We start from the raw sequence: 57,671 nt of genomic DNA on the forward strand, positions 1-57,671 counted from the left end.
TATCTCTTGTAAGTTCATCTGCATAATTGTATTCTTTCATGACAGTTGTTTTATGGGTAAATTAAAAATATTTTTGGCAATGGCAAGTGCGATTGATTTGAACTTGTACCGGTTGTTTGCAAAGAAGCGATTAATATTTCCTTGTACTATTTTGCCTGCTGTTTTGGCAACAAAGGAACCATTGTTAAGACCAATTTTATTTTTCATTAAATCGGTAGCGGAATAAAATGACTGATCAATCAAATTATCGAAAAGCTGCGGGATATGGGCTGTCCTGTTTTCCAACTTTCTTTTCAATAAAAACACTGGGTCTAGTGACTGCTGAATAGTTTGCAACTGGTGAATAAACACAGCTTTTTCGGCCAGTTCAGCTGCCTTCAGATTTTCGATGTTATTGGCTAATTGCTGTCTGTTAATGATAGACATAGAAAAACATACAGTTCATAAGGAGTTAAAAAAAATGACCTGGTTAAAACAATTCTCCACATCTCAATTAATGAAATCTAATCTAATCGTATAACCAGGCCACCAAATGTACTTTTTTTAAAAAGCTTTTTCAGGGTTGTAATTTTCGCTGCTTTCTACTTCTTTCTTTGCCTTATCCATCATTTGCCTGGCATCGCCTTTTATGTTCTTATATTTTTCAGAAACGGTTTCTCCAAATTTGTTAACACCTTCCTTAACTGAATCAGTCAGGTCATTGCCTTTCTTTGCAATTTTTTTTCTTGTTTCAGATCCCTTATCGGGAGCCATTAATATTCCCAAAATTGCACCTGCTGCGGCACCTGCTAATACACCTGTTAATAATTTTGCTTTTGACATAGTATTTGTTTTTAGAATCGTTTTAAAAAGTTATTCAGTTATAGGGTTTCCAAAATGCTGCCAACTGTTGAAAAGCATTGTTAATACTACCTAAATCAGTGCTATTACGCTTTTTAGCCTGTCTATGGTCGCATCTAATCCAAAGTTCTTTCTCAGGCCTGAGTATCTTTTTCTACAAATGAGGAATATAAAGCACATGGAAAAGGCTGAAACAAACATGTAACCCGCTTACAACACTGTGTTTGCGGGGCAACAGGGTTAAAATTAACGGCACGATTGTAATATAATGCTATGTATAATTCATTTGAAAGACGCAGAATGCAGTAAAAGAATCAATCTTTCCTAATAGTGTTCTCAAGAACCATTTTTTAAACTTTAAACCTGATCAACGCGATGAAAAAAACAACACTTTCAACATTATTGCTGGTAGCCGTAGCAATAACTTTACTACCTGGTTGCCAGGCAATCGGCGACATATTTAAAGCCGGTATGTGGACGGGTATACTGGTAGTAGTTATTGTAGTAGGTTTAATAATTTACCTCATTAGCAGGTTTGGAAGAAAAGAGTAAAGGGTGGTTGAATGTAATACCACCGCAACGGAACAGTTGAAGCCGTAAATGCGGCGCAGCAAATGTTAGGTTAAATAAAAGAAAGCAGGCTCTAGTGCCTGCTTTTTTTATTTGGGTATGTGTTTACAAATACAGCCGGCATGGTAACTCAATGCGCCAAAGTTTCCATAATTCCGTTGATGGTTTCTTTGGAAAATGGTTTGCTGAGAAAATAGTCTACACCCTCTTTAAATGCTTTCTGTTTGTCAGCAACGTTGTCATGTGCTGTAATCATAATTATTTTGGAAAGAGGATGAAAGCGTTTGATATAGCTGATAAAATTTACGCCCATACCATCCGGTAAATGGTTGTCCAAAAAAATTATGTCAGGCTCATTCTTCTCCAGCATATTTGCTGCATCTTTTAATGAATTAACGTATTCGGACTGTAACCGCTTTTTTCGCAACAGGTTGCCCAGCAGATAACAGATATCTTTCTCATCATCTATAATCAGTACATCAATTTGTTTAAGGTTTAGGGTAGTCAAAATAAAATAGTTTTATTATACAAGTGTCAATTATAAAGCCAACTTGCTGTGGGATGAAACGAGTTAATAAAGAAAAATGCTAAAAATGTAGCTCCACAGATCGTTGAAAAATCTCCCCATATACTTTATAGATGTATTACATGTAATGAAAAAAAAAGTGGCAGGATATTTTCAACTGTTAGAATAACTTTCGATAACTACCAATTAAAAAAGTATGAAAAAAAAGATATTAATTATTGATGACGATCTTGATATGTGTGCCTTATTAAGCAGCTTCTTAACTCGAAATAATTATGAAGTGGAAGTATCTTATTCGGCGGTGCAGGGTATAACAAAATTTAAACAATCTAATTTTGATATTGTCATTTCTGATTTCAGGTTGGGTGATAAAGATGGCAAAGATGTATTGCTGGAAATCAGAGCGCACAATCCTAATGCGATTGTACTCATCATTACAGGATACAGCGATATAAAAATTGCAGTAGAAGTGATTAAGTTAGGGGCATACGACTATATAACCAAACCGTTGATACCAGACGAGGTGCTGAGTGTTCTTAAAAATGCAGTCAATAAGTTTAACACAAATGCCGAAAAGCAATTGAATCACCCACTTAAAAATAGTCCCTTAACCGATGATAAGTCTTTTTTAACCGGCCATGCCGATAGTACAAGAGAGTTATACCGCCAGGTAGAAATAGTAGCTACTACAGATTACAGTATAATTCTGTATGGAGAAAGTGGCACCGGTAAAGAAGTGATAGCCAAAAAAATTCATGATTTAAGCCATCGCAAAAACAAGCCCTTTGTAGCAATGGATTGTGGCACCCTCTCAAAAGAGTTGGCAGGAAGTGAATTATTCGGACATGTAAAAGGTGCGTTTACCGGAGCCCAGTCTGATAAGGAGGGGCACTTTGAAATGGCCAATGAAGGGACATTGTTTTTGGATGAAGTAGCCAATTTATCATATGATATTCAGGCTTCGTTGTTAAGGGTGATACAGGAAAGGAAATTCAAAAGAGTGGGAGGCACCAAAGAAATTTCGCTCGATATAAGAATCATTGTAGCTTCCAATGAAAATCTTCAGGATGCTTACCGGAAAGGCAAATTCAGGGAAGACTTGTATCACCGTTTTAATGAATTCTGTATACAATTACCCCCATTGCGCCAACGGAAAGAAGACATCCCGTTGTTTGCCAATTTCTTCCTTAAAAATACATGTGCAGAACTTAATAAGGAAGTAAAGGGATTTGCCAATGATGTAATTGACATGTTTGTAAATTATACCTGGCCAGGCAATCTGCGTGAATGCAGGAATGTAATTCGACGCTCGGTATTACTTTGTAATGAAGAAGTTATCACGGCCAATTTATTGCCCGCGGAAATCATTTTACAATATGCTAATAAAGAATATAAACACGATAACCCCGTGTATACAACTGCGGATAACAATACCAACGGATCTGAAGTGTTAACACCTGTTAAAAAAGATGTCTATCTTAAAGACACTGCGGCCAAAGCAGAATATGAAGCAATTATGAAAGTGCTGAAGGAGGTAAATTTTAACAAGACAAAGGCTGCCATTATTTTAAATGTCGACAGAAAAACCCTGTATAACAAAATAAAAAACTACGAAAATTAAGGTGAAAAATTTCTTTCCGTATTTTAAAAGCTGGTATGAAGTTAGCACCGTACCCATGCAAATAATTTACTAATATTTAAAACATTCGATTATGAGTATCACACCAGGTGAAATGACAACCCTTTCCGCCGTGCTGGAAAAACTGCGTATTAAAAAGCGTGATAACGAGTTTAGAATGACGCCAGAAGGATTCGGCACGGGCAATGGTAAATATTATACTCCAGAACAGCTAAAGATCATTAAAACATATCGGTTCGAGGGAGATTCTGATCCTTCAGATTCTTCTATTATTTACTTAATTGAAGCAGATAATGGATTAATTGGTTATAGCCTGGATGCCTATGGCGCATACAGTGATCATGAAGATGATGGTTATGATGATTTCATCCGCAAGATTCAAATGGAAGAAAGGGATGAGCAAATTATTTTTGAGGATAAGCCGGAAAATTTAGCACCCGTGCATTAATCGCTCAGGGCGTAAAAAAAGTTGATAGCTTTACGACAGCATGCAGAATTTAATTTCTTAAATTATGTATGCTGTTTTTTTAGGTCGTTTGGGTATTGGCGTTTAAACATCGGTTGACTGATTGCCCCATAGATTTTGTCTGACATAAAAATGGATTATTGAAAAAATAAAACATACAGCATGACACTCTCTTTACAGATTGCATGGCTTTTTCTGTTACCTGTGCCCATTGCCTGTATTGCCTGGACAGTAACGCACGAAGAGATATTTAAGGAGCCCCGGGAATTTTGTGTAAAATGCAGCAAGGAGGGATCGTTGCTGAAGAAAAAGTTTTTTTACCTTTTTACGTGTGAGTATTGCTTTAGCCATTATGTAACCGCGGCGATGCTTTTATTAACCAACTTTAAGTTATTACTTCCAGACTGGAGAGGGTATATAATCGCGGGCTTTTCTTTGGTTTGGATTGCCAATATTTACATGAGTTTATATGCCCGTATCCGAATGGACATTAAAAAAGAAAAAATTGATATTGCAGAAAAAGAAGAACAATTAAATAACAGGAAATAAATGTTGAACTTGTTGAGTCAACATTTATTTCCTGCCAGTTAAAATATTAGCCGGATACAACAGTTTCATTGGCCGGTTGTACAATATCTTCCAAACTAAAGAACATATCCGGTTGCTCCTCGCCATTTACGATCAACTTGCTAACCTGTCCTTCATTTACTTTTTGATATTTAATTTCAATTACCAGTAATACATCTTTGTAGGTATAAGTTAGCGTAACTGCCTGCCATGTTTCGGGAAAGCACGGATTGATATAGAATTTATCACCTTCTTTTTTGAAACCGATGAACGACTGTATCATCAGCTGGTACATCCACCCTGCAGAGCCTGTATACCATGTCCAGCCGCCCCGGCCTTTGTGCAGCGGCTCTGCATACACATCGGCAGCAATTACATACGGTTCAGTTTTATACACTTCAATTTTATCGGCCGTATTGCCGCGGTTTACGGGGTTAATCATCTGCAATAATTCCCATGTTCTTTTTTTATCTTCCAACGCGGCAAATGCCATTACAAGCCATATGGCAGCGTGCGTATACTGCCCGCCATTTTCCCGCACGCCCGGTACATAACCTTTTATATAACCCGGGTTCATGGAGGATTTGTCAAACGGTGGAGTAAACAATTGTATCAGCCCGTCTTCCTGCTGCACCAGGTATTTATCAGCAAACTGCATCCCTGATAAAGATTTCTTTTTATCACCACCACCAGACAGTACAGACCAACTTTGCGCAATAGAGTCTATACGGCATTCTTCATTTTCATGCGATCCCAAAGGAGTACCATCATCAAAATAAGCACGCCGGTACCAGTCTCCATCCCAGGCATTGGTATCTATATTCAACTTCAGTTTTTCAGCTTCCTGAGTGCACCTGGTTACAAAATCAGGGTCATTTTTTATAGATGCCAGCTTTTTAAAATTAACCAGGATATCATACAGAAAAAATGCCAGCCATACACTTTCACCTTTTCCATGATTACCTACTTTATCCATACCATCATTCCAGTCGCCGGTACCCATTAGTGGCAGGCCGTGTACGCCAAAAATCAGCCCATGTTCGATAGCTTGTACGCAGTGCTGGTAAAGGGTCGCAGTAATGTCTGATTTAATAGGCAAGTCAAAATAAGATTCTTCCCCTTCATTTAGCAGGCGTCCTTCCAGGTAATTAACAGGTTCATCCAAAATGGCCGTATCGCCTGTTGCGGTAACATACCTGGCAGCAGCATAAGGCAGCCATAAATAATCATCCGAACAGGTAGTACGAACACCACGGCCAACCGGCGGATGCCACCAGTGCTGTACATCTCCTTCTTTAAATTGACGGGATGCACATAGTAATAATTGTGCCCGTAAAATTTCCGGTTTGGCATATATCAGCGATAGGGTATCCTGTAACTGATCGCGGAAACCGAAAGCGCCACCGGATTGATAGAAGCCACTTCTTGCCCATATACGGCAGGCGAGTGTTTGATAATTCAGCCAACCGTTGGCTAAAATATTTACCGCCCTGTCAGGCGTTTCAATTTGTAAAGTGCCCAGGGTGGTTTGCCAGTACTTGTGTACCCGTTCCAGGGCATGGCGGGCAGCGGGAGCGCCTTCAAAATTGCGGATGATATTGGTAGCATCCTCCAGCGATTTACCAGTACCCAGCCTGAAAATAATTTCTCTTTCCTGGTCTTCTGCCAGGTCAAAAACTACTTGTATTGCCGCACATGGATCCAGCGCTGCACCCGTTTTGCCGGACAGCTTTGCCCTGTTTAGTGCATCCGGATTTTGCAGCGTTCCATTGCGGCCGATAAATTCGTACCGGTCAGTAGTGTGCGTTTTATTGATGTCATCTACATCAAAAAAAGCAACTCTGCTTCCAAACTCAGTGTTGTATGCATTCCTGGCTAGTATAGCTCCGCTCTGCGCATCTATTTCAGTAATCGTATGCATCAGGGTTTTTGCACGAAGGTCACCAAGCACCCATTCAACATAACCCGTTGCAGAAATGCGGCGTGCCCGGGTAGAGCCATTGCGTACTTTAATTACTACAAACTTAACGGGTGAATCAACATCCACATATACACACATGTTGCTTTCTATTCCATCCTCGCTGTGTTCGAATATGCTGTAGCCAAAACCATGTCTGGTGATATAGGGTGATTGGCCGCGGACAGGCAGGGGTGACGGCGACCAGAATTTGCCGCTTTCTTCATCCCGCAGGTAAAAGGCTTCGCCCTTTAAATCACCGATGGGATCATTGTTCCAGGGTGTGAGCCTTAATTCATGTGCATTTTCGGTCCAGGTATACGATTGTCCGCTTTCTGATATCACCGTACCAAAATCGGGGTTGGCCAGGATATTTACCCAGGGGGCCGGCGTTGATTTTGACGGTGTTGTTGTGATCACATATTCTTTGCCATCTGCAGAAAACCCTCCGGTACCATTATAAAACTGCAGGTTGGTGGCAGGTTTAACAGCCGTATAAAGAGATGCGTGAAATTTGCTGGGACTAAAATAAGGGATGCTTGTTTTTAATTTATTGCGCCTGTTCATTTGTTCTTCCAGGGTGCCGAGTGTATCCGAAATGACAATATGGGCAACCGTTTGAAAAAGAATCCGGTCTTCATTGGCTATCTGATCTGCCGAACGGATAAAAATGCCACCTGGTTGTTCCCGGGAATCGCCGGCATGCCCCGGCGCAACAAGACTCTGAATATCGTTGTGCAATACTTGCCTGTAACCTCCATGATCCTCATTCCATATCACCAGGTCTACCATCAGCCCTTTTAAGCGCCAGTAGGTATGCGCCTGTACCATTTGTTTTACAAGGCCGATATTAGCAGCGTCTTCAATCTGCAGCAGTACAATCGGAATATCTCCGGAAATAGAGTAACCCCACAAACCCGATTGGCCACGCTGGTTTTTTATGATGATGGAAGGGTCTGTGCGTAAAGAAGGATTTGAGAAAATAACAGAACTGGCCAGTTTACTGAACAATTGTGCATCCGCTTCCGAAGCATTGATCTGTCGTAAAATTACCTGGCTATGCGTCCAAACAAGTTCAAGTACCCTGTTGGTTAAATGCCTGTCCTGGTATTTATCAATCAGTATATCGCACATTTCTTTTGTTTCGGCAACGCCAAAAATCATATCTACAATGGCAGTTTCCTGCGGTTCAATTACAATACGGTACTGGATAGAAATAACAGGGTCCAGCACAGAGCCGCTGCTATTGGATAAGCCAGCTTTTTGCTTTAGTGCTTTAGGTGCATTAATGGTATTGCCCCGGCCGATGAACTGGTCCCGGTCTGTTTCATACGCAATATTTTCAATAGGGGCATCATGCACTTTCATCAGGTGAAACATCCAGGGTGGCTGCTCATCTAAAGACCTGGCTCTTCTTGTACATAGTATGGCATTGCGTGCCTGGTTAATTTCTGTTTGAACAAACAGGTTACTAAATGCAGGATGAGCTTCATCTGCCGCGGCCGATGTCAGCACTACTTCCGCATAACTGGTTATTTCCAGTATTCTTCTTTTGCGGGACCTGTTGGTAATGTGCAACCGGCGAAGTTCAATGTCATCTTCCGGCGATACCACAATTTCTGTGTGCGTTTCCAGGGAGAAATCACGGCGGCGGAATTCTGCCCTTCCCTGTGAAAATACGGCTTCATAATTATCGCCTTCCTGCAGTGAAGGTTGAAAAGAAGAAGACCAGAAAGTATCGCTTTCCAGGTCGCGGATGTAGCAGAAAGTACCCCAGTTATCCGCAGTGCAGTCTTCACGCCAGCGGGTAAGCGCTATGTTTTTCCAGCGGCTATAGCCACCGCCGGCATTGGTTACCATTACATTATAACGGCCATTAGATAACAACTGCACTTCCGGAATGGGCGTGTGCGGTGTATTAATCACCCGCATGGTAGTATCTGCAGATGGGTTGACAGCTGTATCTCCAACGTGTACACTTGGTGAATAGAAGGTAGTAATTCTTGGTATTCTTTCCTGAAGCAACAGCAAGGTAGCTTTTACCTGAACATCGTTTTCAAAACGCCGTTGCATTGGTTTGTCAAATAACACATACGCCAGTGATAAAAAACTCATGCCCTGGTGATGTGCCATAAAAGATTTTACTATAGAATTAGTTTGCCGCCTTAATAACCTGGAAGCAGTATAATCAATGGCTTCATAATAACCATATTGCCCCTCGAAGCCCGCTGCTTTTAATACCTGCAGGTTATCACAGGAGTCCTGGGGAGCTACCATTAAACTCATAATAGTGGAATAGGGCGAAATAACGAGGTCTTCTGCCAGTCCGCGTTTAAAGCCAAGGCCTGGCACGCCGAAAGCCCGGTACTGGTAGTTCAAATGCGCATCCACCATATTGTAACCACTTTCTGAAATTCCCCATGGTACACCTCTTTTTTTACCGTAATCAATTTGTTTTTGTATAACCGCTTTATAGGTTTGATCGAGTAAGGTATTTTCATAAGTAGGCATTACAAGCAGGGGCATCAGGTATTCAAACATTGATCCGCTCCAGGATAAAAGAATTGGGCTGGTACCCAGGTTGGTAAGCTGGCGACCTAAAGAAAACCAGCTTTCCTGCGGTAACTTACCCTGTGCGATGGCTATAAAAGTAGTTAACCTTGCTTCCGAAGCCAGCAGGTCATAGTAGCTGTTGTCTCTCCGGTGTTCATCTACATTGTAGCCGATTGTCAGCAGGTGTTGCGACCTGTCGTACAGGAAATCGTATTCCACAACAGACAGGGTCATGCACTTCATGGCCAGCCTGTCAAGGGTTAATAAAATTTCCTTTGCCCGCCGGCCAGCTTCTGTAACATACTGCCTGAAACTGGTAAGCCATTCATTTTCTTCCGGTGTGTTACCGGTCGTATAGGCTGCAAAAATGGTTTGTAGTAAATGCTGTTCAACTTTAGATAATTCCCTAACGGTAGGGATTGCCGGGAGGTCTTCCAGCAGGTAGCTGAATTTTTCAGGCACTGCCGGTATTAACAGCCAGGGAACAAAAGAATGCAATTCCCTTTTTGCATTTGTTATCTGCGCCATCACTTTCTGTGCCCACTCGTCATCTTCATTGTCTGGCTCAAAATCAAGCTCAATAATAATTTTTGTAAACGCCGTTTCTGTTTGGTCAAGGTAATCTTTGGCATCTGCTATGGAATCACATTTATCTTCATATTCCAGCTCTATTTTTTCATACAGATTTTTTATTGGTTCTGCATTGTCAGTTTTTTCAAGCAGTACTCCCAATGCATCCAATATGCCTTCATATGTGCGGGGCGTAAATATTTTTTTATCTGCCAGCATCATCAGGCCTTGCTGCATGGTAATCAGGTGACCGGTAAGGTTACCACTATCAACAGTAGATATATAGCGGGGGGACAAAGGCCAGAGGCTCTCCGTATCGTACCAGTTATAAAAATGGCCGCGGAACCTTTCCATTTGCTGCATTGTTCCAAGTGTATTGGTAGTGCGGGTTATCACTTCCTCAATACCAATGTAGCCAAAATCGTGGGCGGTTAAGATAGATAGCAAACTAAGCCCGACATTGGTTGGCGACGTGCGGTGGGCAATTCTTTTTACCGGATCTTCCTGGTAGTTATCCGGTGGTAGCCAGTTGTCTTTTTCTGAAACAAAGGTTTCAAAAAAGTTCCAGATTTTTCTGCCCAGAAGGCGTAAAAAAATGGTTTGGTCGGCAGAAACAATTTCTTTTTTCTCTGTTACCTCCCTGCTTATAAACCAGGCTGCAAACGGGCCTGATATCCAGATAAGAACAAAGGGCACTGCAAAAATCAGTGATCCCGGCACATATACCGATAAATAAACAACCAGCGCAACGGCCAGGAAGGGGCCAAACCACATTTTTGCGTAAGCAGATAGCAGGGTTTTTTGATTGTTGAGTGTGCTGTGATAGGGATTCCACTGCAATAAATCTTTATGGCTGATAAACATGCGCCATAAAGTACGCAGGATGGCATCTGTATTTGAAAATGCTTCGTACGGTAAACAAAAAAGCTCAATTACGTATTGGTAAAACTGATCGCTGGCCGAACGGAAGGAAAATATAAAATGCTGCGAAAAAATAACATCGGCAGGTTTTGAAAATAATGACCAGCAAAAACTGATGACAGAAGGCAGTACAACTATAAGTGAAACAGCAACCGTCCAAAACAGGGGAGCAGGCGACAATACCCACCCGTATAAAAGCAGCAGTAGTAATGCCTGTGGCACCAAACTGCGGCGTATGTTGTCAAAAATTTTCCATTTGGAAAGCAGTGACAACGGATTTTTTACGATTTTTTTATTCGGGCCTGGTACAAAGGGCAAAATCCAGTTGGCAATCTGCCAGTCTCCTCTTATCCAGCGGTGCCTGCGCTGCATATCTGTAAAGTAACGTGCCGGGTAATCTTCGTACAATTGAATATCCGTTATGAGCCCGGAGCGGGAATAACAACCTTCCAGCAAATCATGACTCAGGATAGAATTATCAGGCAATACATTGTGCAGTACTTGCTCAAATGCGGCCACATCATAAATGCCTTTGCCGATGAATGATCCTTCCTGAAAAAGATCCTGGTAAACATCTGATATAGCTCTTGTGTAGGGGTCGGTACCGGGTTCGTTGCCGTGTATTTTTGTATAGATTGAACTGTTGCTTTGAGGTAAACTATTACTAACCCTGGGTTGCAAAATAGTGTAGCCGTTAACGACTCTTTTTTTCTTTTGAGAATACACGGCGGTATTCAAAGGATGAGACATGGTTGCGACCATTTTCCAGGCTGCATCCCTTGGCAATTCGGTATCGGTATCGAGTGTAATGATGTATTTTACCTGCCGGTACACCATTTCATCACCAACAATAATTGAAAAGAAATTTTGATCCCTCCCCAATATCAAGGCGTTTAATTCTGATAATTTTCCTCTTTTCCTTTCAAAGCCCATCCAGATTTTGTCCTTTGCATTGTATTTTCTGCTGCGGTGAAAAAGGAAAAATGTATCATTGCCCGGCCGGTCATATTTTCTGTTTAATTCAATGATTTTATTCCGTGCAGTATCTGCCAGCAGCTCATCTTCGGGTAAACTTTCGGTAGCAGCATCTTTAAAATCTGTCAGCAATGCATACTGCAGGTGTTCATCCCGGTTAGCCAGGAAGCGTACTTCCAATCCTTCTATCAAATCACTGATGGCATTCACCGAACTAAGGATGGTGGGTACCACTACCATGCTACGCTGCTGTTGCGGAATGCCCTTCGAAAAATCCATCCGTGGCAATAAATATGGCCTTGCAATCATATTTGCCACCCAGTTAATGATGGCTACTGACAAACGACTTGTGGCCAGCATAATTAAAATCGCTGCAATGGCCAACTGCCATCTTACCAAGCCTTCTTTGTACATGATATACACGAGGTACCAGGAAACAAGCGCCGACATTAATACAATGCCGCCGGCATAAACGAACAGGGGAATTTTATTAAATATTTTTTTGCAATGATCAATGGTGGACGAGCGCATTTTAGCGAGCTGCATCAATTCCGCCCGTCCGTCGCCGGTAAAAAAATAACCGGCATGTATCAGCCTTGGCTCATTGGTTTTTGCTGCATTTTTTTGGGCCAGTTCTATGGCCAATTCTGCAACCTTTTTTTCCGTTAGGTCGCTGTTTTTAGCAATTTTTTCTACCACGTGGCGGTAACTGTCCCGGGTAAAAAAATCCATTTGTTGATATACTCCGTTGATATCCTGCCGCAAAACCTGCTCTACAACGCTGGTGTTTTCAACAAATTCCCGCCAGTCAGTAGTACTTAAAAAGCGAAGGCTGCTGATGCTATTGCTGATGGACACCTGGTCAGCAGCTTGTTTCTGGTTTTCCTGGTGTATTAGTTCATTGCTGCTAAGGCTATCTTCAGACAACCGTTGTTCTATCCAGTTCAGCGGTAAAGAAAGGGCATTGCCTTTTTCCTGCAGGCGCCTGGTTAGTTCTGCCACAAATGCGCTGTCCATCGGAGGCTCACTCCTGGCCATATCGGCAATTACCAGCACCAGGGTTTTAGGGTCATTTTCAGCAGCTTCGATCATATTGTCCGCCCATTTATTAGCCAGGGCTTTGTCAATGATGTCACTTGCTATTTGTATTGAAAGGCGACGCAGATTTTCAATCAGCGCCAGCCGAAGCATAATCGGAATGGCCCATAATTCGCCCAGCTTTAAATAAGTATTGGTTTGATAGGCATTTACAAAACCAACGAGGCTGTTTAAGTCAACATGGCCATCACTGTGGGAAATAATTTCTACAGCTATATCATACACGCGGGGTAAACCCGCCGATTCGCCCTTTAAAAGTTGGGGTAATCCCTTGCTGTATCCTTTGGGTAAATGTTTTTTTCCGGTATAAATTTGTTCTTCGATCAGGTAAAAATTATCCAGCAGCCATTCACCCGCAGGTACTATTCTTGTATTTGTTTTAATCGCTTCAGTTAAAGCGGCGTGCACTTCCAGCAAAATATTTTCGTTCTCCGCCAGTCGTTTTAATAATTGTTCGGATGGGTGGCTTGTAATTAGCTGGTGTTTTTTGGAAAGTGCGCTGGCATGCTGTTCCAGTTGCTGTTCAGTAAACAATTCCGACCTGAGGGGGGGGCGCTCATTTGCATATTTATCGTACCGGCCGTCTCCAAAAATGGGTTCTATTATATTTTTTCTCAATGCGGCGATAGCCTGGGGCAACATTTCAAAGAGATCAGTTGTCGGATTTTTTCTTTGATTACTCATCTTTATAAACAGGGATTTTATTTTACATATACCTGCCAGGGAACACAGGTGTTTCAAGTTGTAAAATACCGGCTGCTAATATCATGCCTCGTAATTGCGATAAAATCAGCACATAATTTGTTTCATCAAATAAATGCAGGCCGGGTTGAATTTAATATTTTAGTTAAATGCAACCTGCATTGCGATATTTGCTTTTTTTATTAGTAAATGTCCGCAGTACTTTTATTTTTTACATTCTATAGAAAATGCCGGAATTAAACAATTCAGCATCTGTCCAAACAGAGCACCCTTTTCTTTCCGGTAACGGTGAAATGGCCAATTTAATCCGGTTGAAAGACTGGAAGGATACGCCATTGGGTGATCCGGCGTATTGGCCACAAAGTCTACGTACTACACTTGGTATAGTTTTAAACTCAAAATTTCCAATGTTTTTATTTTGGGGATCAGAGCTCACCTGCTTTTACAATGATGCCTACCGTCTTTTTTTAGGTGTTGATGGTAAACATCCCGGTATACTTGGAATGGATGCCGCAACAGCCTGGAGTGAAATATGGACTATTATAAAACCCCTGATTGATGAAGTATTGCAAACCGGCTCTGTGGTTTGGCGGGAAGACCAGCTGATACCCATTTTTCGTAACGGCCATATGGAGGATGTTTACTGGACATTCAGTTACAGTCCGGTAACGGATGAAACAGGAAAGCCGGGCGGGGTACTGGTTATGTGTACCGAAACTACCCAAAAAATAAAAGGTATTCAACCAGGGCTATTGGATAAAAGACTGGTAGATAAAGAAAAGCAGGCTCAACTGGATTTTGTTAACCTGTTTAATGAAAGCGAAAAGAAATTCCGCAATACTGTTATGCAGGCGCCGGTAGCCATTGCGGTTTTTCGCGGTCCTTTATTTATTATTGAAACGGCTAATTCGCTGTATCTGCAGGTGGTAGGCAAGGCAGAAAATGAACTGATAGGGAAGCCGTTATTTGAAGTATTACCAGAGGTAAGACAAGCGGTAAGTTCACTGATGACGGATGTTTTAACCACCGGTATATCAGCGAGCCTCCTGGAATACTCAGTTCCCATCAATAGGTTAGGGGGAATAGATGACGCTTATTTTAACGCCATTTTTGAACCACTTAAAGAACCAGATGGTACCATATCAGGCATTATTGTAGTGGCTACAGAAGTAACATCGCTGGTTACAGCAAAATATAAACTGCGTGAAAGCGAGCAGCACTTTAGGAAGCTGGTCATGCAATCGCCCATTGCAGTGTCAATTTTTCGTGGTCCGGATTTTATTATTGAGATTGCCAATACAGCTATGTACGAAAACTTCTGGCGCAAAAAAGAAGAAGACGTAGTAGGCAAACGACTACTGGATGTTTTTCCTGAACTGAAAGATCAGAAATTTCCAGCTTTGCTTAGGAGTGTTTTTGAGAATGGAATCACCCATAGGGAAAATGAGGCCGCGGCCTGGCTAAACTGGAACGAAGGAACAAAAAAGTTTTACCTGGACTATGAATATGCGCCGTTGTTCGAGTCGGACAACACCGTATCGGGTGTAATGGTTACTCTAAACGATGTAACTGAAAAGGTAGAAACCCGGAAAAAGCTGGAAGAGGAAGAAGATCGGCTGCGGCTGGCTACAGATGGTACAAAGCTTGCTACCTGGGACCTTAACCTGCAAACAGGGGAAATTGTGCATTCCCCCAGGCTTGCCGAAATATTTGGGCACCCGGCATCTACGATATTATTACACAGCCAAATGCGCAGCCAGCTTCATCCAGATGATTTGTATACTGTAGTACAACCAGCTTTTGATGAGGCAATAAAAACCAGCATCTACAATTACGAAGCCCGGATAATTTGGCCCGACAAAACTGTTCACTGGATAAGAACCAAAGGGAAGGTATTTTATACAGAAGATGGAAAGCCGCAGCGAATGATTGGCACGCTGTTAAATTTTACGGAAGAAAAAGCGAACCAGGAAGAAGTAGCAAGACTGGCTGCTGTGGTGCAATCTTCTGCAGACGCCATTATTAGTAAAAAACTGGATGGCACGATCACGAGTTGGAATCAAGCCGCTGAAAAAATGTTTGGTTACAATGCCGCTGAAATGATTGGCCAGTCACTCAATACAATCATACCCCCGGATTACCTGGATGAAGAAGCAGAGATATTAAAAAAAATCGGGCAGGGATTAGGAGTGTACTCGCTTGAAACGAGGCGGATAAAAAAAGATAACACGCCGATTGATATTTCTTTAACCATTTCTCCTATAAGAGATCCGCATGGCAATATTATCGGCGCCTCAAAAATTGCCCGGGATATCACTAAACAAAAGCAAATTGAAACAAAAATTGTAGCCAGTGAAGAAAGGTTTCGCCTGTTGGCCAATTCCATGGCACAGCTCATCTGGACGGGGGATACTGAAGGAAACCTGAATTATTTTAACCAGGCGGTGTACGAATTTTCAGGAATGATTTTTGAAGAATTGCAAACCGACGGCTGGTTGCAAATGATCCATCCCGACGACCGGGCTGAAAATATCCGGAGATGGCAGCACTCAATCGCTACCGGAGAAGATTTTATTTTTGAACACCGGTTTAAAAAATACGACGGCACGTTTAGGTGGCAGTTAAGCCGGGCGCTTCCGCAAAAAGACAGCAATGGTAACATACAGATATGGGTAGGTACCAGTACTGATATTCATGAGATAAAAGAAAGTGAACGCCAAAAAGATTTTTTTATCAGCATGGCCAGTCACGAACTGAAAACTCCCATTACATCTATTAAGGGATATGTACAGATTTTAATGAGCATGTACAAGGACAAAAATGATGAGTTTCTAAATAATTCATTGAAAACAGTCAATAAGCAAATTTTAACCCTAACCACGCTGATTGTAGATTTGCTGGATTTATCAAAGATTAAATCCGGAACCCTGCAGTTGAATATGGAGCACTTTTGTTTAAATGAGCTTATCGCCGAAATTGTAAAAGAGATACAGGTTATTGAACCAGGTTGCGTAATTCATTTCAGTCCGGAAAAAAATACGGGCGTTTATGCCGACAGGGGCCGCATTGGCCAGGTGTTGATTAACTTTTTAACTAATGCCACCAAATATTCACCCACTTGTAAAGACATAAGGGTAAGTACAAAAATAACAGCCACTGAATTAAGGGTTTCTGTTGCAGATTCAGGCATCGGCATCAGCAAAACAGACCAACAAAAAATATTTCAACGCTTTTACCGGGTAGCAGGAAAGGACGAGAAAACGTTTCCGGGATTTGGAATTGGATTGTTTATTGCTGCTGAGATTATTCAACGCCACCAGGGGGAAATTGGCGTCGAGAGTGAGCCCGGTAAAGGGTCCGTTTTTTATTTTTCGCTTCCTTTGACTCTAAATAATAAAACCATTAATTAACAATGCAAAACGAACAGTATCACATTTTGGTAATAGATGATAATGCAGACATTCTGTTTATGATAAAAGCCATGTTGGAAATGAAGGGATATAAAATAACTGCAAAAGACAGTCCCGAAAACATTGAAATTTTTATAGAAACGATTAAACCCGACCTGGTACTGATGGACATGCTCCTGTCTGGAGCTGATGGCCGGGAAGTGTGTAAAAATTTTAAAATCAACAAACAAATATCTCACGTGCCCGTTATAATGATCTCGGCCCTGCCGGATGCAGCTGCCAGTTGCATCGAATCGGGTGCTGATTATTTCCTGGGTAAACCCTTTGAAATGAAAGATTTATTTCAAACCGTAAGTTCCGCTTTATCAGCGGTAAATACTTAATGGTTTAATTGGCACATCTTTGTAGTATTCATTCATGTAAAAAATAAAAAGGTTATGAAAAAAGTATTCACGATTCTTTCAATGGCAGGTTTGCTGCTTGCAACAAACGCTTTATCTGCGCAGGATAAAAAAGAAGATAAAAGTAAAAGACCCAGTCCACCAGCAAAGGTTACACAAACACTTGCGTCAGGGGCAGTAATTAGTATAGATTATAGCCAGCCTTCTGTAAAAGGCCGTACCATTGGTAAAGACCTTGAACCAAAGGGCGACGCGGTTTGGCGCACGGGAGCCAATGAAGCCACCGTATTTGAGACAAGTAAAGCAGTGAAGGTAAATGGACAAGCTTTGCCAGCAGGCAAATACGGACTATTCAGTATTGCCGGAAGCGGAGAATGGACGATCATTTTTAATAAAACATGGAAGCAATGGGGTGCCTTCGATTATAAAATGGCAGACGATGCTTTGCGAGTAAAGGCAACTGCTACAAAAGCTGCGGCCTTTGCGGAAAAAATGACTTTTACAATTGGTAAAGACGGATTAGTTACATTGCTTTGGGGCGACCACCAGGTAACTTTCAAGGTGGAGTAATTTTTTATCTGAAAAAATTAAAAATAAGTTTTACAACGTGCAACATGGTTTGCACGTTTTTTTATGCACCTATGCTACACAGGAGTTTGGCATGGCATTCTCTTATTCATTAAAAAACATTGTATGAACAAAGAACCAAACCCCATAACGGAGCACGAAGAAGTTGCTAATAATCCGGATAATAAAATCGACCAGGATTTTAAAGGTTTTCCACATGGCGCCGCAACCGAAAAAATGATCAATCCATCTACCAAAGAGGAGAAAAAAGTAGCTGCCGTAAACATCACAGACGGAGAAAAAGTTAATAAAGATTCAACGGAAAAAGATGAGCAGGAATCCGATGGATCTGGCGGTGCTTTTGGCGCTACAGAAAATATGGAAGATGATTAACAATGCTTATTTTAACGGATGATACGTTTTAACTGCATGCTGCAATACTTCGTTTTTATCAAGCGTCATATGTTTGGTTTGATGATTTTGAAACAGCTGCATCTGGTCTTTGTAATGAGGTGAGTCAGCATGGCTGGAAGCTCCGAAAGTATTGACTGATTCTATTACCGGCAACCCGGTTTTAGGATATCTGACAAAACAAATATAGGCATCTCCAATAGTTATTTTTACAATGCCATTTTTATAAGGTGAAGTGTATGCTGCCGCCAGTACATCAGGTAAACCACTTGCTGGCCGGGCATCTTCCCCCCGTACCAGTTTCTGAATATCTCCCAGTACAAGATCGGTGCGCTTGAAATGCTGCATCATATAATCGAATACATATTGGTAAGCGCCAACGCTTTCTGCATGAGTGACGGGCCTTGGTGCAACACCTGATAATTTTTTTGCAAAGTAGTCGTATACCAGCAAAAAAACCGCTGCGCCTTTACTGTCAGCGGAACCGCTGTGATCCCACTGCTGCAGGTTTTGTATCACATCTTTCAGAAGAGGATAAGCATTGGCTTCCAGCTGCATCATGCTGTCGATAGCATAGGCAAATTGCAACGTTTCGGGATACCGCTGATCAAATTTGATTTGCTTAAAATGTTCATAATCCATTTTACCGGTGCCGGTCATTAGTTTCTTCAAAACGCTTGCTCCGGTTGTTATCAAATAATTCGTATCCATCTTTGGAATCGTACATTGACGGCTTCAGGTTATATGCACCATCTGTTGCTAGAAAAGGGGAATGGTTCGTATTGAATAAATATCCCGAAGTGGGATTAATGTATTGCGGCAAGGCTGTCACCGGTTTAAATTCTTTCCACAGAGTGGCGTTTGTATTACCGGGAACGGTACTATGCCAGTTGTATGTTGGGTTCGGATTCCGTACAGGAATTTTGCCATTGCTGATATAAAAAATAGTGTCATACCGGTCAGCGTACATAATGTTAAACATGGGGAGACTTACCATGCTAAGGGCTTTATAAAACTCAGTAAAGTTTTTTGCTTTGTTCATGCGGTACCATTCTTCCAATGCTTTACAATCCATATTGGCACCAAGTCTCAGGCTGAATACACCCTGCTTTGTTTTTATCGTTGCACCATATTTGCTCCAGTATAATTTTTTACCAATAGCAAACGGAATGCCCTTGACACGCAATTTGGCTTTGCTTACTTCCAAATCGATCCAGGCGCTGTCAAACTTATATTGATTGCTGTTTTCAGGATTTATCTGTAATTGAAACACATCAATTTTATCCTGGTTGTTTACTGTATGTGCCCAGCCTAAATTTTCATTGGTGCCGTGAAAAATAAGACATCCTCCCGGAAACAAACCACCGAGCATATTCCAGCCTTCTTCGCTTTGTACATGCGCTTCATAAAATGCGGTAGGGCCTTCAACGGGCTGGTGTGCATTGATGGCTAAAAAAGCTTCGCCGGTGGTGGTACGGGATGGATGAAACGCAAATGCGTTGGAGCCCTGTGAAGTAAATCCAGCAGTTGCAATTTTGCCCGATAATATTTGAGGCAATACATGGTCAACGCCGCAAAAAATACTGATGGAAAAAACCACTGCAGTAAGGTATTCTTTTTCATTAAAAGGAAATGCTTTTTTATACTTTACCTGGCCCGGAAAGGCAGTGGCGTAAGCATTCAATCCACTAACGTAGCCTTTTACAAGTGCCACAAAATCCGGGCTTAAAGTGTTCCATTGGTCATCTACCAATTGCCTGCACCTAAGCAGTTGTACCACATAATCTGCCTGTGCTCCTTTTTTGCCTAAAGCGCTGCCCAGCATGGCTTTACCCGAAAGTACCACCAGCTGTAAAGTTTCAAAATCATCTTCAGCATGTGCCCATGCCAGGCCATAAGCAACCTCCGCATCCGTAGGTGCAAAAATATGAGGCACACCAAAACTGTCTCTGGCGATGGTGATATTGACAGGGTTTATTTGCGCAGTAACAGCAAAGGGGAAAAGCAGGATCAGTAAGCAAAATAATTTCATACCCCAATGTAAATAAAACTGTTGTTAAACGAACCGTGACCTTATTAATATTTTAATAAACCAAGCTCTGGTTGTGCATATTTATACACTTTAAAATACAGGGTTGTTTTTGTTTGATTTACACCGGCTAACTTGGAAATACGGTTGATAAAATCCACCAGGTGTTCGTTGTTGCGGCACATCACATCCACTTCAAGGTCATGGTCACCAGATGTACCTGCAAGGAAACTGACTTCGGGCATTGTGCTGATCTTCCTGGCTACTTTATCAATCAATGTTGCCGGCCTTACAAACACGGCAATTTGTGCATAAGAGTTAAAACCCACTTTGTCAGGGTTTACCCTGCCGATGATATTGACCGTGCCGTCTTCAATCAATTTATTGCAACGGGTGCGAATGGTTCCGATGGACACCTTCAGGGTTTCTGCCATTACAGTAAATGACATCCTGCCATCTTCCTGCAGGCAGGATAGAATAGCAAAATCCAGTTCGTCCAGTGCGGCCAGGTTTTTTCTTTCCATACTAAGTTATTTTAGGCACACAAATATCTGCCTAATAAATATAAATTTACTAGCTATTTGGCTATTAACTAAAATATTTTTAAATTACTGTTTCATTTCTGCAAAATTTTTAGTAAACACAAATTATGAAATACGCCCCGGTTCAAAATTACGTCAATGGTCAGTTTGTAGCTGCCACGTCTTCCCGGCAGCTACCGGTAATTTCTCCGTTGGATGGAACGCACTTATCAGTCGTTCCGTTATCAGCGCAATCCGATTTGGATCATGCGGTAGCCGCTGCAAAAAAAGCTTTCCCCGGCTGGAGCAAAACGCCCATCAAAGAGAGGGTGCAGGTATTTTTTAAATACAAATCTCTACTGGAAAAGCATCTGGACGAACTGGCCAAATTGTGCAGTGAAGAAAATGGAAAAACGTACGGCGAGTCAGTTGCTGAAATAGAAAAATGTATCGAGCTCACAGAATTTGCTACCTCATTACCACAACTGGTAACGGGCGAAGTGCTGGAAGTAAGCAGGGGAGTAGAATGCAGAACAGAGTATGTTGCCGTCGGCGTTGTGGCTTCTATCGTGCCATTTAATTTTCCGGCAATGGTACCCAACTGGACGATACCCAATGCCATTGCTTTGGGCAATTGTATGATATTAAAACCGTCGGAAAAAGTACCGCTGACATGTGGAAGAATTGCGCAGTTATTGAAAGAAGCAGGCCTGCCTGATGGCGTATTGAATATCGTACACGGAGATGATACAATGGTGAATGCGATCTGCGATCATGCTGGCATTGAAGCCGTTTCTTTTGTTGGATCTACCAAAGTTGCGAAGCTGGTATATCAGCGGGCTACCGGTAATTTAAAACGATGCCTGGCACTCGGTGGCGCAAAAAATCATTTGCTTGTTTTGCCGGATGCGGTTGCCGGTATGACGGCGCAGAATGTAGTTGCCAGCATGAGCGGCTGTGCCGGCCAGCGTTGTATGGCTGCAGGCGCTATGATTGGCGTTGGAAATGTAGATCATATCATTGATAAAATTTGTGATGAAGCCCGTAAGATTATTCCGGGTGAGAATTTAGGTGCAGTAATCAATAGAGCATCGCAGGAAAGAATAGAAAGACTGATTACCGAAGCGGAGGCACAGGGTGCAAAAGTGTTGGTTGATGGACGGAATGCAAAAGTGGCTGGCAAAGAAAATGGCAGTTATGTAGGCCCGACGGTAATTGATTTTGTTACACCCAGTATGGGCGTGGCAACAGAAGAAGTTTTTGGTCCTGTAATTTCTATCATGCGCACCAACACGGTGGATGAAGCATTGGCAATTGAAAATGCCAATCCTTATGGTAATGCGGCCAGCGTATTTACACAAAACGGGGGCATGGCACGCTACATAGTTGACAGGGCCAGTGCGGGCATGACGGGTGTAAACGTGGGCGTGCCTGTTCCACGAGAACCATTTAGTTTTGGAGGATGGAATGAAAGCAAATTTGGTGTAGGCGATATCACTGGCAAAAGTTCTATCCAATTCTGGACCAGGCTGAAGAAAAGCACAGCGAAATGGAATGCAGAAGCCGGGGTGAACTGGATGAGTTGAAACGCTATTTTGAGACGGTTTTAATTTGAGTCAATCGCCATAAAACCACACTTTAAATTTTAAACATAATATAATTGTATGCAAACGCAAACAGTTTCACAAACACAGGAAATTATACAGGATAATCTTGACTACACTCTCTTTTCCTGGAGTAAACAAAAAGGCATTGATCTCATCGCGGTAAAATATGGTGAAGGCGTTTACCTGTATGATTATGATGATAAACGCTACATCGATTTTTCATCGGGATTGATGAATGTAAATATTGGTCACGGCGACCAGCGCATTACAGATGCAGTTGTTCGGCAGATGCAGCAGATCAGTTATGTTACACCCAGTTGTGCTACCAAAGCAAGAGGTGAGCTTGGGAAAAAGCTGGCTTCCATTTGCCCCGGTAATCTAAACAAAGCCTTCTTTACACTATGCGGTGCAACCTCCATTGAGAATGCCATTAAGCTCGCCAGGTTGTACACAGGGCGGCATAAAATTTTAACCCGCTACCAATCATATCATGGTTCCAGCAATGGCGCCATGACGGCCAGCGGTGATCCGAGAAAACTATTGTCAGACGCACAGCAAGCGCCTAATTTTGTGCACTTTGATTTACCCAATGCCTACCGTTGGGAGTACGGCAAAGAAAATTTATTGAAAGAAGCTGTGGCTTCACTTGAGCGCATAATTGCGTATGAAGGGCCTTCTAATATCGCGGCTATTTTGCTGGAAGGAGAATCCGGGTCTTCGGGTTGCCTTAAATATCCTGAAGGTTATTTGGCAAAACTGAGCGCACTGTGTAAACAGCATGGAATTTTACTGATAATGGATGAAGTGATGAGTGGTTTTGGCCGCACCGGGAAATGGTTTGGTTTTGAACATCATGGTATTGTGCCGGATATGATTGCAATGGCCAAAGGACTCACCTGCGGCTACTTACCTTTCGGTTGCCTGATGGTGAGCGATACCATTGCAGCAAAATACGATGACAATATGCTGCCACTCGGATTGACGTACTCAGCGCATCCTGTTTCCTGCGCTGCCGCACTGGAAACACTGCAGATTTATGAGACTGACAACCTCATAGAAAACGCCGCTGACATGGGCAGGTATATAGAACAACGGGTGGAATTGCTGAAACTGAAGCATCCGTCTATCGGGGACTTTAGAAATACCGGTTTGTTGGGTTGCATTGAACTGGTAAAAAACAGGGTAACCAAGGAACCAATAGCACCTTTTAACGCCATCCCTGCACAAATGGAAGTAATGAATAAGGTAGCTGCCAAAATCAAGGCGCTGGGAATGTATACCTTCACCCGCTGGAGTTATATTTTTATTGCACCGCCGCTTTGTATTACCAAAGAACAGATCGATGAAGGTCTCGCCATTATAAGCGAAGCAATTAGTATTGCAGATGCTTATGTACAGTAAATATGCTGCTTTTTAAATAGTAGCCTTAAACAATAAACCCCGCAAGCGCGGGATTTATTGTTCTGTATCAAAATCTGAACATCATTCATATTTCAGCAACCTCAGGTAATCATTTTCAATTAAAAAGTTGGCTAACTGACCGTTCAATTTTTTACTGCCATGTGCCTATTCAAAAAGAGGAACAATTACTTTAATCAACTTTTTAAAGTTTTGTTCGTAGGTAACTTCATATACCCGTTGTTCTACCAGCCTGCCATGCATTCCGGCAATATCATAACCGGTTTCTTCTGAACCTTCTACCAATTTAACAGACTCAAAGCCACTGATTTTTTCTTTGAAACTCTTGTCAATGGCTTGTTTTGTCATTAAATGCGCCTGCGGATTGCCGTCATTTTTTGGATCCAGATCCATATTTTTTGCAAAGTTACTGAGCCGTACCACCTTCTTAACAGAACTGTGCATGTGGGTAACGGTACCATCATTATCTATTGTAACTCTAACAATGCCCTGGTCGTGATTTACGGTTGGTACACCATTGATTTCCTGCTTGAACTGTACAGTAGTATCGGTAATATATTCTTCTCCTTTTTGATGAATGTCTTTTGTATTACCACCAGCAGTAACGCCCAGCCGTATCATATCAAATTTTAATTTTTGGCCATGATCCAGGTCGTGTTTTTTAATGTGATTTTCTGCAATTTTGATCGCTTCTTTTTCATCCAGTCTTTTTTTATTCTTATAGTTGATGTTGGCCAGTTTGATATTGAGATGGCCCTGTTCATTCAGGCTGACCATTTTATCTTTTGACTGAACCGAAAAAACACCATCCTTGCTTAATCCGGCAACCGGGTTTTGAAGTCCCAGTGTTTTTGCAATCATGTTTACTTCATCCTGTTCAAAGGTTACATGCGCCAGTTCTGCCACCATTAATTTTTCAGGAACCATCCTGTTACGTGCGGCAATGGAAGCCGCGTAATACCAGCGCCACTGGTACCAGTTGCGTGCAACCGCAGACCAGTTGAAGAAGCGTTCGTTGTACAAGATGTTGGAGGCCTCTGTTGCATTGGCACCCGAGGCAACCACGCTGGGAGACTGGTTATGGTAAATATCCCAGCTGGCATTTAACCATGCCGTTGAAAATGATTCACCGCTTTTCCAGTGGTTCCAAAAATTCGAGCCATAGTTACCACTGTCAATACTGGTTGTTTCAAAACCAAACAGCATTCTAAAGCCAGGGTTGCTGTCATCTGCCCACCAGGTACTGATAGGGGTTAAGCCACCACTGACCCTGCAGGAAAGACAGGTTGACCAGAAAACATAGCGCACCCGCTGGTTGCCAAAAAAGGCTTTGTTATTGGAGAAGAACCAGCTTTCATTATTCCATTTGCCTCCCATGGGTGCCTGGAAAACACCACCAGACGTCATGTTGCCATGGCCTGAATGATAAAAAATACATACCGCATCTACGCCATAAATATTTTGCCAGTGATCGTAAGGCTCTTCGTACAGCCAGGTTTTTACAGCGCCGTCTCCATACCAGTAATTGGCTGTGTACCAGTTATTCAGGTAAGTGTAAAAGCCTCTTGCATCTGCATGGGTTGCATGCAAATCAGAATTGTGGTTGCCGAAAACACCGGAAAAATCCTGGATGCTGCAAAGTCCTAATAAATTATTGGCTGCAGCAGGAGCAGTTGGCGCCTTTTTGTTTTCATCATCCAAAACAGCTAGCGGAGACATCAGCGATTTAATGATCAGCTGTTCTGATGCGAGCAGATCGTGTTTTGTTACTTTGGGTTTTGTTTGCATAATGTTTAATTTTTCAGATTTAAATAAGAAATAAAAAAACGGTTGCTGTCAGCCCTTTTTCAATGACAATTGAATCGGGTATTTGGGGATGTGTCAGGGAAATTCAAGCTATGAATATCTCAAATGCAAAATGTATAATCCGACGGCTGAAAAGAGTCTTTTGGCAAGTAGCAGATGAGAATATGGATGCCTGTGACAAAAATAAACGCAGAGTTGACCGAAGTCCAAAACTATTTCGCCAAAAACATTTCACGTACAGGGAAGGTTATTTTTTTACAGCATCCAACATATATTTTGAAATGCAGTGGGGTACAGGAACAGGGAAATTATCGTCAATAAAAAGAATTTTATCAGCTTCATTAATGCCTGCAAAATGTGAGCGGTTTAAAAGATAAAATTTATTTAACCGGATAAAGTCCCCACCAGGCAGTATACCCAACAGATCTTTTATAGTACAATGCCTGCTCATCCATTTTTTTTGTTTTCCATAGCTGATAAGGGCTTTTACATAATGATCGGCACTTACAACAAAACAAATCTGTTCCGGCCGTGCCCAGAAATATTTTTCTTTTTTTTCTTCAAAGCGTATTACCGGAAGACCGGCGGAAAAGAGTGCTGATACGTTTTTTGCCAGGTGCTGCAGGCCGATGGCTGTTTTGTTCAAAGAGATGGTTTGCATAAAGAAAAGTTTTCAATTTTAAACAATAAAAAAAACAGGATAACTGGATCTAAATGGGGTACTAAAATAATATTTTATTTTTTGGATACATAGCAAATATGACTTTATTTATGTTCTGGCGACTTGATAAAACGGGCGATGAAATAATTACAACTCTCTGGTTGATTACAGGTAAATCTTCAGATGCAAGGTGCAGGCTGCTTTTAACGCCTTTAAAGAATAGCCGGATCATCTATCTATAAGGGTAAGTGATAACAGTCGATAACCCAAAGCAAAAAGCCACGCATTTTTGCGTGGCTTTTTTATAATTTACTTTGCTATCAGGCATTTACAGCCTGGTGAAGATCCCTGTATTTTTTAATCAGGTTATGGGCAGTTCTTAATGTTGACTGTTGATTTGTAATCAACTGCCTTGTTTCTGTACTCATTTCAGCATCTGAAGCCAAAGCACCATTGTACGCTTTCTGCGCAGCATCTTCGCCAAATTCGCATGATTCTAAAACAGACTGACGATCATGACCGGTGAAGGTTGCTTTCACATCCATCCATGCACGGTATAACTTACCACTTGTTGTGGTGTCTGTTGTTGCTTCACCCCCAAATTTATTCACTTCCTGTGTTAATTCTGCAGCGTATTTCCGGCTGTCATTTGCCAAACTGTGAAATATAGACTTTAAATCTACATCCAAATCTTTAGTCTCTTCAAGTGCTCTTTCATAACCTCTGACACGGTCATTATTAATTTCGATAAGGTCATTTAAAACCTCTACAATTTTTTCATCTGTTTGCATAAAATATAAATTTAGAATTAGTTAGAAACCAAAATGGTGCCATTCAAATTACAGGTTGTATTAACAATATTTACGGTCAATTTTTTACCTATCTTCATCCCGGTTGGGGAAAAAATACCTGTTTAATTTTGTGATGAAAAAATAACAGAATAACAGCGTAATTTGCCTCTATGAAACAATGTTTAACATTTGTATTTGCCATCTTTTTTTTATGTAATTGTACGCAAAAAAAATACAGCACACCACATGTGCTGATCACCACCAGCTATGGAGATTTGGTAGTGGAGCTGATGCCTGTTAATGCACCGATATCTGTTGCAGCTTTTTTATCTTATGTAGACTCAGGGTTTTACAAGAACGGATCTTTTTACAGGGTATTGAGCAATGATAATGTACCTAAGCAATATAATACCGGCTTAATCCAGGGAGGGCTATTCACTCACAACCAGGCCCTCCTGGATCGTATTCCTGGTATTGCTCATGAACCTACTTCCGTCACTCATTTATCTCATACCAATGGAACTATTTCATTGGCAAGAACAACTCCCGGAACAGCCAGCACAGAATTTTTTATTTGTGTAGGAGATCAAACGCAATTCGACAGCAACCAGTCTGCCGATAGCCTGGGCTTTGCAGCGTTTGGAAAAGTGGTGGAAGGAATGGATGTGGTAAGACAAATTCAGAATAATCCCAGTCGCGGAGAGTATTTTACGGTTCCTATCCGCATTGAAAATATAAAGAGATTGTAACCGGCAGAGAAGTTGAATGCCTGCGCCAATTACCTGCATTATTATAAAGTGAGCTTTTGTGAGCACGGTGATTTTTACAATTGAAGTACAAGTCTATTTATAAAATCAATCTCGTCTTGGGTTAACGACACGTGGATTGCCCTGGCATTTTGAACTGCCTGCTCTTTATTCCTTGCTCCAACTAAAGCGATCGTAATGCCGGGCCTTTGCAACGTCCATTTAATAACCAATTGCGCAAGGGTAGCATCTTTGCTGTCGGCTATGGGTTTTATTTTTGCCAGGAAGGCATTGGTTTTTATAATACTTTCCTCTGTAAAATATTTATTGGCTGCCCGGTGATCACCTTTGGCAAATTTATAACCTGGTGTTATTTTGCCTGAAAGTAAGCCACGCTCTATAGGGCTATAAGCCAGGATAGACTTGTGATTTGCTATGCAATATGGAACAGTCTCCACTTCTATACCCCGGTTTACCATACTAAACGGAACCTGGTTGCTTACCAGTTGTATCGTTTGCTCAGCTTCTGCCATTTGTACTGCATTGTAATTGCAAACGCCTGCATACCTTACCTTTCCCTGTTTTATCAATGCATCCACAGCTTCCATCGTTTCATGAATGGGCGTAGTAATATCCGGCCAGTGAATCTGGTACAGGTCGATGTAATCTGTGCCCAAACGCTTCAGGCTGTCCTCACATTCTTTGATAATGCTTTCTTTGCCGGCGTATTTATAAATATCGATGTCCTCTCCCTGGTTGTTTTTGCTTTTAAACGCCAGTGTTCCTTTTGCAAGATCCCAGCGCATACCAAATTTGGTTAGCAGCTGAATTTTATCTCGTGGAAAATCTTTGATGGCTTCACCAACGATCGATTCACTATCGCCCTGCCCGTAGATGGGCGCTGTATCAATAGAAGTAACACCTTCGTTGTATGATGACCTTATGGCTTCAATTGCATCGTTGCGGTCGGTTTTGCCCCACATCCATCCGCCCGCAGCCCAGGCGCCAAATGTAATTGCGGATAAACTGAGCGATGAATTGCCAAGGTTTCTGTATTCCATATTTAAAAGTTAATGAGTAGCTTGAGTTTGAATATTTTTTGAAGCAACAATTAAGCCGACCGGGCATTGCTTTAACGTGGGCGAGAGATGATCTATTAAACTGAAAGTCTTAATGCAAGGTAGGTTGCCTGATTATGGCTTTGCTTTTACAATTATATTATTGCCTTCTTAATGTTGTGGTAAATGTCGCTTGTTGACGCAAAGTAGCAGAAACGCCTCCCGTATTTAATATACTATCTTTTGCGAAAGATGAGGATAAGGTCAGCAGGGTATCACCAGTGATATGAAACTTATATCCAGCTGCACTCACGGGTGTTGCAGATCCTCCGGGCATAGTTCCTGTCGTCAATGCGCCTGCCGAAAAATATACTGAATCACTACCAATAATTTTATATTGGCTTGCTGAACTGGTGGGAGGTGCAGTAAAAGACACAGGTTGACTAGTTGTATCCACCAATTGCCCTGCTTCGTAAGACGCAACAAGCACATTGGTTGTCACTGAGTAACCTATTCCTTGTGAACTGGCAATGCTATCAGAAAAAATTACAGTACCTGATGCCTGAATACTTGTATAATCAGAAGTAGCCACCGTAGACATATACATCCCACCATAATTAGCTGATGTGGTGGCATTTGTATGCGCTGTCATACCCAAAAATTTCCAGCTGCCTTTAAGCGGGTTTGTGTCATTTCCAGTAGTGCTGTCTTCTTTTTTGCAGGAGTAAATAATTAAAGAGGTAGTAAGGATGGCTAGAATAAAAGTCTTTCTCATAAATTCAAATTAACAGGATAAACAACAATTGGTATACAGTAATATTACGTAAACATATTAAAAATAGCAATACCCATTGCCGGTATTGATTAATTTTTAAGTGTAACATACAGTTTGGAATATTAAAAACAGCCCGAACATAAAGCAGGCAGTATAGAAATACCGCCTTGTTAACGATTGCTTGCCATATAAAAATGGACGTCACGGATGGATTCGAACCATCGTAAAAAGTTTTGCAGACTTAAACCTAACCACTCGGCCACGTGACTGTTTGGATGCTTGCGCACCTTTATTAAATAACCTATGTACCGCAGTTGTACCCGTGATTTTTTCATTGCAAAACTAAGGGGTAAATATTAGTCTACCAAATTAATAGACTATTTATTTTTGTACGATCAATTTCTAAAGGCCCGGTATGCGGAGGTCATGGTTAATGAAAAGCGGTGATATTCAGACTTTCGCTTTGGACAAAGTTCAACAAAGGTATGCCGTAAAAGAGGGCGACGCAACGATGATCCACAAAGGTTGTTAGCCCGGACCCAAATTTTTGTGCATGGATTTAAAATTTAAATGCCTTCTACAATCAGCAGTCTATAATAAACAAATAAAACAAAAATGTTTTTACACAACTCCCGCCAGTTCAAGGCTTCGCTTGCTTATTTTTTTATAATCAATATTTTCTATCACCGCATCGGGGCAAGCTATCAAGGAAATGCCTGCCTTTTTCCACCAGTCAGATTTAAATAAATTCGCTGCATGCACCACGCCAATAAGCCAGCTGTAATTAAACTCATTGTGCCATTCTTCTATCCACTCAAAATCTTTTTTATTGAGCTTTTCAATGTTGTCAACGCTCACAAAAACTTTTAAATAATAGTCGTTGCTCAGCACCGTATCGGTTTGATGTGCAATTTTTTTGTACTCGTATTTATAATCATAGCGCAAGGCAGAGATATCACTGAGTACCGCAGAGGCGGTAGGAAATGCGCCGGCACCTTTGCCTTTAAAAAAATGTTTGTCTGCGAAACTGCTTTCGGTTGTGATGGCGTTGAACTCGTTGTGCACATGGTATAAGTCATCCGCTTCGGTTACAAATTGCGGCAAAACAAAGGCGGCTAATTTTCCATCAGCAAGCTTTTGTGCATTGGCCACCAGTTTAATACTGTACTTTTTTTCTTTGGCAACGGTGGCATCCTGCAAAGAAATATTGGTGATGCCATTGAAGATAAATCGGTCTGTTTTTGCGATGATGCCAAAGCTGTGCGCCAGTAAAATGCTGAGTTTATTGGCCGCGTCAAAACCGCCGATATCCAGTGTGGGATTGCTTTCTGCAAAACCAAGCTGTTTGGCCAGTAGCAAGGCTTCATTAAATTCTACCTGCTCCTGGAATATTTTGGTAAGTATAAAATTGGTTGAGCCGTTGATGATACCGCGGAAAGATTGGAGCAAGTCATTGTCGTAATATTCTTCCAGGTTGCGGATGATGGGCATGCTGGCGCAGCAGGCGGCTTCGTATAAAAATGGCGTATTGTATTTTTGCTGCAGGGCATAGAGTTCTTCAAAATGTTCTGCAATCATTTTTTTATTGGCGCTTACTACTGCCTTGCCGTTTTCCAAGGCCTTTTTTACAATCAGGTAGGCGGCGTCTGCATCATCAATCAGTTCAACAATTACGTTGATGTTTTCATCATCCAGTAAAACGTTTGCATCAGTTGTAAAATTTTCTGAGGCAATACTTCTTGGCTTGCTGTTATTTTTAATACATATTTTTTTGATGGATGCCTGTAAGGTGGGTGTGCTGTGCAATACATCGTGTAAGCCTTTGCCTACAACGCCAAAACCAAACAGGCCGATACAGAGTTTATTAGTTGACATGTTGTTATTTTTTATGCTGTTTGAAGGGACGACAAAGCTGTCGTTGAATTATTTGCGGTGATTTTTTCAAATGCCTGTTCGAGATCGGCGATCAGATCTTCTGCTTCTTCCAGGCCCACGCTTAAACGGATAAGACTATCGCTTACACCGTTGGCCCGGCGGATGGCTGCTGGAATACTTTTATGCGTCATGTTTGCGGGGTGGCTGATCAGGCTTTTGATGCCACCCAAACTTTCTGCCAGCAAAAAATATTTTGTGCTTGTCACGAATGCTATTGCTGCGGCTTCTGTATCTTCTTTTAAAGAAAAAGAAATAATACCACCAAAACCTTTGGATTGTTTTTTTGCAATATCATGATTGTGATGTGTTGCAAGACCGGGGTAATAAATTTTGTCTACCAGCGGATGTGTTGCAAGCCAGTTGGCTACCTCACCTGCATTGATGCAATGTTGTTTTACCCGCAGGTGCAGGGTTTCAATACCCCGTATCAGTAACCAGCTATCAAATGGAGAAAGAATAGCACCGCAGGCATTCTGCAGAAATTTTATTTTTTCACCAACTGCTGCGTCTTTACAAATTACGAGGCCTGCGATTAAATCACTGTGCCCGCCCAGGTATTTGGTAGCGGAATGAACCACTATGTCAGCACCTAAGGTAATGGGTTGCTGCAGTGCCGGAGAGGCAAAGGTACTATCCACACAAAGCAGGCAGTTGCTGGCTCTGGCGATTTTTGCGATGGCTTCAATATCGCTGATTTTCAATGTTGGGTTGGTAGGTGTTTCCAACCAGATGAGTTTTGTATTGGGTGTGATGGCATTGAAAACGTTGGTGGCATCCGTAGTATCAACATAGGTTATTTTGATACCAAATTTTTCATACACCTGTGTAAACAAACGAAAGGCGCCGCCGTAAATATCATCTACGGCCACGATTTCATCGCCTGTTTTTAATAATTTGATTACTGCGTCAATAGCTGCCAGTCCGCTGCTGAAAGCGGCTGCTGTACTACCTTTTTCCAGTTTGGCGATGATGCCTTCTAAAGCTGCCCTTGTTGGGTTGTTGCTTCTTGCATAATCGTAGCCCTTGTTTACGCCGGGCGCTTCCTGCACAAAAGTGCTGGTTTGATAAATGGGTACACTGATGGCGCCTGTAAGCGGATCAACCGGGATGCTGTGTAAAAATTCTGTTGCGTTGCTCATGATAAAAATTTTTAGTTCCGGGTTTTATTTAAACCGGAAGTGAATAATAATTTCTTTCATGCCTGTCAAGAAGATTGAAATATACCGGGTAAGTTTTTTTATTTCCCTTGTGTAAGGGGCAACAAAAAAGCTCACCCGATAAATCAGATGAGCTTTTAATATTTTGTGCAGATATTTTGAGCTGAGGATCTGACTTATCTGTCCCGATAACCATCGGGGTGGAATTGGCACCTTTTCTTTTATTTCCAGGGGAGATAAAAGAGAGGTTGTCAAGGCTTCACAGGGCCATAACCCTCTGCCTTTCTTGATAAGCGATAACTAAAGAACTGGTGCAAAGGTATAGCCACGAAGTTTAAAATTCCAAATAAAAATTTTAATAAATTGTTAAGGGGTCTTTAAAAGGGTTACCAGTATTACATTACGGGCGAATATATTTTTTATCCCCAGTTTTCAAATTCTTTTTTCATAGCAGAATGGGTAAAAGATTTTTATCTTGTCGGCGGGATAAAATCAACCGGCCCGATATGTACAATATTCAGCAGACTTTACAGCAATATTTTGGCTATAATTCCTTTCGCCACAACCAGGAAGAAATTATTGAAAACGTGCTGGCGAAAAAAGATAGTATCGTTTTGATGCCGACAGGAGGGGGGAAATCTTTGTGTTACCAGGTACCTGCTTTGGTGCTGGACGGGGTGACTATTGTTGTGTCGCCATTAATTGCTTTGATGAAAGACCAGGTAGATGCGTTAAAATTAAATGGTGTTGCAGCGGCTTTTCTAAACTCTTCCCAATCTTCTTCAGAACAGGCTACTATCATTCAGCAGTTAAAAAATAACCGGCTGAAATTATTGTATGTAGCGCCGGAACGTTTACTGGGACAAAACAACTTACTCAATTATTTAAAAGACATTAATGTGTCACTCTTTGCAATTGACGAAGCACATTGCATCAGCCACTGGGGACACGATTTTCGGCCGGAATATTTGGTGCTGGGGCAACTGAAAAAACAGTTTCCTGCTGTGCCTATTATTGCCTTAACCGCCACAGCCGATTCGCTGACAAAAAAGGATATCATTCAAAAGCTGGAAGTAACTGATTATACAGTGTATGAAAATTCCTTTAACCGCCCCAACATCAGTTACTATGTAAAGCAAAAGCGCAATTATTTTGATCAGCTCACTGATTTTTTAGCGGAGCATAAAGAGGACAGCGGTATCATTTATTGCCTCAGCCGCAGCTCAGTTGATAAGCTGGCAGAAGATTTACGGGAAGAAGGATATGCAGCAGCAGCCTATCATGCAGGACTTGATAAAAGTTTAAAGGAGCAAAACCAGGATTTGTTTTTGAAAGATGATATAAAAATTATTGTGGCTACCATCGCCTTTGGTATGGGCATCAATAAAAGCAATGTGCGCTTTGTGGTGCATGTTGATTTGCCAAAAAATATTGAAGGCTATTACCAGGAAACCGGCAGGGCAGGAAGGGATGGATTGCCGAGTGAAGCCATTTTATTTTACAGTGCCGCAGATGTATTTAAACTGAAGAATTTCGCAAGGGTAGAAGGCAATGAAGCGCAAAGTAAAGTAATGCTGAAAAAGCTGGACCAGATGGCCGCTTTTTGTGAAACAAGACAATGCCGCCGTAAGTTTTTATTAAATTATTTTGATGAGCCGGCGGCCAACTTTTGCGGCAGTTGTGATGTGTGTTTAAGCCAGGAAGAAAAAGCAGATGCCACCATTGAAGCGCAAAAATTGTTGAGTGCGGTTACAAGATTGCAGGAGCGGTTCGGCATTAATTACGTGATTGATTTTTTGCGTGGAAGCAGTACTACAAAACATGAGCACCAGGGAATTAAAACATTTGGCATTGGAAAAGATATCACCAAAGACCAATGGAAAATGTATGTAAGAGATATGCTGCAACTGGGATATTTACGGCAAAGTGATACGGAATACCCCGTATTGCAATTGACTGAATTGAGTAAACAGATATTGAAAGGAGAGCTGAAAGTGATGCTGGTAAAATCTGTTACGGTAAATAAAGAGCTTGTGCAAAAAAATGCGGCGCCGGAGTCAGTGAATGCTGATTTATTTAAGACTTTGAAAACTATCCGCCTCGGGCTTGCCAAAGAAGAAAATGTAGCGGCCTTCCAAGTATTTAGTGATGCCACGCTGGTTGAATTGGCAACTTACCTTCCGCTCACCAAACCAGCGCTGGCAAAGATTTCCGGCTTTGGTGCTATTAAACTGGAGAAGTATGGCAGCTATTTTTTAGATGCCATTATTGACTATTGCAGGGAAAATAATCTTACCACAAAAATAGATTCCAAGCAACCCAAACGGCAACGTAAAAGCTCCTCAGTTGAAAAGACCAATGATACCAAAAAACAAAGTCTGCAACTTTTTCAAATGGGCAGGTCAGTGGATGAAATCGCTTTCGAAAGAGGACTGTCAACCGGCACGGTAGAAGGTCACCTGGCGCATTTTATTTTTTCCGGTGAACTGAAGATCAATGAAATGGTAAGTGCAGAAAAACTACAAATTATCAGCAAAGCCATTGAAGAAAACAACAACAGCCTGGCTATAGCACCCATCAAACAAAAGCTGGGAGATGGTTATAGTTACGGAGAAATTACTGCTGTAATGAATTATTTGCGGCGGATGAGTGAGGCCTGATTAATCCTGTAAATTTTTCTTCATCCATTCGCCCTGCGAAGCGGCCGTTTGTTCAACCAATACTTTTGCAGCAATTTTATTTTGTCCTTTAATGATCGATTCTGTTACATAGGAATGTTCAATGGATTCGTTTTCTTTAAAACCCAGTAGCTTAATCAATGGAACCATTTTATCGCTGCCGAAATGTTTAAACAACGGCTCATCCATAGCGCTGTAAACGCGGATATTTGTTCGCTGCCAATCTTTTACCAAATCCAGTTCTTTCGCATTTAATGGGTAATGTTCTAAAAATACCGGCTGGTAATTTTGCAGCTGCGACTGATTCCAGTTTGCTGCAAGAATTAATCTTTTTGTGTCGATATTATACTGATTAAAAAACTTTTTATAAATGGCGGCCGTTTCCTGAAACCAGGCAATAAAAATACAATTGGCATTGGTGGTAGCCAGTTGCAGGCAGGCTACAATTTTACCTGTTGAGTTGAGATAGACTTTGTCTTTAAATATGGCTTCGGATACGTTGCCTTCTTTTTTACCGAAAAGGTTTGATAGCATTGGCTGATTGTTATGCCGCAAATTAATAAAACAATAAGGGAGTCAACTAAACCCTCGCCTTTTTGTTTTGTATCTTTGCAACTCAGTAAAATAATACATGGCGAAAGTAAAAAAAGGGCTCTCAGAAGATATCATCCCCAACGAATTTATTGAAGTGTTTGGTGCCAGGGAGCACAACCTCAAGGACATCGATATAAAAATTCCCAAAAATCAATTGGTGGTGTTTACAGGCGTTAGTGGCAGTGGTAAATCATCACTTGCCTTTGATACTATTTACAACGAAGGTCAGCGCCGTTATATGGAAAGTTTCAGCGCTTATGCAAGGCAGTTTGTAGGCGATATGGAGCGTCCGGATGTGGATAAGATCACTGGACTTTCTCCCGTAATTTCAATTGAGCAAAAAACGACCAATAAAAATCCACGAAGCACTGTAGGCACCATCACAGAGATCTATGATTTCCTGCGCTTGTTATACGCAAGGGTGGGCGAAGCTTACAGCTACAACACTGGGAAAAAAATGGTGAAGTTTAGTGAAGAAGAAATCGTAAGTAACATCTTTGCAAAATTTAAAAATAAAAAGATCAGTCTGCTTGCGCCATTGGTGCGTGGGCGTAAGGGCCATTACAGGGAGTTGTTTGAAGATATTCGCAAGAAGGGATATTTAAAGGTTCGCATAGATGGCGAAGTAAAAGACCTGGTGGCAAAAATGCAAATCGACCGGTATAAAATTCACGATATAGAAGTGGTGGTTGACCGGCTGGCTGTAACGGATGACATGAAGGTAAGGCTGAGCCAGAGCGTGCAAAAGACTTTGCAGGTAGGTAAAGACCTGATGTTTTTATTGATCAATGATGACAATAAAACGGTGCAGTACAGCAAGCAGTTAATGTGCGAAGAAACCGGTATCAGTTATGAAGAACCCAGCCCCAATGCCTTTTCTTTTAATAGCCCGTATGGTGCCTGCCCTACCTGTAAGGGCCTGGGAACGGTTTATACAATTGATATGGATGAAGTGCTGCCTGACAAAACAAAAAGTGTAAAAGATGGAGCCATCGTACCATTGGGTGAAGAGCGGGATGCCAGTGTGTTTCAGCAGGTGCTGGTATTTGCCAGGAAATATAAGATCAATTTAGATAAACCGCTGAAGGACCTTCCGCCGGAGCAATTAAATTTGCTGCTTTATGGCGACCAGCAAATTAATCCTGCGCTGGAGCTTGACCTGAGTGATGAAACTGTTCCTTTGGAATATACCGGCAGTTACGAAGGCATTATACCGATGCTGAAAAGATGGTTCGCATCGCCTAATAGTGGAGAAGCGTTGCGGGATTGGGTGGAAAAATTTATGCAGCTGAAAGAATGCGGCACCTGTAACGGCAGCAGGCTAAGAAAAGAAAGTCTTTGGTTTAAAGTAGACGAAAAGAACATCGCCGAACTGAGCAATATGAATTTGGATAAGCTGGCTACTTGGTTCGCCAGCATTGAAAAAAGGCTGAGCAATAAACAAAATGCCATTGCCAAAGATGTGCTGAAAGAGATAAGGGAAAGATTACAGTTTTTACTGGACGTTGGATTAACCTACCTTACCTTGTACCGTCCTTCAAAAACACTGAGCGGTGGCGAAAGTCAGCGCATAAGGCTGGCAACGCAGATTGGAAGCCAGTTACAGGGCATAACGTACATTTTGGATGAACCGAGTATTGGTTTGCATCAGCGGGATAATCAGCGGCTGATTTCAGCATTGCAGAACTTGCGTGATATTGGCAACAGTGTGCTGGTGGTAGAGCATGACAAGGACATTATGCTCGCAAGTGATTACCTGGTGGATATTGGCCCCAAGGCGGGTACGCATGGCGGTGAAATTGTTGCCATGGGAACACCGGATGAAGTGTTATTATCCAAATCAGAAACAGCCAAATATTTAAGCGGCGAAAAAAGTATTGAGATTCCAAAAGAAAGAAGAAAGGGCAACGGCAAGTTTATAGAATTGACAGGAGTAAAAGGAAACAATTTAAAAAATGTTTCGGTAACGTTTCCGCTGGGGAAACTGATTGTGGTTACCGGTGTAAGCGGTAGTGGAAAGTCGACCCTGATCAATGAAACCTTGTATCCTCTGCTGAACAAATATTGCTATAATTCCAAGGCCAATCCGCTTGAGTACAAGTCCATTAAAGGTTTGGAACATATTGATAAAGTAATTGAAATTGATCAAAGTCCGATAGGCCGTACACCAAGAAGTAATCCTGCTACCTATTGCGGATTTTTTACTGATATAAGGACCCTGTTTGCGACAGTGCCGGAAGCTAAAATCCGTGGCTATACAGCGGGGCGTTTTTCATTTAACGTCAAGAGCGGACGTTGTGAAGTGTGTGAAGGCGGTGGCATGCGGGTGATAGAAATGAATTTTTTACCGGATGTATATGTGCATTGCGAAAAATGCAATGGCAAGCGGTACAACAGGGAAACACTGGAAATAAGATACAAGGGAAAATCAATTAGTGATGTGCTGGATATGACGGTGGATGAAGCAGTAGAATTTTTCCAGGCGGTGCCTTTTATCTACCGAAAAATAAAAGTGCTGAAGGAAGTTGGATTGGGCTATATAACGCTTGGCCAGAGCGCTGTAACCCTTAGTGGTGGCGAAGCACAACGGGTAAAGTTATCAACCGAACTGGGTAAAAAAGATACCGGAAAAACATTTTATATTTTAGATGAACCTACTACAGGTTTACATTTTCAGGATATACAGCATTTGCTGGAAGTGATAAATAAATTGGTTGACAGGGGTAATAGTGTGCTGGTAATTGAGCATAATATGGATGTGATAAAAGTGGCCGATCACATCATTGATATTGGCCCTGAAGGTGGAGATGGTGGCGGACTGGTGTTATTTGAAGGTGTTCCGGAAGACCTGGTAAAAGTAAAAGAAAGTTTTACCGGAAAGTTTCTAAAAGCAGAATTGAAAAAATGACAAAGGATAATCAGGAAATTAGAATTGTGGTTTCAGGGGTAAGCATTTGCACGCATATGCAGAAGCTACTGGTCATTTCCGTTTTATCTCTTTGCCATTTAGTTCATTATTGATCATTAGAGGGTAAGCATTATTTTACTGACACATGCAGAACGTCCCCGCCGGCATACGTAAATTCTTTCTTAATAATAAATTAGCTGATTAACCTCCTTTTGATTTGTTGTATAGCATCACCAGCATAAAACAGGTCACCAAAACAATCATCTTAAAAATAAGGGGATTGGAATGTAAATTGTTTTTCATATTTAATTGGTCTATTTTTTTAATTTCTATTTTAAAATCTTGCAGGGCACCTTGTATGCGCCACGGCATTGGCATCATCGCCACTACCGCCACCGATTCTTATTCCGACTTTAAATAATAATGAAAAGTAGGCATCATAATTTTTTGGATTACCCCGCTGAAAACCTGGATCTGTCCTTGTAAGAACGCCAGTTGATTTATCTGAAATCGCGGTAGCAATATTGGCATCCGCCGCCGATAAATATTTATTAAATAAGTGGTAGTCAATATAAGTTGTACTTACGTCATCGATATAGTCTGTAAAGGTTTTTCTGTATAATAACTCCCCGCTTAAATTGATATTGTCTGTCAGCAAGTATTTCAAGCCTCCACCTACCGGTATGTTCACCTGGGTAAGTTTGTAATTTTTCCTTTCAGGATATTCGGCAAAGCCTTCTCCTTCGGTATGCAGCGGTTGTAAATAATGCCAGGTTTTGTTGCCGTTTTGATCAGTGAGTGATCCCTGGGGATTAAAATGAAAAAGACCCGCCCCGCCAAAAACATAGGGCCTTACTTTGGGTTCATAATCTTCTTCACCCCGGTGTAAATACATTAGTGGAAAAAATTCGATTGCGCCATATGCTTCCCATACATCACTTCTGAAATCAAGATTGCGGCCTTTTCGGAATGATTCAGGTCTTCCATTGGTAGCAATGATCTTATCTTCTCCCGCAAGGTAGGTGTATTGAGCAGCCAACCTAAAACCGAGCCATTCGTTTGGAGAAACACTTATAAAGGCGCCCTTCATCAATTTTGTTAGCGGAATATTTAAATCTTTCACGAAAGTAGTTCCATAGCCACGATGGCCTCCCAGATCGCCAAGGAAAAATGTGGGGCCAAAGTTTAAGCCAATTTCTACCCGGTTACCCAGCAGTAATGATTGAGCGTAGGTTGGCCTTGTGAATATTGCAGTAAGACAAATCGTTATAAAAAACCTGTAAATAAAATAGTGTAGACGATTTTTCATGCCTTGCCGGATTTTTGGATATTGGTGTTGGATACGCGTTTAAATAGTTACATAAACTATAAAAAAATGCATCTGATGAGTAAAACGCCAGCCTGCTTTAATTATTGTACCGGTACACTTGTAAGAAAAGTTATTGTGGAAAACTCAGCAAGTGCTGCTATTTAGCCCGGGAAGTGGTATAAACAATCAGTTTATATAAACGAAAAGTGACAATGCAGGTGGGAAGGTTAATCTTGAATGCGTCCCTTCAGGATCTGGCAGGAAAATGCTGCGAGCTTGCATTACTTATTAGCATCAGCCATTTTAAACTGCATTAATGCAGCGATAGATTTGGCGCGTGTTTTAGCAAGGGCTGCTATTTTGCCCTCGAACAAATCATCAACAGCAGTACAAAACAACAATACCCATTTAGCAAAATGGGCCTTTTGCAATGGCATTTTTTTGTTCAGTACATAATGTACTTCCATTGCATTTTTTGTGTACACGGGATTATCCAATAAGATGGATTCCCAAAAATCCACAATCAATGGGATGTGATGTTCCCAGTTAATTTTTACTACATCGGTAAAAATAAATCCAATGGTATCATCTGTTTTTACCTGCTCATAAAATGCTGCTACAAGTTGCTCAATGTCTTCCCGTGAGGTGATATCTTTTTTAGTACCCATATTTAGTTTTCCATCTTTCTTTTAAAAACTTTCTTATTTCTTCTTCACGGGGATTTTTTTGCGGAACATAAAACGGTGTGCCTTTTAGTTTATCAGGTAAGTATTCCTGCAAGATAAAATTATCCTGGAATTGATGAGCATATTGATATTCTTTACCATAATTCATTTCTTTCATCAACCTGGTAGGTGCATTTCGTAAATGAAGTGGTACCGGAAGATCGCCGGTTTGTGCAACTACTGTCAAAGCGCCGCTGATAGCAGCATATGCAGCATTGCTTTTGGCGCTGCCCGCTAAATAAGTAGCGCATTGCGACAGAATAATCCGGCTTTCAGGATAACCAATCATACTCACTGCCTGGAAAGTACTTGTTGCCAGCAACAAGGCATTTGGATTGGCATTGCCAATATCTTCACTCGCAAATATCACCATGCGGCGTGCAATAAATTTTACATCTTCACCGCCTTCAATCATTCTTGCCAGCCAATAAACTGCGCCATTGGGATCGCTGCCCCGCATACTTTTTATAAATGCAGAAATAATGTCGTAGTGCTGTTCGCCTTTTTTATCATACAATGCAATTCGTTGCTGGGCAATTTCCATTACAACCTCATCTGTAATTACAGCATTATTATCCAGCACGTCAGTTACCAATTCCAGCAGGTTCAGCAGTTTACGGGCATCACCGCCGCTGATGGTAAGCAAGGCTTCTGTTTCTTTTAGATCAATATTTTTTTTGCTTAATACGGCATCTTTTTTCAGCACGTCTTTCAACAGGCCAATCAGTTCATTTTTGTCAAGCGCTTTTAAAACATACACCTGGCAGCGGCTTAGCAAAGCGCTGTTTACCTCAAAGGAAGGATTTTCTGTTGTAGCACCAATCAGCCTTATGACGCCTTTTTCCACAGCCCCCAGCAATGCGTCCTGCTGGCCTTTATTAAAACGGTGAATTTCATCAATAAAAAGAATAGCGCCGGGTTTTGTTTTAGCGTCTTCAATTACTTCCCTCACTTCTTTAACACCGGAGGAAATAGCGCTGAGTGTATAAAAGGGAACTTTTAAAGTGTGGGCGATGATGTTGGCAATGGTAGTTTTACCAACGCCGGGCGGGCCCCATAAAATCATAGAAGGAAGCTTGCCCTGCTCGATGGCCGTACGTAAAATACTTCCTTTGCCAGTAAGGTGTTGCTGACCTGCCAGTTCATCCAAATTTTGCGGCCGCATTCTTTCTGCTAACGGAGCTACACTCATACCATAAAGGTAAATCGTTTTTTCAGCCTTCCTTCTTAATAAAGTTTGAAAATTTATTTTACTGCTGGCAGGGAATATTTTTAGACGCGTCAATAGTTCACCGTACACATTTTAACCAATGCGATCATAATGATGATTGCCGGCAAGTTAGGATTGTTCAATAAAAATAAATAGTACAAGTGTGCGACGCATATGAAGATTAATAGCAGCACAAAAGTCAGGACAAAAAATTACTGAAAGATATCTTATTGCAATAATGGCAAAATATCTCCGGCGCTTACTGGCTTTTGTACATCGTTCAATTCTATTACAACCAGGTAACCATCTGCGCCACCTGCTGCTTTTACTGCATCAGCTAATTTTTGCTGATCGCTTACAATGCGTTTTCCGTCTGCATTCCAGCGTTCTTTTGTGCACAGGCAACCAGCCGTGGGTGTATATGGATAATATTTTTGCCCTTTGTAAAATTCAGTATCAACAGCGGTTCCATGTGCAATAATTTCAGTCCGGCCAGCAGTACCGGCAAAATAACTTTCGTATAAAGGGCTATAGTTAACCAATGCCGGTGGCAGCAGTTTTTGATACCAGGCGGGTTTCCAGGCCGTATCAGTAATGCTGCTGTCTTTTAAAAAATGGCGGATAGAAGTTTCGCCGGGCATGGTGAGTTGCAGATTTTCAGTAGGGCCAATGAAGCTGCTGCGGCTTTTATCAAAGCCATGCATCCGGTAAATGCCTTGTGGCGTATTACCATTGGTTAAATAGTACGGCATGTTACTAAGGCTTCTTGCCAGTTGTGGCAGCGTGAAAATTTGTCCGCTGGAGTCAGTTACAAAATTGCCCGCTGTATCTTTTATAACAAGCATGCCGGTGTAATCCCTGTTTTTTCGTTGAATACTATACACAACTGTATTGCCTTTTAAATACCCTTGTTTAAACAACGGCTTAAAAGATGAAGCAACTATTTTTTTTGTTTGATAAGTATCTTCCAGCCGTTTATGCAAATGCATCGCCACCATAAAATTTTCATCCTGGCTTAGCTGGTTCATTCTTTGGGCTACCATTTTGGTAACATAATTTTTGTTGGTTGCAGATGTATCGGCAATCAATAAATACTCAGCGCACATGGCGATTATTTTGCCGTTGGCAGTGGTTCTGAATAATTCATTTACCTGTTTGCCATAGGTTGTCTGACCGGTTGCATACAGTAGTTCAATATAGCTTCTTTGAAATTCCGAACTTCGTTTCAGAAGACTGTCGGCGGCTGTTTTCAATTTAAAATTGGTCCAGGGTTGCTGATAATAAATCAATTCCATGGCACTAAACGCGTCTTCCCAATTTTCTTCTGTACTGTCATTTAACGGCAGCGATAAATTTTTACTGATGGAGTTTTTAACAAGGTTGTTATAAAATTTTGCCCGGTTTTGTTCTGTGGTAAATTTTGAATAGACTGCGGAATCTGTTTGTGCAAACCCACTACAACACAACAGTAGTAGTATTATAAACCAGTAAATTTTTTTCATGAGATAAAGTGAATGACGATGTTGCGCTACGACCTGTAGCAAAATTAAATGCTTTGTCACAAAACATTGGTTTCAATAAATGCCTGTAATTTATTGAAGGCATCAAACATGGTAGCGTTATCCCAAAAGCCGATATGGGCCGCACCCGGGTAAAAAACATATTGATTGGTAACGCCTGCACTCACCAGTTTTGTTTGTACTTCTGTTGCCTGTGATACACTAACCAAAGGATCTGCACCCCCGTAAAAAAGGATGGTCGGCGGCGATGTACTGGTAATAAAATTGACCGGGCTGGAAGTGGCGTATAACAAAGAATCCTGCGTAGGTGTATTGCCAACGGCCTGCGCTAATGCCAGCGAAATAATTGAGTTACCACCTGCAGGATGATTGTACATTTCAAATAAATCAGCCGGTCCGGAAAATGAAGCAACCACTTTTGGCTTTACCGGTGAAGTATATTTAAAGCCCTGCAACATAGCCAAATGAGCGCCGGCGCTTACACCAACCAACGCATACTTATCAGAAATTAAATATTCAGCGGATTTACTGTAAATAAAATCCAGCGCCGCTTTTACGTCGTTTTCCTGCGCAGGAAAAACATTGTTTGGATAGGCTGACAAACGATAATTGATATTGAAAATAGCATATGCCGGCAATCTTCTTTTCAGCGAATCGATGTAACCGGTCAGATCTTTTTTGTCGCCGCTCGTCCACGAACCGCCATGTATGGTTACTATCACTTTTGTGGTTAAGGCGGTTCTGTCAGCCGGCAGAAATATATCCATTTTTTGCAACGGATCAGTACCATAAGCAATATTGGTTTGATTGACTGCTGCAACGGTGTTTGCCGTAGATGTATCTTTTTTACAGGAAGCCAGTGCAAGGAAAAAAAGTATAACAGAACTGTACTTGAAAAATGTCATGCTGATAAATATTAACCAGAAAGTTAGCCACAAAATTGTTAAGGAAAAATTATACCGAAATGTATGGGCATTAAAAAAGCTGTCAGCAGACTGACAGCTTTTTATTTCTTTATCAGTTTTTATTTTAAATTCAACTTTATCTGCAACTCATCAAACTGCTTTTCATCAATAGTGCTTGGCGCATCCAGCATCACATCCCGGCCACTGTTATTTTTTGGAAAAGCAATAAAATCACGGATGCTTTCACTGCCGCCAAGAATAGCACATAAGCGATCGAAACCAAATGCCAGGCCGCCATGAGGCGGTGCGCCATATTCAAAGGCGCCCAATAAAAAGCCAAATTTGTGGTGTTGTTCTGCTTCATCCATGCCCAGCGCTGCAAACATTTTTTCCTGCAAAGCCCGTTGAAAAATACGGATGCTTCCGCCACCAATTTCATTGCCATTTAATACCATGTCATACGCATTGGCTTTAATTCCTGCATAAGGATGTTCCAGGTATTTGGAGGCATCTTCAATCACCGGGTTGTTGTTGATCATAACGTCAATATGATCCGGTTTGGGTGAAGTAAACGGATGATGCCTTGCCACCCACCGGTTATCATCTTCAGCATATTCAAATAACGGAAAATCCAGTACCCACAATAATTTAAATTCATCTGTTTTACGCATGCCCAGTTTATCGGCCATGTACATGCGCAGGTCGCTGGCGGCTTTCCTGGTGCGTTCTTCTGCGCCCGCCAGTATTAAAATTAAATCGCCTGCTTTTGCATTGGCCGCATCTGCAATGGCTTTTAATTTTTCGGGACTATAAAATTTATCTACGCTGCTCTTGTAAGTACCATCGGCATTGCATTTAATAAATACCAATCCCTTCATGCCTATTTGCGGACGTTTTACCCACTCCGTCAGTTCATCCGTTTGCTTGCGTGTGTATTCGCTGCAGCCGGGTATGGCAATAGCCAAAACTGTTTCGGCATCGTCAAATACACCAAAGCCAACGCCACCGATCAATGCAGCCTGGGAAGCTTTTGACGGAAAAGTATGCTGCGGAAATTTGAGGTTGGCTATTTTTATTTCAAAACGAATGTCTGGTTTATCATTGCCATAATTCCACATCGCTTCTTCCCAGGTCATACGTTCAACCACATCAGTATAATCTATATTTTTTACGTCTTTAAAAATGCGCTTTACCAGGCCTTCAAACATGTTTAAAATATCTTCCTGCTCCACAAAACTCATCTCACAATCTATCTGTGTAAACTCAGGCTGGCGGTCAGCTCTAAGATCCTCATCCCTGAAACATTTTACAATCTGGTAGTAACGGTCGTAACCACTCACCATCAGTAATTGTTTAAACGTTTGCGGACTTTGTGGCAAAGCATAAAACTGGCCGGGGGTCATCCTGCTTGGCACCACAAAATCCCTCGCACCTTCCGGAGTAGATTTTATCAGGAAGGGTGTTTCAATATCCATGAAATTATTTTCATGCAGGTAATTGCGGGTGCTTCGGCCAACCGCATAGCGCAGTTCCAGGTTTTTCTTCACCATGTTTCTGCGCAAATCCAAAAAACGGTATTTCATCCGCAGTTCATCGCCGCCATCTGTATCATCCTGTATAGAAAATGGAGGTACGGCCGATTTATTTAAAATGGTAAACTCGCTCACTGCAATTTCAATTTCCCCTGTTGGAATGTTTGCATTTTTATTGCTGCGTTCATTCACAGTTCCTTTCACCTGTAAAACAAACTCACGCCCCAGTGGATTAGCGTCCAGCTGTGCATTCAGGTTTTCGGCAAACAACAATTGTGTAATACCATACCGGTCGCGGAGATCAACAAAAGTAATGCTGCCAAACTTGCGGATGGTTTGCACCCAGCCACTGAGGGTAATTTCTTTTTTTACATCGGTAATTCTTAATTCACCGCAGGTATGCGATCTGTACATATGTTTTTTTTTAGTCCGTATTGCTGAAACAAAACCGGGCGTTAATTTTATTTTGGAACCAGCAGTTGAGCCCTGGTGAAGCTGCATGGGCGACGCTCCGTTCAGGTATGGTACTGCTATAAGGCTTTTATCAAGCGGCTGCAAATATACAAATAGAAAGTGTAGAGGTAAATGATTTTAGCGCAGGGGGGTTGTTTTGTGGGAATGTCCATATTAAGTACAAGCGATGCATTGGAATAGTTTCATCTTTTTGGAGTAAAACTAAGGGGGGCAAATGTTTACATCGTTTCCATTACCATTGGATGTTTTGGCTTCCACCATAGATAATAATAGGCCAAAATTATTAAACCTATCATAAAAGGAATAATTGCTAAATGTTTGTAGGTAAATTCTCCAAATAGTGGATTGCCGTCAAAGTGTAAAAATTCGCTGATCATCCAGTAGGAGTTGGCGGTAATCCAAACAACAATAGCCACATTGTGACATACTTCACTCATGAATTGCCTTGTACGGAAGGCGATCACAATAGCAATGATGAGGGTGGGGAAAATCATGGCAATACCCAGCGGCTTCCAGATCATGCACCAGCTGATATCTTTCAAAAGCCAGAATACAATGTGCAGATTTTCCATTTTACGATATTTTATCGGAATGGAGTACACTTCGTTGCTCATGCAGTAGTTAATTGTTGAAATGCGAATATATATCATTCACAATACAGGTATGCCGGGTGTTGCCTGCCTGCACCAAATTTATTGACCACAAGATTTCGGGAGAGAGATAGTTCCATAAAAAAAGCCTGCCGAATGATATTCAACAGGCTTTTAAATGATATGATTAAAAGTAAAAATTATTTTACTGCAGAAAGCGCATTCACTTTTCTGGCCAGCTTGCTTTTTAAATTAGCAGCCTTATTCTTATGAATGGTACCGCGTTTTGCCAGTTTATCAATCATGGCGGTAACAGATGGTAATTTTTCTGCGGCTCCTTCTTTATTATCTATTGCCCTGATATCACGTATTGCATTACGCGTTGTTTTACCGTAATAACGGTTACGCTCATTGCGTTTGGTGCTTTGACGGACATCTTTTTTGGTTGCTGCGTGATTTGCCATTTTTAAATCTATTTTTGGGCTGCAAAGATAAGGGTATATAATAAGAAACAAACAATATAACGGTAGTAATTTTCAAAAATGCGCTTACATGCTGAAAATCAACTTGTTTTATTTGAAAAAATCGGTTTCCTATATGACTTGACTTCATACAATCCCGTACTGAATTGGCGTATTTTCATGCCATATCCGTTTCACTAACGAGTTTAATTTTTTATTGGCACTGTTTCTGTCAAATTAAAAGCCTGAAACAATTCATGTTTTATGAGACCTGCCAAAAGTATTTAAAGATGCTTTTTAAGGGCAATGTTTATAACAATTTTAATTAAAATGCGTTTACTATCTGTTTATAAAAACCGATATTTGCAGACACAATTTGCAGCGATAAAATAAATAATTTTCTAATTTACCATGAAGGATTTTCAATACATCACGAATGCCCATCCCGCCTACATCGAAAATTTATACAATGACTTTATAAAAAATCCGGAAAGTGTTGATGCAGAGATGCGCAACTTTTTTGAAGGCTTTGATTTTGCCGTAAGTAACTACAATGGCAATGGTAACGGAAAGCCTGCAGCAACAAATGGGGTAACAGCAGATAAAGCGCAGACAGATACGGTTCAGCTGGACAAGGAATTTAATGTATACCAGTTAATTTTAGCCTATCGGCGAAAAGGTCATTTAATAGCCAGCACCAATCCCATTCGAGAGAGAAAGGATCGGAAGGCTAACCTGGGGCTGGAAAATTTTGGCTTCTCTGAAGCAGACCTGTCAACAGAATTTGAATCTGGAAGATTTGTAGGCCTGGGTAAAACGTCCCTTAAAAATATTGTTAGCCATTTACAACGATGCTATACAACACACGTAGGTGTTGAGTTCAGTGCCATTAACAGCCGGAGGAAAAGGGACTGGATTATTAACGCGGTTGAGCATACTATGCTGGAGCCCTTATCTCTGGAGCAAAAGAAGAGGATATTACAGAAATTGAATGAGGGGGTAATGTTTGAAAAATTCCTTCATACTAAATACATCGGTCAAAAAAGATTTTCGCTGGAAGGAGGTGAAACAACCATTGCGGCACTGGATGCCATCATTAATACTGCATCTGCCAACAATGTGCAGGAAGTGGTGATCGGTATGGCCCACCGCGGCAGGTTGAATATCCTGGCCAACATTATGGGCAAAACCTATGAAAATATTTTTAATGAATTTGAAGGCACGGCAACACCTGATACAACCATGGGGTCTGGGGACGTAAAGTATCACCTTGGCTATAGCAGTGAAGTAGAAACCGATCTGGGGAATAAAATCAATTTAAAACTTTGTCCCAACCCGTCGCATCTTGAAGCGGTGGACCCTGTTGTAGTGGGCTTTGCCAGGAGTAAAGCAGATGTATTGTACAACAGTGATTTTGATAAAATATTACCGATATTAATTCATGGAGATGCATCCGTTGCAGGGCAGGGTGTGGTATATGAAGTGTTGCAGATGTGCAACCTGAAGGGATATTATACAGGGGGAACCATTCACTTTGTAATCAATAACCAGATAGGCTTCACTACAGATTTTGAGGACGCACGCAGTTCGGATTATTGTACTTCTATTGCCGCAATGGTAAAAGCGCCGGTATTACACGTAAATGGCGATGACCCGGAAATGGTGGTAAAGGCAGTACAAATTGCAACTAAATACAGGCAGGAATTTAACAGTGATATTTTCGTGGATATGGTTTGCTACCGCAAGCATGGTCACAACGAAGGCGACGAACCGAAGTTTACGCAACCTCAGTTATATGCGTTAATTGATAAGCACCTTAATCCAAGGGAAGTATACACCCAGTACCTGATACAAAATGGCGAGGCGGACGCCCAGGAACTGGCTAAGGAAATGGAGAAAAAGTTTTTGGCAGACCTGCAGGAAAGACTGGATGAGGTAAAACAACATCCATTGCCTTATACTTTCCAAAAACCCGAACTGTGGTGGAAAAGTTTACGCAAAGCCACGCCGTTGGATTTTGAAACGTCCCCGGTAACCGCTATCAGCGAAACCAATTTTAAATTATTGTTTGATGGGTTAATGAAATGGCCTGCAGATTTTAAACCCTTGCGCAAAGTAGAGAAGCTGCTGCAGGATAAAATAAAATTGTACAACGATGAGCATAAAGTAGACTGGGCTACAGCAGAACTGATGGCCTACGGCAGTTTATTAATTGAAGGCAAGGATGTGCGTATGAGTGGTCAGGATGTTCAACGGGGAACTTTTAGTCACCGGCATGCCATTTTGAGAGATGAAAATAATAACAATGAATATAGCCGACTGGATCATTTCACAGAAATGCAGGCACCTTTCCGCATTTATAATTCATTACTGAGTGAATATGCGGTGCTGGGTTTTGAATATGGTTATTCTATGGCCAACCCAAATGCACTGGTAATTTGGGAGGCGCAGTTTGGCGACTTCTGTAATGGCGCACAGACTATGATTGACCAGTTTATTGTTGCAGCTGAAACCAAGTGGCAACGTATGAATGGCGTGGTAATGCTGCTGCCGCATGGCTATGAAGGACAGGGACCAGAACACAGCAGCGCCAGGATGGAACGTTTTTTACAAATGTGTGCCGAATTGAATATAGTAATCACCAATATTACTACAGCCGCCAATTTTTTCCACGCCTTGCGCAGGCAGCTTTGCTGGTCGTTCAGAAAGCCTTTAATTAATTTTTCGCCCAAGGCAAATCTTCGTCATCCAGGCAGCTACAGTTCAGCCAGTGATTTTACTAATGGAAAATTTAAAGAGGTGATAGACGATGTGTTTGTAAACGATGCCGCTGAAGTAAAAAAAGTATTATTCTGTTCAGGTAAAATATATTTTGACCTTGCTGAAAGGCAGCAGAAAGAGAACCGTAAAGATGTGGCCATTGTGCGACTGGAACAAATTTACCCCACACCACAAAAACAGCTGGATGAATTATATAGCAAATACAGCAAAGCCATCTGGCATTGGGTGCAGGAAGAGCCGCTGAACATGGGTGCTGCCAGCTTTTTGCGCATGAATTTAAAGAACATTAATTTCTTTATCATCAGCAGGGTACAAAGCGCATCAACTGCTACAGGTTATGCTAAAATTCATGCTAAGGAACAGGCTGAAATAATTGATACAGCGTTCAGTATTTAATTATCTCTAAAAACAGAATTCAAAACCGGCTTATTGCCGGTTTTTTTATCCTGAAACTAAAGCAGTTCTAGAAGGATTAATTTAAATGGCTGCTGTTTTTTTATTGACAAGATTAACCGAAATTCGCACAACATTAAATAATAACAATGGCAATAGAAATAAAGGTACCTTCTGTAGGAGAAAGTATAACGGAAGTTACGCTCGTTAAGTGGCTAAAAAAAGACGGTGAATATGTGGACAGGGATGAAGTAATTGCTGAACTGGAAAGTGAAAAAGCCACTTTTGAAATCAATGCGGAACAGGCTGGTGTGTTAAAAACAATTGCGGTGGAAGGAGATACATTGAAGATCGGTGATATAGCCTGCAGTATCGATACGGAAGCAGCCAAACCTGAAGGAAAAGCAGCGCCGGCTGCGGTTGTGGCAGAACCAATAAAAGCAGCTGCAACAGAGCCTGTAGCAGCACCTAAAGCAATTGAAGCAGATGTAAAAGCAACGCCGGTAGCAGCGGCTATCATAGCGGATAAAAAAGTAGACGTTAAAACTGTGGTTCCCAGCGGCAGCAATGGCCGCATTGTAAAACAGGATGTGCTTGAAGCCATCAATAATCCCGGCAGAAAGCCTGGCGTTGAGTTGTTTGGCCGGGAGAAGCGTACAGAAAAAATGAGCAACCTGCGCAAAACAATCAGCCGCAGACTGGTGGAAGCTAAAAATACCACCGCGATGCTCACCACTTTTAATGAAGTGGATATGAGTGCCATCATGGACATAAGGGCAAAAAATAAAGATAAATTTAAAGAAAGCCATGGAGTAAATCTTGGCTTTATGAGTTTTTTTACTAAAGCCTGTTGCTTTGCATTACAGGAATGGCCTGCAGTAAATGCCATGATAGACGGGGAAGGTATTCAGTACCATAATTATTGCGATATCTCAATTGCTGTGTCTGCTCCAAAAGGCCTGGTGGTACCCGTTATAAGGAATGCCGAAAGTTTGAGCATGGCTGAAATAGAAAAGAAGGTAGTGGAACTGGCAACAAAAGCGAAAGAGAATAAGTTAACAATTGAAGAAATGAGCGGAGGTACTTTCACCATTACCAATGGTGGAGTTTTCGGATCTTTAATGAGCACTCCAATCATCAATATTCCACAAAGCGCTATTTTGGGAATGCATAAAATACAGGACAGGCCTATGGCGATCAACGGGCAGGTAGTAATAAAACCCATGATGTACCTGGCTTTGAGCTACGATCACCGTATCATAGATGGGCGGGAATCGGTAAGTTTTTTGGTACGGGTAAAAGAACTGCTCGAAAATCCTGCCTTGCTTTTATTCGGAAAAGATCCTGTGAAAAGTTTACTTGAACTATAAATATTTTACATTTTATTAGCACGGCTGGTTTTGCCAGCCGTGTATATTTTGTATATTATGAGCCGTTTTCACTCCTATATAAACACAACAATAAAATTGGTTGAGTTGTATAAAGGCGATCAGCCTTTTGCCATTTTCATCAAATCTTTTTTTAGCAAAGAAAAAAAGTACGGTTCAAAAGACCGTAAACATATTGCTTCACTTTGTTACAATTACTTCCGCCTTGGTTTTGCCATGCGCAATTGTTCAGCGGAACAAAAAATAAAACTGGCTTTTTTTTTATGTGAAAAAGAATCCACTGATTTTGCTGAAAAAATAATTCCTGAATGGCATGACAAAATAAGTTGGCCATTAGAAAAAAAGCTGGCACTGGTAAAAGATCAGTTTTTGATAGCTGACATTTTCCCTTTTGGTTCGGAATTGAGTGATGGTATCACTGTTGAAAAATACTGCCTGTCAATGCTGGTACAGCCACTTCTTTTTTTGCGTATTCGTCCACAATGCAAAGTCACTACCACAAAAAAACTGGAAAAATCTAAACTCGATTACCAGTTGATTGGTACCGCGTGTATTCAGCTTCCGGCTGCTGTGAATGTGGATGATTTTTTTATTATTGATAAAGAAGTGGTGGTGCAGGATTACAATTCGCAGCGGGTGTTAAATTATTTGCAGGTGAATGAAGACGGGTTATTGGGAAGCACAGTCGGCAATAAGGGAATCATTACCTGGGACTGCTGTGCTGCCAGCGGCGGTAAGTCAATTCTGTTATTGGATACATTAAAACATAAACTAGATCTTACTATTTCAGATATCCGTCCGGGAATTGTAATGAACCTCCATCAGCGGTTTAAAAAAGCCGGTATTAAGCAATACAATTATTTTATTGCAGATGTGGGCGATACCAATTTTTCACCACCCGCCAGGGATTATGAACTGATCATTTGCGATGCACCCTGTACGGGAAGCGGCACCTGGAGCAGAACGCCGGAACAATTGTCTTTTTTTGATTTAGACGATCTCAAAAAATACAGCGGCATACAAAAAAGAATTGCAGGCAATGTGGTGCCGCATCTTAAAAAAGGGGGCATATTTATTTACATAACCTGTTCCGTATTCAGGGAAGAGAACGAAGCCGTTGCTGGTTTTATACAAGATACACTGCATTTAGATTTACTGCACCAGGAAATACTGGAAGGCTTCGGTAGAAGAGCTGATAGCATGTTTGTAGCCGTATTTAAAAACGAGGCGGATTAGGGTACAATTACTTTTTTTGTAATGACTTTTTTATCATTGATAAGAACGGTGACAAAATACACTCCCCGGCTCAATTGCTTTACAGGTATAGAAAAAATTTTCGTTCCACTTACAGGCTGTTTCACCAGGCTGTACACTTTTTGCCCGCTGCCATTATATAGTTCTATTGAGGTATTGACAGCAGTATTTCTTGTTACAGAAATAAAAATATTTTCAACTGCAGGGTTGGGATTGATGCTTATTTTTTCTATAAGATTTACTGTATTACAATTGGGGGTATAATTCACAGAGGCCGAATCCAGGTAAAAGCTGGTGTCGGAAGCAATGGTCATTTTGAAACGATATTCTATTGCCAGACTGTTTTTTATAGCGCTCAAATCATCGGTATAACTGAAGGTTTTTTTTGTAAAGTCGATGTTACTGGTTTTTAAAGTTGAAAGTGTTGTGTAGGATGTTTCGCCCGGCAGTTTTCTTTCTATATCCACAAACATATCCGCAGCCGTTTTAATATCCAGTTGCAACTTAATATCGCAATTGCTACCTGGCGTAATTTGTTGAGCGTATAATTTTTTTATCAGCATCACAAACGCATTTTTTACATCTGGAACACCATAACCGGTGCGATCGTTGGGCGTAGTAAATTTATCTGCCGAGCGCCCGAGCGCATCAATAATCTGCATATTGCTTACTTCCGGAAAAGCCTGCCACAAACAGGTTGTAATACCAGCCATGATAGGGCAGGCAAACGATGTTCCGGAGCCATAAGCCGGGTTACCACTGTTAGCGTCAGCTATTACCGCACGAACGCCCACTGCAGCAACAGTGGGTTTTACCTGGCCGTCACTGGAAGGGCCATAACTGCTGAAGCCTGCAACCTGCCTGCTTGTATCAACTGCCCCTACAGCCAGCACACTATCAGCATCCGCAGGAGTGGTAACGTAATGCCAGTTGCTTGCACCTTCGTTGCCCGCAGCAGCAACCATTAAGATTCCTTTTTTTGCGGCAAGGTCTGCCGCTCTGGCAATTGTAGTGGTATTGCCGTCCATGTTAGCATAGTTGTAATTAAAAATGGGATTATCAAAAGTGCTGTAGCCCAACGAAACAGAAAATACATCTGCTCCTAAACTATCCGCCCGTTCTGCCGCCGAAACCCAGTTATGTTCTTCTACCGGATATTCGCTGCTGATGTCTTCTGTACGATATAGATAGAAAGATGTTTTTGGCGCCGTACCTACAAATACACCAGGCATATTGGCAGCAATGGTACTTAAGCAATTCATGCCATGCGCAAAGTCTTCGTTTACACTTGCATTACCTGCGACAAAATCCCATGTTTCCAATACCTGGTTGTTGTTGCGAATGCTATCAAATGTAGGTAAGCTTTGATAATGATAAAACCCGGCATCCATAATCGCCATTTGCATTCCTTCGCCCCTGAAGCCATGATTGTGTAAGAATTCAGCATTGTGTAAATGCACCTGAGGGTAAGCAACGCCATAATTGTAAAAACCGGCCGGACTTTGAGGTCTGCTGGTTACATCAGCAGGTATAGCTGCTGCTACACTATCCGGTTGTTTATCACGATGTAAACTCAAAAATCTTGCTGCAACCGGGCTGGTGTTTTTTACAAAAGAAAAAGCATTGATTTTGTTTAAAGCCCCATTATCACTGGTTTGTATACACACCTGGTTAAACCATTTACTTACGCTGAGAATGGTTACAGTGCCGGATAAACGGATGCTGTCTATATAGGCAGGCGTAACAGGTACATCTGTTTCATCTATACTGATATTGTATCTAGTCCTTCTGTCAATAGCCCGTCGGGTTAAAAACTGTGACGGATTGCTGGTTGAAAACGAAGAGCCGTTTTTATCTTTTAACTGAATAACGTAACGGGAAAACTGGGCGAAACTATCGGTGTGGAATGCAATTAAAGCGACGTAAAAAAAAAGCGGTAGTTTCTTCATTTGTACTTTGATTAACCTGCTGATCAGGTATCAAATTTAAAAAGAATTATTGAAAGCGGTGGGCCGCTAATTGTGGTCAATCATGGTGAGTGTAATACCATAACCTAATTTATAGGCAGCTACACCGGGTCTTGCGGGCTGGTACTCCTGGTGAAGAAAGCGGTGATATATTAAACCAATGCCTTTACCATAATTGGATACGCTGAAATCTGTTTCAGTTAAAACTGCAGGGTCATTGGGATTACCAATTACCTGGTCTGTTTCAAATACTTTTAAAGTACTGTCAACTGTTAAAGAGCCAAGCTGCAATGGTGCATTCAGGCTGTCATATGCATAATCCCATCCGTCATAATAATTGTAATCTGAGTAAGAGGAGTTGGCATCGATGTAAGAATTTCCACGCCAGGTAAAACCATTTTGAATGGGCATTTTTAATTTGATAAAGCGAAAATTATTTTCCACAAATTCATATGAATCACCTGTATTGATAGCAAAAAAAGTATTGTCCGCAATCCATTCGTCAGTAGATTTTTTTCTTATAAAGCGCCTGATGCTAAACCCTTTTCTGCCAAGGTTATCGGTTACAGTATCCTGCACCAAATGTTTTACCTGGTAAGTCATCACTGTATCATTGGGAGTAATATTGTCGGCCAGTATAAGGGAGTCCAGCTGGTAAGTAATGTATTTGCCTATTTCCAGCGGAGCGTAATCACTAATGCTGTCTGTTTTGAACTCTTCGGTTTTTTTGCAGGCGCTGCAAATGATGGCGAGTGCCAAACCGGCTAATAAAATATTTTTTTTCATAAAACAGATAGGTTATTAATCAGACCCTGATTTTATGTAAAAGGCTGCTCCGCCCGTTGAATGATGCCGCCGCCAACTACATCGTCGTTTTCATAAAAAACAGCACTTTGCCCGGGAGTAATACCTTTTACGTATTCACTAAAACGAACAGTTACCCCGTTTTGGTATGTGTGGAGGGTGCTATTTGCGCCTTTATCTTTATATCTTATTTTAGTTATTAATTCCATGCCTTCCGTTACCCCTTCGTACTTGATCCAGTTAATTTTCGCCACCTGCATTTCATTGCCTTTTAAATCATCTTCTTCGCCCAGCACAATCGTATTGGTATCGGGATCGATGGCTGTTACGAAGGCGGGTTTGCCAAGCGCAATATCAAGACCTTTTCTTTGCCCGATGGTATAAAAAGGATAACCTTTGTGTTGTCCTAAAATATTACCGGCTTTATCCGTAAAATTCCCACCCGCAACTCTTTCCTCCAGCCCTGCTACATTGCGTTTTAAAAAGCCCCGGTAATCATTGTCGGGCACAAAACAAATTTCATAGCTTTCTGCCTTCCTGGCCAGTTCGGGATAGCCAAAATCATGCGCCATCTGCCGGATAGCCGTTTTATGATAAGTGCCCAGGGGTAGCAGGGTACGGCTCAGGAGGTCCTGCTGAAGACCCCATAAAACATAACTCTGGTCCTTGGTTTCGTCAATACCCTTGCGGATAAAATAACGTCCATTGGTGTGCTGGTGAATCTGGGCGTAATGGCCGGTAGCAATAAATTCGCATCCAAGCGCATCGGCTCTTTTTAAAAGCGCCCGCCATTTAATATGTGTATTGCACATTACGCATGGATTGGGAGTGCGTCCTGCGATGTATTCTTCAACAAAATTATCAATCACAAAATCACCAAATTCTTCCCTTATGTCCAGTATAAAATGTGGAAAGCCGTGCTGTACTGCTGCCTGCCTTGCATCATTAAAACTATCCAGGTTACAGCATCCGGTTTCTTTTTTACCGGTAGTGCCCACACTCGTAGCGTAATCCCATGTTTTCATGGTAATACCCACCACTTCATACCCTTCCTTGTGCAGCATCAATGCAGCAACTGTGCTGTCAATTCCGCCACTCATGGCCATCAAAACTTTACCTTTTTTACTCATATCGAAATTCTTCGATGCAAAGATACAGATAGATAATCAAAATGATTTTCCAAACTGGATAGCCAACGTTGCGTTAATTCCTCAATTTGAGCAATCATAATTTGATTTGGATACAATTTTTAACCGGAGAGGCTTTATGCAATACTGATTTCCAGGTTTTTAAAAGAAGGCATTCTATTTGAAATCACAGAAATATAATTTATAAAAAATTTATGACAAAACGATACAATATAACAGCATGGATTATTACCGCAGGTATTTTTTGCGCATGTAATATGAAAAGTAACAATAACGGTGATGGCAATACCATAACTGGCGGAACTGACAGTTCCATGATGTCGAAAACAGATACCAATATGGCATTGCCTGT

General features: G+C 41.4%; 43 protein-coding genes, 1 tRNA gene and 1 riboswitch (1 of these 45 running past the window's edge). Of the genes, 17 read left to right on the forward strand and 27 right to left on the reverse strand.

All coding sequences use genetic code 11. The features are described 5' to 3' along the window. Positions 1-36: 36 nt before the first annotated feature. Together JWR61_RS16360 and JWR61_RS16365 are read right to left on the reverse strand one after the other, a co-directional pair. Positions 37-426 carry a hypothetical protein gene (locus JWR61_RS16360; RefSeq protein WP_301928826.1) on the reverse strand — a complete coding sequence of 130 codons (390 nt, stop codon included), beginning with the start codon at positions 424-426 and terminating at the stop codon, positions 37-39. 117 nt (positions 427-543) lie between these two features. Continuing rightward, positions 544-822, reverse strand: coding sequence for a YtxH domain-containing protein (locus JWR61_RS16365; RefSeq protein WP_290335561.1), 279 nt, complete (start codon positions 820-822; stop codon positions 544-546). 393 nt (positions 823-1,215) lie between these two features. On the opposite strand from JWR61_RS16365, the gene JWR61_RS16370 reads away from it, so the two are divergent. Beyond that, complete coding sequence (locus tag JWR61_RS16370; RefSeq protein ID WP_290335562.1) at positions 1,216-1,392, forward strand: hypothetical protein; 177 nt, start codon at positions 1,216-1,218, stop codon at positions 1,390-1,392. Between the two features lie 148 nt (positions 1,393-1,540). Here the strand turns inward: JWR61_RS16370 and JWR61_RS16375 are convergent, their stop codons facing one another. After that, on the reverse strand, positions 1,541-1,918 hold the full coding sequence (locus tag JWR61_RS16375) for a response regulator (protein ID WP_301928827.1): 378 nt from the start codon (positions 1,916-1,918) through the stop codon (positions 1,541-1,543). 214 nt (positions 1,919-2,132) lie between these two features. Here JWR61_RS16375 and JWR61_RS16380 point away from each other — a divergent pair, with 214 nt between their 5' ends. The 3 genes from JWR61_RS16380 to JWR61_RS16390 all read left to right on the forward strand — a co-directional run bounded on the left by JWR61_RS16380 (position 2,133) and on the right by JWR61_RS16390 (position 4,590). Continuing rightward, positions 2,133-3,557: a sigma-54 dependent transcriptional regulator gene (locus JWR61_RS16380; RefSeq protein ID WP_301928828.1), complete on the forward strand. Its 1,425-nt coding sequence runs from the start codon at positions 2,133-2,135 to the stop codon at positions 3,555-3,557. A 91-nt stretch (positions 3,558-3,648) separates the two neighbouring features. Continuing rightward, the gene (locus JWR61_RS16385; protein WP_301928829.1) at positions 3,649-4,023 is read left to right on the forward strand and encodes a hypothetical protein; all 375 of its coding nucleotides are present in this window, start codon (positions 3,649-3,651) and stop codon (positions 4,021-4,023) included. 180 nt (positions 4,024-4,203) lie between these two features. Beyond that, the gene (locus JWR61_RS16390; protein WP_301928830.1) at positions 4,204-4,590 is read left to right on the forward strand and encodes a hypothetical protein; all 387 of its coding nucleotides are present in this window, start codon (positions 4,204-4,206) and stop codon (positions 4,588-4,590) included. Positions 4,591-4,636: 46 nt separating this feature from the next. Here the strand turns inward: JWR61_RS16390 and JWR61_RS16395 are convergent, their stop codons facing one another. Then, complete coding sequence (locus tag JWR61_RS16395) at positions 4,637-13,366, reverse strand: glucoamylase family protein (protein ID WP_301928831.1); 8,730 nt, start codon at positions 13,364-13,366, stop codon at positions 4,637-4,639. A 245-nt stretch (positions 13,367-13,611) separates the two neighbouring features. Between JWR61_RS16395 and JWR61_RS16400 the strand changes: the two genes are divergently transcribed. From JWR61_RS16400 to JWR61_RS16415, 4 genes are all read left to right on the forward strand, one after another. Beyond that, the gene (locus JWR61_RS16400; RefSeq protein WP_301928832.1) at positions 13,612-16,794 is read left to right on the forward strand and encodes a PAS domain S-box protein; all 3,183 of its coding nucleotides are present in this window, start codon (positions 13,612-13,614) and stop codon (positions 16,792-16,794) included. A gap of 2 nt (positions 16,795-16,796) precedes the next feature. Beyond that, complete coding sequence (locus JWR61_RS16405; RefSeq protein ID WP_301928833.1) at positions 16,797-17,177, forward strand: PleD family two-component system response regulator; 381 nt, start codon at positions 16,797-16,799, stop codon at positions 17,175-17,177. A gap of 54 nt (positions 17,178-17,231) precedes the next feature. Beyond that, positions 17,232-17,765 carry a DUF2911 domain-containing protein gene (locus tag JWR61_RS16410; RefSeq protein WP_290335570.1) on the forward strand — a complete coding sequence of 178 codons (534 nt, stop codon included), beginning with the start codon at positions 17,232-17,234 and terminating at the stop codon, positions 17,763-17,765. 123 nt (positions 17,766-17,888) lie between these two features. Further along, positions 17,889-18,155, forward strand: a complete 267-nt coding sequence (locus tag JWR61_RS16415) for a hypothetical protein (RefSeq protein ID WP_301928834.1) — start codon at positions 17,889-17,891, stop codon at positions 18,153-18,155. Between the two features lie 6 nt (positions 18,156-18,161). Here JWR61_RS16415 and JWR61_RS16420 read toward each other — a convergent pair whose 3' ends face one another. The 3 genes from JWR61_RS16420 to JWR61_RS16430 are packed head-to-tail and all read right to left on the reverse strand — an operon-like array spanning position 18,162 to position 20,726. Further along, on the reverse strand, positions 18,162-18,845 hold the full coding sequence (locus JWR61_RS16420; RefSeq protein ID WP_301928835.1) for a penicillin acylase family protein: 684 nt from the start codon (positions 18,843-18,845) through the stop codon (positions 18,162-18,164). Then, positions 18,817-20,205: a penicillin acylase family protein gene (locus JWR61_RS16425; RefSeq protein ID WP_301928836.1), complete on the reverse strand. Its 1,389-nt coding sequence runs from the start codon at positions 20,203-20,205 to the stop codon at positions 18,817-18,819. The genes JWR61_RS16420 and JWR61_RS16425 overlap by 29 nt, the downstream gene beginning before the upstream one ends. 44 nt (positions 20,206-20,249) lie before the next feature. After that, complete coding sequence (locus JWR61_RS16430) at positions 20,250-20,726, reverse strand: Lrp/AsnC family transcriptional regulator (RefSeq protein WP_301928837.1); 477 nt, start codon at positions 20,724-20,726, stop codon at positions 20,250-20,252. Between the two features lie 125 nt (positions 20,727-20,851). Between JWR61_RS16430 and JWR61_RS16435 the strand changes: the two genes are divergently transcribed. After that, the gene (locus tag JWR61_RS16435; RefSeq protein WP_301928838.1) at positions 20,852-22,309 is read left to right on the forward strand and encodes a CoA-acylating methylmalonate-semialdehyde dehydrogenase; all 1,458 of its coding nucleotides are present in this window, start codon (positions 20,852-20,854) and stop codon (positions 22,307-22,309) included. A gap of 78 nt (positions 22,310-22,387) precedes the next feature. Then, a complete protein-coding gene (locus JWR61_RS16440) occupies positions 22,388-23,731 on the forward strand; it encodes an aminotransferase class III-fold pyridoxal phosphate-dependent enzyme (protein ID WP_301928839.1) in 1,344 nt (447 codons plus the stop codon). 165 nt (positions 23,732-23,896) lie between these two features. Here JWR61_RS16440 and JWR61_RS16445 read toward each other — a convergent pair whose 3' ends face one another. The 3 genes from JWR61_RS16445 to JWR61_RS16455 all read right to left on the reverse strand — a co-directional run bounded on the left by JWR61_RS16445 (position 23,897) and on the right by JWR61_RS16455 (position 27,007). Continuing rightward, positions 23,897-25,537, reverse strand: a complete 1,641-nt coding sequence (locus JWR61_RS16445) for a DUF6345 domain-containing protein (protein ID WP_301928840.1) — start codon at positions 25,535-25,537, stop codon at positions 23,897-23,899. A gap of 265 nt (positions 25,538-25,802) precedes the next feature. Beyond that, complete coding sequence (locus JWR61_RS16450) at positions 25,803-26,216, reverse strand: LytTR family transcriptional regulator DNA-binding domain-containing protein (protein ID WP_301928841.1); 414 nt, start codon at positions 26,214-26,216, stop codon at positions 25,803-25,805. A 320-nt stretch (positions 26,217-26,536) separates the two neighbouring features. Further along, entirely contained in the window at positions 26,537-27,007 is a 471-nt protein-coding gene (locus tag JWR61_RS16455) for a PA2169 family four-helix-bundle protein (RefSeq protein ID WP_301928842.1), read from the reverse strand. Positions 27,008-27,177: 170 nt separating this feature from the next. Between JWR61_RS16455 and JWR61_RS16460 the strand changes: the two genes are divergently transcribed. Next, positions 27,178-27,756, forward strand: a complete 579-nt coding sequence (locus JWR61_RS16460; protein WP_301928843.1) for a peptidylprolyl isomerase — start codon at positions 27,178-27,180, stop codon at positions 27,754-27,756. Between the two features lie 74 nt (positions 27,757-27,830). Here JWR61_RS16460 and JWR61_RS16465 read toward each other — a convergent pair whose 3' ends face one another. The 5 genes from JWR61_RS16465 to JWR61_RS16485 all read right to left on the reverse strand — a co-directional run bounded on the left by JWR61_RS16465 (position 27,831) and on the right by JWR61_RS16485 (position 32,660). Next, a complete protein-coding gene (locus JWR61_RS16465) occupies positions 27,831-28,814 on the reverse strand; it encodes an aldo/keto reductase (protein WP_301928844.1) in 984 nt (327 codons plus the stop codon). Between the two features lie 157 nt (positions 28,815-28,971). Next, positions 28,972-29,586, reverse strand: coding sequence for a hypothetical protein (locus tag JWR61_RS16470; protein WP_301928845.1), 615 nt, complete (start codon positions 29,584-29,586; stop codon positions 28,972-28,974). A gap of 195 nt (positions 29,587-29,781) precedes the next feature. Further along, positions 29,782-29,855: transfer RNA gene (locus JWR61_RS16475), tRNA-Cys, on the reverse strand. 352 nt (positions 29,856-30,207) lie between these two features. After that, entirely contained in the window at positions 30,208-31,461 is a 1,254-nt protein-coding gene (locus JWR61_RS16480; protein WP_301928846.1) for a homoserine dehydrogenase, read from the reverse strand. A gap of 11 nt (positions 31,462-31,472) precedes the next feature. Then, positions 31,473-32,660, reverse strand: coding sequence for a PLP-dependent aspartate aminotransferase family protein (locus tag JWR61_RS16485; protein ID WP_301928847.1), 1,188 nt, complete (start codon positions 32,658-32,660; stop codon positions 31,473-31,475). Positions 32,661-32,851: 191 nt separating this feature from the next. Beyond that, positions 32,852-32,974: riboswitch (SAM riboswitch) on the reverse strand. 210 nt (positions 32,975-33,184) lie between these two features. Between JWR61_RS16485 and recQ the strand changes: the two genes are divergently transcribed. Next, positions 33,185-35,338 carry a DNA helicase RecQ gene (gene recQ, locus JWR61_RS16490; RefSeq protein ID WP_301928848.1) on the forward strand — a complete coding sequence of 718 codons (2,154 nt, stop codon included), beginning with the start codon at positions 33,185-33,187 and terminating at the stop codon, positions 35,336-35,338. Here recQ and JWR61_RS16495 read toward each other — a convergent pair whose 3' ends face one another. Next, on the reverse strand, positions 35,339-35,890 hold the full coding sequence (locus JWR61_RS16495) for a hypothetical protein (RefSeq protein ID WP_301928849.1): 552 nt from the start codon (positions 35,888-35,890) through the stop codon (positions 35,339-35,341). Positions 35,891-35,987: 97 nt separating this feature from the next. On the opposite strand from JWR61_RS16495, the gene uvrA reads away from it, so the two are divergent. After that, positions 35,988-38,858: an excinuclease ABC subunit UvrA gene (gene uvrA, locus JWR61_RS16500; RefSeq protein ID WP_301928850.1), complete on the forward strand. Its 2,871-nt coding sequence runs from the start codon at positions 35,988-35,990 to the stop codon at positions 38,856-38,858. 334 nt (positions 38,859-39,192) lie between these two features. Here the strand turns inward: uvrA and JWR61_RS16505 are convergent, their stop codons facing one another. From JWR61_RS16505 to rpsT, 8 genes are all read right to left on the reverse strand, one after another. Continuing rightward, positions 39,193-40,167: a hypothetical protein gene (locus tag JWR61_RS16505; RefSeq protein ID WP_301928851.1), complete on the reverse strand. Its 975-nt coding sequence runs from the start codon at positions 40,165-40,167 to the stop codon at positions 39,193-39,195. A gap of 281 nt (positions 40,168-40,448) precedes the next feature. Next, positions 40,449-40,835, reverse strand: coding sequence for a group III truncated hemoglobin (locus JWR61_RS16510; RefSeq protein WP_301928852.1), 387 nt, complete (start codon positions 40,833-40,835; stop codon positions 40,449-40,451). Beyond that, positions 40,825-42,084, reverse strand: a complete 1,260-nt coding sequence (locus tag JWR61_RS16515) for a replication-associated recombination protein A (RefSeq protein WP_301928853.1) — start codon at positions 42,082-42,084, stop codon at positions 40,825-40,827. The genes JWR61_RS16510 and JWR61_RS16515 overlap by 11 nt, the downstream gene beginning before the upstream one ends. A gap of 245 nt (positions 42,085-42,329) precedes the next feature. Continuing rightward, positions 42,330-43,604: a hypothetical protein gene (locus JWR61_RS16520; RefSeq protein WP_301928854.1), complete on the reverse strand. Its 1,275-nt coding sequence runs from the start codon at positions 43,602-43,604 to the stop codon at positions 42,330-42,332. Positions 43,605-43,660: 56 nt separating this feature from the next. Next, positions 43,661-44,527 (reverse strand): alpha/beta hydrolase, encoded by an 867-nt coding sequence (locus JWR61_RS16525; RefSeq protein WP_301928855.1) that lies wholly within the window; start codon positions 44,525-44,527, stop codon positions 43,661-43,663. A gap of 119 nt (positions 44,528-44,646) precedes the next feature. After that, positions 44,647-46,473 (reverse strand): aspartate--tRNA ligase, encoded by a 1,827-nt coding sequence (aspS, locus tag JWR61_RS16530; RefSeq protein ID WP_301928856.1) that lies wholly within the window; start codon positions 46,471-46,473, stop codon positions 44,647-44,649. A 278-nt stretch (positions 46,474-46,751) separates the two neighbouring features. Continuing rightward, complete coding sequence (locus JWR61_RS16535) at positions 46,752-47,105, reverse strand: hypothetical protein (RefSeq protein WP_301928857.1); 354 nt, start codon at positions 47,103-47,105, stop codon at positions 46,752-46,754. Positions 47,106-47,323: 218 nt separating this feature from the next. Further along, positions 47,324-47,587 carry a 30S ribosomal protein S20 gene (rpsT, locus tag JWR61_RS16540; RefSeq protein ID WP_290335594.1) on the reverse strand — a complete coding sequence of 88 codons (264 nt, stop codon included), beginning with the start codon at positions 47,585-47,587 and terminating at the stop codon, positions 47,324-47,326. Positions 47,588-47,995: 408 nt separating this feature from the next. Here rpsT and JWR61_RS16545 point away from each other — a divergent pair, with 408 nt between their 5' ends. From JWR61_RS16545 to JWR61_RS16555, 3 genes are all read left to right on the forward strand, one after another. Then, positions 47,996-50,761 carry a 2-oxoglutarate dehydrogenase E1 component gene (locus JWR61_RS16545; protein WP_301928858.1) on the forward strand — a complete coding sequence of 922 codons (2,766 nt, stop codon included), beginning with the start codon at positions 47,996-47,998 and terminating at the stop codon, positions 50,759-50,761. A 146-nt stretch (positions 50,762-50,907) separates the two neighbouring features. Next, the gene (gene odhB / locus JWR61_RS16550) at positions 50,908-52,128 is read left to right on the forward strand and encodes a 2-oxoglutarate dehydrogenase complex dihydrolipoyllysine-residue succinyltransferase (protein ID WP_301928859.1); all 1,221 of its coding nucleotides are present in this window, start codon (positions 50,908-50,910) and stop codon (positions 52,126-52,128) included. Between the two features lie 57 nt (positions 52,129-52,185). Next, positions 52,186-53,382 carry an Fmu (Sun) domain-containing protein gene (locus JWR61_RS16555; protein ID WP_301928860.1) on the forward strand — a complete coding sequence of 399 codons (1,197 nt, stop codon included), beginning with the start codon at positions 52,186-52,188 and terminating at the stop codon, positions 53,380-53,382. On the opposite strand, the gene JWR61_RS16560 is transcribed toward JWR61_RS16555, so the two are convergent. The 3 genes from JWR61_RS16560 to mnmA all read right to left on the reverse strand — a co-directional run bounded on the left by JWR61_RS16560 (position 53,379) and on the right by mnmA (position 57,301). Continuing rightward, positions 53,379-55,349, reverse strand: coding sequence for a S8 family serine peptidase (locus tag JWR61_RS16560; RefSeq protein WP_301928861.1), 1,971 nt, complete (start codon positions 55,347-55,349; stop codon positions 53,379-53,381). The genes JWR61_RS16555 and JWR61_RS16560 overlap by 4 nt on opposite strands. Before the next feature lie 66 nt (positions 55,350-55,415). Continuing rightward, complete coding sequence (locus JWR61_RS16565) at positions 55,416-56,153, reverse strand: hypothetical protein (RefSeq protein ID WP_290335600.1); 738 nt, start codon at positions 56,151-56,153, stop codon at positions 55,416-55,418. 32 nt (positions 56,154-56,185) lie between these two features. After that, the gene (gene mnmA / locus JWR61_RS16570; protein ID WP_301928862.1) at positions 56,186-57,301 is read right to left on the reverse strand and encodes a tRNA 2-thiouridine(34) synthase MnmA; all 1,116 of its coding nucleotides are present in this window, start codon (positions 57,299-57,301) and stop codon (positions 56,186-56,188) included. Positions 57,302-57,513: 212 nt separating this feature from the next. Between mnmA and JWR61_RS16575 the strand changes: the two genes are divergently transcribed. Beyond that, on the forward strand, positions 57,514-57,671 hold the beginning of the coding sequence (locus JWR61_RS16575; protein ID WP_301928863.1) for an energy transducer TonB. Its footprint extends 490 nt past the window's final position; the window shows 158 of its 648 coding nt (coding positions 1-158); it begins with the start codon at positions 57,514-57,516; its stop codon lies off the right edge, out of view.

The sequence above is a fragment of the Ferruginibacter sp. genome (genome assembly GCF_028288465.1).
Lineage (GTDB): Bacteria > Bacteroidota > Bacteroidia > Chitinophagales > Chitinophagaceae > Ferruginibacter.

Coding starts and splice junctions, on each gene's coding strand:
- JWR61_RS16360 (WP_301928826.1), bottom strand. CDS start 426: ATGTCTATCATTAACAGACAGCAATTAGCCAATAACATCGAAAATCTG.
- JWR61_RS16365 (WP_290335561.1), bottom strand. CDS start 822: ATGTCAAAAGCAAAATTATTAACAGGTGTATTAGCAGGTGCCGCAGCA.
- JWR61_RS16370 (WP_290335562.1), top strand. CDS start 1,216: ATGAAAAAAACAACACTTTCAACATTATTGCTGGTAGCCGTAGCAATA.
- JWR61_RS16380 (WP_301928828.1), top strand. CDS start 2,133: ATGAAAAAAAAGATATTAATTATTGATGACGATCTTGATATGTGTGCC.
- JWR61_RS16385 (WP_301928829.1), top strand. CDS start 3,649: ATGAGTATCACACCAGGTGAAATGACAACCCTTTCCGCCGTGCTGGAA.
- JWR61_RS16390 (WP_301928830.1), top strand. CDS start 4,204: ATGACACTCTCTTTACAGATTGCATGGCTTTTTCTGTTACCTGTGCCC.
- JWR61_RS16395 (WP_301928831.1), bottom strand. CDS start 13,366: ATGAGTAATCAAAGAAAAAATCCGACAACTGATCTCTTTGAAATGTTG.
- JWR61_RS16400 (WP_301928832.1), top strand. CDS start 13,612: ATGCCGGAATTAAACAATTCAGCATCTGTCCAAACAGAGCACCCTTTT.
- JWR61_RS16405 (WP_301928833.1), top strand. CDS start 16,797: ATGCAAAACGAACAGTATCACATTTTGGTAATAGATGATAATGCAGAC.
- JWR61_RS16410 (WP_290335570.1), top strand. CDS start 17,232: ATGAAAAAAGTATTCACGATTCTTTCAATGGCAGGTTTGCTGCTTGCA.
- JWR61_RS16415 (WP_301928834.1), top strand. CDS start 17,889: ATGAACAAAGAACCAAACCCCATAACGGAGCACGAAGAAGTTGCTAAT.
- JWR61_RS16425 (WP_301928836.1), bottom strand. CDS start 20,205: ATGAAATTATTTTGCTTACTGATCCTGCTTTTCCCCTTTGCTGTTACT.
- JWR61_RS16430 (WP_301928837.1), bottom strand. CDS start 20,726: ATGGAAAGAAAAAACCTGGCCGCACTGGACGAACTGGATTTTGCTATT.
- JWR61_RS16435 (WP_301928838.1), top strand. CDS start 20,852: ATGAAATACGCCCCGGTTCAAAATTACGTCAATGGTCAGTTTGTAGCT.
- JWR61_RS16440 (WP_301928839.1), top strand. CDS start 22,388: ATGCAAACGCAAACAGTTTCACAAACACAGGAAATTATACAGGATAAT.
- JWR61_RS16445 (WP_301928840.1), bottom strand. CDS start 25,537: ATGCAAACAAAACCCAAAGTAACAAAACACGATCTGCTCGCATCAGAA.
- JWR61_RS16450 (WP_301928841.1), bottom strand. CDS start 26,216: ATGCAAACCATCTCTTTGAACAAAACAGCCATCGGCCTGCAGCACCTG.
- JWR61_RS16455 (WP_301928842.1), bottom strand. CDS start 27,007: ATGCAAACAGATGAAAAAATTGTAGAGGTTTTAAATGACCTTATCGAA.
- JWR61_RS16460 (WP_301928843.1), top strand. CDS start 27,178: ATGAAACAATGTTTAACATTTGTATTTGCCATCTTTTTTTTATGTAAT.
- JWR61_RS16465 (WP_301928844.1), bottom strand. CDS start 28,814: ATGGAATACAGAAACCTTGGCAATTCATCGCTCAGTTTATCCGCAATT.
- JWR61_RS16470 (WP_301928845.1), bottom strand. CDS start 29,586: ATGAGAAAGACTTTTATTCTAGCCATCCTTACTACCTCTTTAATTATT.
- JWR61_RS16480 (WP_301928846.1), bottom strand. CDS start 31,461: ATGTCAACTAATAAACTCTGTATCGGCCTGTTTGGTTTTGGCGTTGTA.
- JWR61_RS16485 (WP_301928847.1), bottom strand. CDS start 32,660: ATGAGCAACGCAACAGAATTTTTACACAGCATCCCGGTTGATCCGCTT.
- recQ (WP_301928848.1), top strand. CDS start 33,185: ATGTACAATATTCAGCAGACTTTACAGCAATATTTTGGCTATAATTCC.
- JWR61_RS16495 (WP_301928849.1), bottom strand. CDS start 35,890: ATGCTATCAAACCTTTTCGGTAAAAAAGAAGGCAACGTATCCGAAGCC.
- uvrA (WP_301928850.1), top strand. CDS start 35,988: ATGGCGAAAGTAAAAAAAGGGCTCTCAGAAGATATCATCCCCAACGAA.
- JWR61_RS16505 (WP_301928851.1), bottom strand. CDS start 40,167: ATGAAAAATCGTCTACACTATTTTATTTACAGGTTTTTTATAACGATT.
- JWR61_RS16510 (WP_301928852.1), bottom strand. CDS start 40,835: ATGGGTACTAAAAAAGATATCACCTCACGGGAAGACATTGAGCAACTT.
- JWR61_RS16515 (WP_301928853.1), bottom strand. CDS start 42,084: ATGAGTGTAGCTCCGTTAGCAGAAAGAATGCGGCCGCAAAATTTGGAT.
- JWR61_RS16520 (WP_301928854.1), bottom strand. CDS start 43,604: ATGAAAAAAATTTACTGGTTTATAATACTACTACTGTTGTGTTGTAGT.
- JWR61_RS16525 (WP_301928855.1), bottom strand. CDS start 44,527: ATGACATTTTTCAAGTACAGTTCTGTTATACTTTTTTTCCTTGCACTG.
- aspS (WP_301928856.1), bottom strand. CDS start 46,473: ATGTACAGATCGCATACCTGCGGTGAATTAAGAATTACCGATGTAAAA.
- JWR61_RS16535 (WP_301928857.1), bottom strand. CDS start 47,105: ATGGAAAATCTGCACATTGTATTCTGGCTTTTGAAAGATATCAGCTGG.
- rpsT (WP_290335594.1), bottom strand. CDS start 47,587: ATGGCAAATCACGCAGCAACCAAAAAAGATGTCCGTCAAAGCACCAAA.
- JWR61_RS16545 (WP_301928858.1), top strand. CDS start 47,996: ATGAAGGATTTTCAATACATCACGAATGCCCATCCCGCCTACATCGAA.
- odhB (WP_301928859.1), top strand. CDS start 50,908: ATGGCAATAGAAATAAAGGTACCTTCTGTAGGAGAAAGTATAACGGAA.
- JWR61_RS16555 (WP_301928860.1), top strand. CDS start 52,186: ATGAGCCGTTTTCACTCCTATATAAACACAACAATAAAATTGGTTGAG.
- JWR61_RS16560 (WP_301928861.1), bottom strand. CDS start 55,349: ATGAAGAAACTACCGCTTTTTTTTTACGTCGCTTTAATTGCATTCCAC.
- JWR61_RS16565 (WP_290335600.1), bottom strand. CDS start 56,153: ATGAAAAAAAATATTTTATTAGCCGGTTTGGCACTCGCCATCATTTGC.
- mnmA (WP_301928862.1), bottom strand. CDS start 57,301: ATGAGTAAAAAAGGTAAAGTTTTGATGGCCATGAGTGGCGGAATTGAC.